This is a genomic window from Rothia sp. HMSC072E10, assembly GCF_001813965.1.
In the GTDB taxonomy this organism is placed as follows: Bacteria; Actinomycetota; Actinomycetes; order Actinomycetales; family Micrococcaceae; genus Rothia; species Rothia mucilaginosa_A.
This window is the reverse complement of sequence record NZ_KV814491.1, coordinates 780314-837984: the sequence shown is the minus strand read 5'-3', so window position 1 is coordinate 837984 and position 57671 is coordinate 780314. Positions and strand designations below refer to the sequence as shown.

Sequence of the window (57671 nt, the reverse complement as noted above, 5' to 3'; positions counted from 1 at the left end):
GTGCTCACCTTCGGGGGAGGGAACGTGCGGAGCGCCGGAGCGCGGCGGGGGAGCGGGGGAAGAAGAGGCGTGAAGCCCATGACGGGTTCCTTTCTGAAATGATGTAGAGGAAAATAACCGGTTAGCGACGGAAAGTTTGTAGCGGCTGCTCGGGAATCTGGAGTACCTGCCCCTCGTACAGCAGATCGGCGTTCCGCCCCAGCGCCTCGCGGTTGGCGCTGTAGATATCGAGGGTGTAATCGTAAATAACGGAGGCATCGGTGCCTTCGCCCAGCTGTTCGGCGGCGATGGACCAGAGAGTATCTCCGGCACGTACCGTGTAGGCATAGGTACCGCGGGCTTCGTGCGAGGGCGCGAAGAATGGGCTGCGATCCTGGAGTGACCCGGTGGATTCGGTAGTGTTTGGGGCGAGGGGAATCTCTGCATTGGTGGTGTTTCCCGCATCGGTCGGTTCCGTCTGGTACGCGACCGATGAACCGTCGGTACTGTACCCGGCTGAGCACGCATCCGGGGCCATCAACGAGGTGGTCGGCGCGGTCGGCGCGGGGGTGTGACTCGCCTCGGCGGCGTGTGCCGGGGCGAAGACCGCCCCAAGCCCGATGGCCGTGCCGCCCAGCGTCAGAACGATGCGACGCATGAAGAGCGGGCGGAAAATGTGCGGCGTTCTCGGCAAACGAGGTTCCAGGGGGTTAGTGACCCTGTGGGCGGTTCGGGCCTCGTGAAGGGCGCAGACGAAGCTGACAATCCACCAGAGGGTGATGAGTACAGCTGATATCCCCGCGCAGAGGAGCACCGCATCGGTGAGCGGGTGGGCTGAAGGGATGCGCGGCAGGTGGACGCAGAGGGCAGCCAGCACAAGCGCCGAGAGTACCGGGGGAGCCGTGAACAGAAAGATGTCTTGGCGGCTGGCCCGCGCCTCGGGACGGAGCGCTTCGGAACGGGGCTCGTCGCTGCGTACACCGTGCGCGTATTGTGATGTTTGGTCCACGATGACCTCCAAAGAGTACGTTTGGTAACCCTGTTTGTACTCTATTTATACCCCATGCTCCTATCTAGATGTAGCAAAATGCATTAAAACACATGAAAATTTTAGTTTTTTTGCTTTATTGAGGGATATTGGGGGTAGTTTTTTGTCACATCGTGTCATTAGAGTCTGTTTTGACCCGAGAGTCCCGAGTGTCCGGTAGGGTCAAATCATGAGCATGGAAAAATTCCTTCGAGATATAGAAGCCCGACTGGCCTCCGAGCGAGCCTGGGAGCTCGAACAGGACGCCCGCCAGGTTGCGCGCGTGCAATACTCCACCATCACCCTCGATGATCGACTCCTGGCCCAAAAAGGTGGCCCCGTCCGGGTCTGCGCGACAGATATGCAGGTCTATGAGGGGAACCTCGATATGGTGGGGGAGGAATGGATTAACCTTGAATCCCACGGTGAGAGCATCCTCATTCCCCTGCGGGGCATGCTCTGGTGGGAGGGCGGTCGGGCGCCCGGCCGTGCAGAAATCCGCCCAGGAAGGTATCGCATGAAGCTGCAGCTCGCCCTGCGAGCGTTGGGCGTGGCGCGCGAACCGGTCCGCCTCTCCCTTGAGGGTGGAACCGTCAGCTACGACGGGGTGATCGAGCGAGTAGGGGCAGATTTTTTGGAGCTCCGTCTTCTCAATGGGGGACAGTATCCTCGCATCTACGAGCGGGGATCCTATTCGCGCGGGCCCCGTGAGGTGCGGGCGCCCGGCGCGGGTGTCAGAATTATTCCGCTGGCGCGTATAAGCGCCGTTATTGCACGTATTTCACGGTAGCTTTGCGGCGACCCTGAATGATTCTGAAAGATAAAAATAGTCGTCCGGAGAATAGAACAAGGGCCCGTTCCCTCATGAAAGGGGACGGGCCCTTGCAGACACCTGGCAGAGCGTCTTGGGTAAAACTATGTTGTATTACTCGGCCTTCGCCTTGGCAGTCAGCTTACCGGAAGCAATAGCCTCCAGGGTCTGCTCGTGACGCTCGGTAATGTACTCCTCGAAACGAGAACGTTCGATGCGCCACTGATTGCGGCCGCCAATCTGGATTGCGGGCAACTCGCCGCTACGCACCAGAGCACGCACCTGCGAAAGCGAAACCTGCAGTTCCTCAGCGACATCGCTCAGGGTGAGGAAACGAGGTGCAGACATGAATCTATCCTTTCCATATGTGGAATCTTGGGCCCCAGTGTCACGGAATCGCGACACTACATTGAGAGTTCTCATCGAACATCTACTGAGTACCTTCAGTATATGACACTGGGGTAAAAATTGCTCGCAAAAGCCTTATACTGCCCGAAATATTATCGAATCGTGTCTGAAAATGAGGGTAGGTTTGCGAGCATTTCATAAAATGCGTTCTTGTTGAGTGAATACACTAAATGAAATATCCTGTTAGGGTTAGTCTCTATAGCGCTTATAGGAATATCTAACAACTCACTCGCTCATCGGTTAGTTGAATACAACGGTTCGGCAGCCCGCCGAACTTCCGTACCGAAAGGCACAACCCACATGCGTACACGACAGAACGCGACGAAGCGTTCTACCCTCACCGAACCGCACGCCAAACGCCTCAAAAGGCCCACCATTAAAGACTGGAGATTCATTCTGGGGATTCTCCTGGTCCTCGTCTCTATGACGGGCGTCCAGCTCTACGTGCAGGCGAACAACCACAAAACCGAGTACTACACCGCCAAGACAGAAATCCGCATGGGTGAGAAAATTACCGACGATAAGCTCGCCCGGGTGGAAGCCAATATTGACGCTGCCAGCGATAAGTACTTCACCCGAGCCGATACAGCCCTAATGCAGGGAAAAATTGCAACGCAGCGCATACCCGCCGGAAACCTCATCAGTAGGGAAGCTATCGGCACCGAAACCCCCTCCGGGCGTCGGCTCGCCACCATCACCATCGATCGAACCGCAGCGGCCACGCTAAAGACGGGGGAACGCGTAGATGTGTGGACCTCCGGGCCCCGTAACCAGGACACCAAACGACAGGAACCCGCCGAGAGCAACCCGTCTGGCGCCCACGCCATCGTGACCAACGCCGAGATTGCCTCCATCACGGTAGACGAGGGCGTGCTGGGCGCGAACGGTAAAGCCACCGTGCAATTGTGGGTGAAGGAAGAAGCCGTCGCGGCGCTCGTACAGGAGAGCAATAGCGACTCGAAACTCAGCCTCATTCCCGGAACCTACGGGGAGGGCGAATGAATATCCCGGTCATCCTCTACGGCGATGACGGCACGCTCCTGAACGGTATCGAAACTCAGCACGGGCGCATCTCGGTCGCCCGTACTGTTCAGGACTTCAGCGAGGCTCTCGGCATGGCCCACACCGGCATCGCCAGGGCACTACTCTGCGCTCGCGTTCCCTCAGAGTTGAGTGCCTCCACCGTTGACTCTCTCGCCCAATCCGAGGTTCTGCTCGCCGTCATCGCGCCCGAGAACCTGCCGCTACCGGCCGAGGCCCACCGCATCCGCACCGAGGCTGTGCTGGAAGAAATCCTTGGCTCCATCGAACGGGCCGTGGATGCGGCCTTGGCTCGGCCTCGCGGTGCGTACGGTGTGCAGCACACGGCATCCGGCACGCTGCCCGGAAACACCCTGACGATGGACCCCTCCGGGTACGGTTACGACGCGGCGGGCCAGAACGCGGTGGGCTACGGCTACGATATCGGGACCAGACACGCCAACTACTCCTTGCCGGGCCTCTCAGCCGGGGCGTACGGTTACGACCCCGCATACGGGGCTCAGTCTCCCGAATTTCCCGCGGATTCCTACGGCCGCAATACCCCCGAGGGGGCCGTGCCTTACTCATTCGACCCCGTGGCGCAGAACCCCGAGGCGCCGGCAATCCCGGGCGACGAAGAATCCGTGCTGACCCGGGCTGCCGCCATCGTTGATGGGTTCGCACCCGGTAGCGAATACGCCCGCCGATTCGAGGAAGAAAACGGCGACAGCCAGCCCCTGCATCCGGACATCACCCCGACCCCCGAAGCCCCGGCCCGTTACCAGCCCGGGCACCGCATCGGCAAGATTCTGACCGTTTGGGGCACCCACGGCGCACCCGGCCGAAGCACCATCGCGTTCAACCTTGCGGCGCTGGCCGCGCAGAAGGGGCAGAGTGTATGCCTGATCGATGCGGATACCTACGCACCCAGCCTCGACGCGCTCATGGCATTGGAAGACGCAGGATCGGGCTTGGCCATTATCTGCTCGGACGCTGACCGCGCGCAGCTCGACGAGAAGAAGGCCGGAGCAATCATGGAACGGGTTCCGCTCAAGCAGGGATTCTTCGATTTTCTGAGCGGGATTACTTCATCCTCTCGCTGGCCGGAGGTGCGTGCCCGTGCCTTTAGCGAGGTGCTGGGCTGGCTCAAGCTCCACTACGATATCGTCATCTGCGATGTGGCCGCGCCCATCGAGGTGGACGAGGAACTCCCCTTTGACGGACCCGCGCCCCGCCGTAACGCCGCGACCCTCACCGCCCTGGCGGAGTCCGATCGAGTGATTGTCGTGGGGGAGGCTGACGTGGTGGGTCTGCCTCGCCTCATCAACCTGGCCCGCGAGGTGCAGGAGCGGTCGGACCTCATGGCTCCCGGCACGAGCGTGCAGTACTGGCTCAACCGTTCCCGGCGTGAGGCGGCGGGCTTCAACCCAGAGGCAAAGATGCGCGATAACTGGTCCCGCTACCTCTCCGTTCCCCTGGACGGGGTGATTCCATACGAGCGGAAGATCATGGATCGCCTGCGCCGTAACGGGGAGGCCCTCCTGGAGGTTGCGCCTCGACATGCGATGGTGCAGGCATTCGATGCGATGCTGGAGGGAATGTACGCGGTACGGCCCGTAGGCTGAGGCCCCTTCTAATACGGTCTTATTGCTTCTAGCATTGGTAGGTTTTGGCCCCAATAAATATACCCGGTGCCTCGCGACCGGTCGGCCCCGTTCGGGCGCACTGGACGCGATGCATCGGGTATATTTTGGTGGGGTACGTAGCGTGAGAACGATTCGCCCTGAGCAATGTAATATTCGGGGAAATTCTGAGACTTAGGAGCGTCTAACATCTCGCTCTTCTATCCGTTTCTTTAAGCGTGGAGCGCCGCAGCGCTGATTTCAGGCAATCTCTCAGACAAGCTCGTTACACTGACCGAAATATTACCGCCCGAAATAGACTCGGGCGGGCAACCGCATAAAATGGTTGAAGATACCTGAACTTACGGGAAGCACACAAACATGTCTTTTGCAGAAGGAATTCTGAGCGCCTGCGACTTCGGCCCTGGCGATATTGAACGCATTCACCTCATCATGGGGGAATGGCAGATTATCTCTGATATTGCCCAGAGCGACCTTGTCCTCTGGTTCCCCACCGACTACGTGGTTGCCGACGGCACCTCCCCGGATGCCGTTTCCGGTCCCCGCGAAACCAGTACCTTCGCAGCATTTGCACATGTGCGCCCCTCCAACGTCCGCACCCTCTTCCACCACGACATCATTGACCACGACATGGAAGACGGCATCCGCGACGAGGCCTACCGTGCCTGGACGACCCAGGAGATCAGCACCTACACCGACCCGGCCAGGGGAGAAGGCCTGGGATACCGCCCGGAGGTAAACATCACCTTCGTGCCGATTGTGCGCAATAACCGCACTATTGCCCTGCTCACCAGCCATCGCGTTGCCACTCTTCACACCTATCCCAGCCTGAGCGAAGAGGTCTACGAGTTCGTCACCGACACCATGCTGACCATGTTGCACAGCGGCCTGTGGCCCGACCCGCTGGCCCAGGGCAGCCGCACGCAGGGTAATCCTCGCGCGATTGACGGCATTATCGTGCTCGACCCGACCGGTCGCGTGGTCGTTGCTTCCCCCAATGCCAACTCGATGTACACCCGCATGGGCATGACCGGTTACCTTGAGAAGCGTAACCTGGCCGACGTGACCCGTGCGATGCTCTCCTCCGGCGAAGAAGCGGACGAGACCCTGCAGCTGGTCCTGGCCGGCCGTAGCGACCTGCGTACCGAGCTGACCATCGCCCGAGCCCGTGTGACGATGCGCGCCATCCCCCTGCTCAAGCAGAAGGGTGCGCACATCGAGCGCCTGGGCGCCCTGATTCTCTGCCGCGACGTCACCGAGTTGCGCCGTCGCGAGATGGAGCTCATGACCAAGGATGCAACCATCCGCGAGATTCACCACCGCGTGAAGAACAACCTGCAGACGGTGTCCGCTCTGCTGCGCTTGCAGTCCCGTCGCATGACCTCCGATGAGGCGCGTCAGGGCTTGGAACAGGCGATGCGTCGTGTCGCCACGATTGCCACCGTGCACGAGGCTCTCTCGCAGGGTCTGGCTCAGAACGTCGACTTTGACGAGCTTATCGAGCGTCAGTTCCACCTGGCCGCCGAGCTGGCCTCCCCCGGCCAGCACGTGACGACCAAGCTGCTGGGATCCTTTGGTGCCCTGCCGAGCCAGTTCGCGACCCCCTTGGCGCTGGTGATTAACGAGGTCGTCGCCAATGCCGTGGAGCACGGACTCGACGGAGAAACCGGAACCGTGACGCTCGAGGGTATTCGCGGCACCAATGACGAGGGTGAGGACACCCTGACCGTCATTATTACCGATGACGGCAAGGGCATGGGCGATAAGAAGATCGAGGAGTCCGGTCCGAACGCCTACCGCCCGGTCAGCGGTAAGGAAGGCCTGGGCATGCAGATTGTGCGCACCCTGGTGGCGAGCGAGCTCAACGGCTCAATCCGTTGGGAGGCTAACGAACCGACCGGTACTCGCGTGGTTATTACGGCGCTCCTCATCTAAAGCGAAGAGAAAACCCGGCCGCGGGACCTTGATTTTGGGGTTCCGCGGCCGGGTTTATCGTTGCCTCGGGTATAGCAAAAGCGTGGTGCAGTGACCGATAAGTCACTGCACCACGCTTTTTAATGCCCTATTGAATACTCCGGAAGTTAGGATGCACGGCGGGCACGAGCTGCGCGACGCTTCATGGCGCGACGCTCGTCTTCACTGGTGCCACCCCACACGCCGGAGTCCTGGCCGGTCTCGATGGCCCACTTCAGGCAGACGTCAATAACCTCGCAAGAGCGGCAGACGGTCTTAGCCTCTTCAATCTGCAACAGGGCGGGTCCGGTGTTTCCAACGGGGAAGAACAGCTCCGGGTCCTTGTCCAAACAAGCTGCACGACTACGCCAATCCACGGTGGACCTCCTTCTCTATGTGCAGTCCCGCCGAAGCGAGATGCTGTTTATTATTCCTGTGCGCGTGCCAAATAGGCCCACCGTTGGGGTGTGCGCCCCAAGTTAGGGTGAAATTTGACTTATCAACTTTCGCACGTCGGGGCTAATGTGACAAGTGCTTTAAGCTAAAAACTTGAAGTATTACACTGAGGCATCTATCACTAAGGGGAGCCTTTGTCTAATTGTCCGGTTGGAGAATCGCATGGTGACACAATCCCTCGCTGAGTCATCTCACAACCGGGGAGCCGCCCCGCAGGGGAGTGGCGCCTCGGGCATAATATAAAGCGGTACTTCACCCGACGAACCGCACCGATGACGAGGCGGCGAGCCCCTGCACAAATGCAGGCACCCCGCGCGCAAACAAGTGTGCGGGGGAAGTGCCCAGCCGCTAAACTACAAGCGCATCAGGCTGAATACCCCTCGGCCTGCCAACGACACCACCTGTGAGGAGCCCACCGTGACGTCACGCCCGTTCAACGTCCTCTACGCATTCGTTCTGACCGAAACCTTCGCGGCATACATTTTGATTCGCGGTATCCTCTACCCCTTCCTCCTTTCTAATGGCGAGCCCGCCCAGGGCGTGGTCGGCGGCGTACTTCAAGTGCTCATCGCCGCGGGCATGACCTTTTACGCCCTGCGTTTCTACCGCGGACGTTACGGCTCGCGCCTGCCCATGATCCTGATTACCCTCTGCGCCCTGTGGGTCACTGCAAGCACGCTAGTGCAGAGCGTGAGCGCCTACGGCGTAAGCATTAATGGATTCAACCCTCAGACCGTGGCTGGCGTTATCGGCGCGGCGGTAGCCTTCATCTTCGTCCTGATGCCCAGTAGCCGCCGCTACATCGAAGCCGTCACCGAGGAACGCGGTGAGGAAGCCAAGCGTATCGGCCGCCGTCGCTAGGCTATCTCCGGATTGTCTCTACGCAATGGGATGAGCGTCGAGGACCCTCGGTAGCGGAACCTGTATCGCTTCAACGGAGCTGCCGTCCACCGCTACCGCGCGCCCGGCCGGTTGCTCGCCTCGCGTGAAACGATCTGCCGGAAGCGCCGTAACGGTGCAGATATCGGCCTCCGCCAGGGTCGCGGGCGCGAGCAGAATCGCACGCGAGCATCCCATAAGCGCCGAAAGCAGCGGGGAGGAAGCCCGCCTCGGCCAGGGTGTGTAGGTCACGAAGACCGCGCGGAAGGCCCCGCGGCGCTCCAGCAGAACGTTCTGCACTCCGGCCGAAAGGTACTGCAAATCATCGACGAGTAGCAGAGTCTGGGCGGGATGCTTCACATCGCTCAGCAGGGAACGTACCATTTCCTCCGTGAACGGCCTGGAACTATTGCCTCCCTCGATGCAGAGCGCCTCCAGATGCGGGTTGAGCTGGCGGACGCTCTCGAGCAGCGTGCTCTTACCCGTCGACCGGGCACCCGGAACGGGAATGATGCTTCCCCGCCCGGCGCTCAGCCACCCGGGAAGACGGCGGCGGTTGAAACCCACGAGAAGCTGCTCACCCCGGGGGTTGCAGGTCTTTTGAGCTACGCGAATATACTCCTCCGCGGGCATGCGGAAATACTCCGGGAACTGGCGTAGCAGGGTGCCTGTCTGAGCGGATGCGCTCGCAGTTGAGCAGGCATACGCTTCAAAGTCTCGGAGGGGTAGCGTGCACGGTGCCAGCACCGAGGCGGTAAGCGGCTGATCCCCGATAAACCCCTCGTTGATGCTCCCCTCGACACAGTAGTGACCCTGGGACGGGACCGGGTAGTCGCGGCTGGCTGAACGCATCAGGTCGGTATCGAGGAAGCGACGGCTCAGCAGAGTGGAGTGCGCGACCGTGCCGAAGCGTCCCCTCGGGCTCAGTGCAGAGGTGAACAGCACCGAGTAGCCGCGCCGGTAGCCTTGCGAGAGTACATCGTAGAGTAGATTCTCGGTATCGGGATGGCGGATGAGCGCATCCAGCCATCCGTCCAAGCCGTCCACGATGATGAGCGGGCGGTGTCCCTCACTTTCGGCGTGCAGGCGCTGTTCTCTCAGCTCCTCAAGGCAGAAACGCAGATGCTGGAGTTCTTGCGGCCCCACGAGCACCTCAAGGAACGGAGAATAGGGCTCCAAGTCCCGCTGGAGGGAGCCATCGGAGGTCAGTAGAACCACCGGGATTTTGGCGGATATCGCCTGGGCGAGCAGGCCCAGAAGAAACGGTATACGTTCCGCGCTCTGCGCCAGAAGCCCCAGCGTTTGTCCGCCGTTCCACCTGTACCGGCCACGAACACCGTAGCGGGCAATCTCCAGTTCTCCCAGCAGATACCCGTTCCCTCGCTCCGTCTCCTCGGCCGGAAATGACAGGGGCAGAGATTCGGGAAGCTCCTCGGGGATGGGGCAGTACTCTTCCTGCTCACCCTTGCGGGGCTCGGTGCCGGGAGCACCGTGCAGATATGAGGCGCCGTGAGACCCCGCTATGGCGCGGAAGGTTTCTCTAATAGACCGGGTGAGGCACTCATCCTCTCCGTAGCCTTCCCTCGGCGATTCCTCCGTAACGTTGATGCACCTCCAACCTTCGGGCTCGAGCGAGAAGACTTTCAGGGGAATCGCCTGCACCTCGGAGGGAACTCGGTCCGTGAGAGGAGCGCGGAACGAGAGGGAACGTCCATCCGGCAGACGAACGTACCCGGCCCCGGGCTGAGCAGCCGAGATATAGGCGGCCGCTTCGTGCTCCAACAGGTTGTAGGAATCTTGTGCGCTGGCCACGCGCAGGCAGATACTCGTGGCGATATTGGCGCGGATATCCTGTGAAATCGTGCCCTGGGGACGCTGCGTAGCAAGAATCAGGTGCAGCCCCAGGGAGCGGCCAATCGTTGCGATGCGCATGAGCTCCGTCATCGCATCGGGCATGGAATCAATCAGCATGCGGAACTCATCAACGACGATGAGCAGCTCGGGGTAACGGGGGAGTACACCTTGCGCCCGGCAACCCGCCAAATAGTCGCGGTAAGAATTAACCCCGGCAGCCTGTAGATTGGTTTCCCTTCGACGGACGTCTGCCCTCAAGAACTCTAGGGCGCGCTCAACCGCGGAAACATCGAAATTGCTCAAGATGCTCAGAGTATGGGGCAGCTCGGCGAGGGGGCCCAGGCCCGCGGAACCCTTAAAATCCACCAGAATCAACCCGAGACGCTCGGGCGGGTAGGCTAGGGCGGCGCTCAGCACCAGGGAACGTAGCAGCTGGGATTTGCCGGCACCGGTGGTGCCGCCAAGCAGCCAATGGGGCCCGTGTTCCGACAGGCCGAGCGAAAACGAGCCCGCCTGCGAAACTCCCAGGTAGCAGCGGATGTCTTCGGCGTAAAGCCCCTTCGACCACCGTTCCTTAAGCCTCTCGGCAGATAGGTCAACCCCGCCTTCGCCCCTGCCATTTTTCGCCTCCGATAGGGAGGAGAACCGATGCGCAGATTGGTGCACCTGCGCGTCGCTGATCTTGCCCGTCCTCGGCCCCTCCTCAACTAGATAGAGGTGGTCTAGAGCTCGGATAAATGCCTCGACGCCCAGCCCATCGGCGTGCAGGCATAGGTCATCGAGGAGGAGGGGGTGCACCTGTAGTACTCCTTCGCTGGGCTGCTCCGGAGGCTTCGAGTAGTGCCGTGCCGCATAGCGGATGGAATGACGGTGGCTACCCTCGCTGACGCACTCGAGCCACCCCGCGGCGAAGAGAGACTCGCAGACGGTACGACCGGATGACGATCGCGTACCATCCTTCGGATCGGCGATGATGCACAGAGCCACCGATGCGCCCCTCGGCTCTTTGGGAGCCCGCGAGCCATTCCGTGTTGCGGCTTCGACGGCCGCCGCCTCAGCCTGGAGCGTGCGCACGAGCGGAGCGTAAATATCGCACGCGTCCTCCGACATAATCAACAGGGGAGGGGTCTGCGCGGAAAGTTCGTCGTGCAGGGCATCGTGAAGAGCCTGCCTTTCCTCGGGGGCGGTCTCGGAGCGCTGAGAGTACACGCTAACCCGGGGCACCACGGCGAGAGTTTGCAGGAGCGCGTTGATTCGCTCCTGTTCGGCGCTCGCAGGAGGGCCGAGCAGGATTGAGATACTTCCCGGATAACCGGCGACCAGCTGAACGAGATAGGCGCGCAGGTGCCCCTCGTCGAGCGAAAGAAGGTGCCCGAGCGCACCGGCGGGTAAGGGAACGTAGTGGGGTGCCCTCTGGAGCCTGGGTAGTGAGGCGAGCGTAAGGTTACGTCCACGCAGGTAGGGCAGCCGAGGGCCGCATCCGAGCACGATGCCGGGGTGAGCGGGGAACGCGAGAAGGGCGGGGGAGGTTGCGGCGAACGCCAGATCCGCGACGGTGGGTAGATTCAAGGCCCGTTGCTCCTCTCGTTCGGCCGCCGTGCGGGTCATTGCGCGGCCCGCACGGTTTTCGGCTCGGCTTCCAAAGAAGTGCAGGAGCATGAGCAGGGAAGAGGCCGCCGACATGAGAAGCAGAAACCACAGCCCGGTCAGCAGCGCAATGGCCAGGCCCACGAGAATCGGCAGGCAAACGCTGAGTAGAATCTGCTTGAGCTTTCGAGGCTGGGCCGGGTTGACCGTGACGGGTTCAAACGGATTGCCGTCGGGGGAGTCTGCTAGGGAACCCTGAAACTTGTCGGCACCGCCCTTGGAAACGGAAGACGCCACACGGTTGGAAGGAATCGGGCCTGAAACGCCGGGGTCTCGAAGAACGCAAAGGGACGATCCCAGAAGGAAGGGCTCGTCCCAGACAACCGGCCGTGCCCCATCGTCCCGAGTTCTCCGGATTTTACGCGCTGGAGTATTCACCGGGCGCCACAGCACACCCGAGCTATCGGCGCGGAAGGTTCCGTGAACCCCTCGTAGGAAGGGGTCTCGCAGATGCACGTGCCCGGCTTTTCCTCGTCGTCCGCGCGGGGACCTGCCCAGCGTGGTGTCCCCGCGGAGAATCGGGAAGGACTTGCCGGCGTCCGGGCCGCGCAGAACGCAGAGAAGGCTGATGGCCCGCCCACTGTTGCCCGCACCGGTGGTATTTTCCTCTTCTCTGGAGCGTTCGCCCCGTGTAGGCAGGCTCAGATGCTTCTTACCGCTTGCGATTTGTTCTTGTAGAGCGGCGGCCAAATCGTGCTCCAGGCGTTTTTCTGCCCGGGCCAGCGTCATGCTTTCGGCCCTACCCGGTTCACCTTCGACCCGCACGACGCGAGGGTAGGGGCGTTCTGCGGAGGTTTTGGCGCAGTCAAGAAAATAGAGAGTCATGCCTATAGGTAAACCCATAGTGAACTAATGCTCAATATATGCCATTTAAGATGACATAAATATTCGAATAATGCGTTTTTGTTATCTAAATATCTTAAATTCTGTGGATACTGCATATTTGCTCGAAAGGCTACCCGGGGTGATTTTCGCGATCGACCCCGGTGCGCGGCTTGTGCGCATACGGTCGGCTTGTGCGCATACGGTCGGTGGGCGCGCGCCGTTCCATGAATGGTCTCTTCTGGGTAGTGAGCTTGTCTGCCCCTCAAGTGAATATTTACGCGTAAATAATTTCCCGCCCTGTTTCGCGCAGCTTCCGAAGTTCTTATTCTGAAGGGCAAATAAAAATCTTCAGATGCGTGCTAATCCCGTTCATGTCAATCCGGAACCCAACGACCAATAGCGCAAAAACTAGTTCCCAAAAGTACCGAAAATCATGTCATAAGTATGCGGACCAGTTGATAAGCGGGTATCTTAGAGTATGACTATATCCATCGTGGGAGGGGCAAGGTGTGCCCCGCCCACGCGGATCGTGCCCTCCCCGAACCAGCGGGGAAATGCCCGGTCTGGAAGGCGAAAACCAGCCCCGATAGGGGCCGGGGCGCCGTGATAATACAGGAGAAAACATTGACTGCTGACCTCGTAGTTGTCGGATCGGGCCTCTTCGGCCTGACCATCGCAGAACAGGCCGCCACCGAGCTGGGCCTGAAAGTCGCTCTGCTGGACCGTCGCTCCCACATTGGCGGTAACGCATACAGCGAGAAGGAGAAGCAGACTGGCATTGAGGTGCACCGCTACGGCGCTCACCTGTTCCACACCTCCAACGAGCGCGTGTGGGAGTATGTGAACCGCTTCACCGACTTCACGAACTATGTGCACCGCGTGTACACCCGCCACAACGGCATCGTGTACCCCATGCCGATTAACCTCGGTACCATCAACCAGTTCTTCAACGCCGCCTACTCGCCGGCAGAGGCAAAGGCGCTGATTGCTGAGCAGGCTGGCGAGCTGGCTGGTACCGACCCGCAGAACCTCAACGATAAGGGCATCTCCCTGATTGGTCGCCCCCTGTACGAGGCCTTCATCAAGCACTACACCGCAAAGCAGTGGCAGACCCCGCCGGAGGAGCTGCCCGCATCCATCATTTCCCGTCTGCCGGTGCGTTACACCTACGACAACCGCTACTTCAACGATAAGTACGAGGGCCTGCCGGTCGACGGCTACGCCGCTTGGCTGGAGCGCATGGCCGCACACCCGAACATCGAGGTTCACCTGAACACCGATTTCTTCGAGCCCGGCCACGAGTACTCCCGCGAGAACGTACTCGGCCAGATTCCCGTGGTTTACACCGGCCCGGTGGACCGCTACTTCGACTACGCCGAGGGCGATCTGTCTTGGCGCACCATCGACCTGGAAGAAGAAGTTCTGCCGATCGAGGACTTCCAGGGCTGCTCCGTGATGAACTACCCCGATGCTGACGTCCCCTTCACTCGTATCCACGAGTTCCGTCACTTCCACCCGGAGCGTGACTACACCAAGGACGCAACCGTCATTATGCGTGAGTTCTCCCGCTTCGCTAACAAGGGTGACGAGCCCTACTACCCGGTGAACACTGCCGTGGATCGCGAGAAGCTGCTGGCTTACCGCGACCTGGCTAAGGGTGAGGATAACGTGCTGTTCGGTGGCCGCCTGGGTACCTACAAGTACCTGGACATGCACATGGCCATCGCCTCGGCACTGTCGATGTTTGACAACAAGATCCGCCCGCACTTCACCGACGGTGCCAAGATCGAATCCGGTGGTGTGGACGCATAGTTATGGCTACTCAGACTTTGAAGACTCTGCAGCGGGTCATTTTCCCGAGCGCGGTTGAGACCGACGTCGTGCCCCTCTACGTGGATGCGGGCGTTGCAACCGGCGTTCAGCTGCCCACCCGTATCGACGGCGACGCCTCGACCTCCATCGCGGAGGCGATGAACACCTCCGGTCAGTCTGTATCGAACGCTAGCGCGAACCGTGATGCCGCGAACAGCCTGAACAGCCGCCGCTCCATCACCGTGAGCGCGGGCCAGAGCCTGTCGTTCGGTACCTATTTCAACGCCTTCCCCGCTTCGTACTGGCGCCGCTGGACCGACCTGAAGAAGGTCACCCTGAGCGTTCAGACCCGTGGCGAGGGCATGGTCATTGTGTACAAGTCCAATGGCCGTGGCGTGATCCAGCGTGTGGACGCCAAGCTGCTCTCCGGCGAGGAGACCACCACCTTCACGATGCCCCTGGCACCCTTCGGTGACGGTGGCTGGTACTGGTTCGACCTGTCAGGCACCACCGACCTCGAGCTGATCGAGGCAAATTGGCTGGGCGATATCGAGCCCCGCGCCGACGTGAAGGCCGGCCAGGCAACCGTGCAGATTACCACCATGAACAAGGTGGAGTACTGCATCAACAACATTCGTGCGCTGGGCGAGAGCCCCGAGATTTTCGATGCCGTGCACGAGTTCCTGATTGTCGACCAGGGCACCCAGAAGGTTCAGGACCACGAGGACTTCGAAGAGGTCGTCAAGCCTCTGGCGGGCAAGTTCCGCATCATTAATCAGGGCAACCTGGGCGGTTCCGGTGGCTTCTCGCGCGGCATGTTCGAGGCCGTGAACAACGGCTCCGACTACGTGCTGCTGCTGGATGACGACGTTATCGTTGAGCCCGAGTCGATTCTGCGCATGGTGACCTTCGCAAACTACTGCAAGGAGCCCACCATCGTGGGCGCGCACATGTTTGACATGTTCGACCGCTCGGTCCTGCACGCGTTCGGTGAGGTCGTGGATCCGTGGCGTAACTTCTACGCTAAGCCGCACGAAGACATGGCGATGGGCCACAACCTGGGCCACCACAACCTGCGTAACACCCCGTGGCTGCACCGCCGCGTGGATGTGGACTACAACGGCTGGTGGATGTGCCTCATCCCGACCGCGGTCATCAAGGAGATTGGCCTGTCCCTGCCGCTGTTCCTGAAGTGGGACGACGCCGAGTACGGCCTGCGCGCTAAGGCCGCGGGCTTCGCGACCGTGTCCTTCCCCGGCGCCGGCGTGTGGCACGTGTCCTGGACCGATAAGGACGATTCCGTCGGCTGGCAGGCTTACTACCACGAGCGTAACCGTCTCATCACGGCCCTGTTGCACTCTCCCTTCGACAAGGGTGGCCGCGTGCTGCTGGATTCGCTGTTCCTTGACGTCAAGCACACCCTGTCGATGCAGTACTACACCGAGGCCGGCCGTCTGCTGGCTCTCGAGGACCTGCTGTCGGGCCCCGATCACCTGCACCCCTCGCTCTCGAAGCGTCTGCCGGTGATTCGCGCGATGGCTAAGGAGTACCCGGAGTCTCAGGTGAAGCCGAACGTGGATGACTTCCCGGCTATCCAGTCGAAGAAGCCGCCGTTCCGCGGTCGCCGCTCCTTCGCATCCCCCGGCTACAAGAAGCTTGCTTCGTGGACCGCGAAGACCGTGGGTCGCCAGCTCTTCAAGCCCGTGAGCGAAGAAGCGAAGGCGCATCCGCAGATTCAGCTGAACTACGGTGAAACCAACTGGTGGACCCTGTCGAAGTTCGACTCGGCTCTGGCCACGAACGCTGAGGGTACCGGTCTCTTCTGGTACCGTCGTGACCCCGAGCAGCTGAAGTCGAAGCTGATTCACGCCGCGAAGTTGCACGCTCAGCTGGTGACCGGCTGGGAGAAGCTGCGCGACCTGTACCGTTCGAAGGCCGCAGAGGTTGCCTCCTACGATGCGTGGGCTAAGACCTTTGCTGAGCATACGGATTCTGAGCTGACCCGATGAGCGATTTGAAGTCTGTTCCCCTGAAGGCGCCCGGTCGCGGCCGCGGCATTCTGGATGCGATGAAGAATCGCTACCTGCTTCGACTGCTGGTCGATAAGGAAATCCAGGTCCGCTACCGCGGCTCGGTGCTGGGTATTTTGTGGTCGTACATTAAGCCGGGCGTGCAGTTCCTGGTGTTCTACATTGCCATGGGTCTTTTCCTTGGCCTGGAACGCGGTATGCACAACTATGCGGTGTACCTATTCTCGGGCATGATTGCTATTAACTTCTTCTCGGAGGGGTTCGGCAATGGTGCTCGCGCCATGGTGGTTAACAGCGCTCTGATTCGCAAGATTTACCTGCCGCGTGAGCTATTCTCGCTGTCGACGGTGTGGGTGGCTCTGGTGCATTTTGTGCCGCAGATTGTGGTCATGCTCCTGGCGTGTTTTGCGGTGGGTTGGCATCCGTCCGCGTTGGCTTTCGGGTCGATTCTGGCGGGCATGCTCATCGTGATGCTGCTGTCCTATGGTCTGGGTCTGATTTTCGGTGTGGCTAACGTGTTCTTCCGAGATTCGGAGAACATTGTGGACATGCTGCTGATGGTGGCTACCTGGTTCTCGCCGGTGCTGTACTCCTGGACCATGGTGCGTGACACTCTCTACCCGTGGGTGTTCAACGTGTTCATGATTAACCCGCTGACCGTTGCGGTGGAGCTGTTCCACTATGGCTTCTGGCATCCGACGCTCCGTCCTGAGGATTTGGCGCTTCCTGCTTCGCAGGTGGTTCCGCATCTCTTCAGCTTCTGGACTCCGATTGCCATTGGTATTTCTCTGCTGACCGTTTTGATTGGTGATTTGCTCTTCCGTAAGTTTGAGGGCAACTTCGCCCAGGAGCTCTGATTCTGTGGATATTAAGAAGCTTGAGTTCCCGCCGGTGAGCCCGGACGCTCCCGTGGTGATTCACGTGGAGAATTTGGTGAAGCGCTTCGTTCTGCGCCACACCCGTTCGATGAAGGAAGCTTTTGTGTGGCTGATTAAGGGCCGCAAGGGTGATCTTTCGGAGAAATTCAATGCGCTCAACGGCGTGAGCCTGGATATTCGTCAGGGTGAGCGTGTGGCTCTTCTGGGTCTGAACGGCTCGGGTAAGTCCACGTTGCTGAAGATGATTTCTGGCGTGATGCGCGCCGACGAGGGTGAGGTTCTGACTCGCGGCAATATTGCGGGTCTGATTGAGGTGGGCGCTGGTTTCCACCCGGATCTGACCGGCCGCGATAACGTGTACCTCAACGGCGCGATTTTGGGTATGACCAAGGATGAGATTGAGGCTTCCTTCGATTCGATTGTGGATTTCGCTGAGATTCACGACTTTATCGATACCGAGGTGAAGTTCTACTCTTCGGGTATGTACCTGCGTCTGGCCTTCTCGGTTGCGGTTCATACGAACCCGGATATCTTCCTGGTGGATGAGATTCTTGCGGTGGGCGATGAGCCGTTCCAGAAGAAGTGTATTGCGAAGATTCAGGAGCTGTGCTCTGCCGGTAAGACTCTTGCCGTGGTGAGCCATGACCTGGATTTGGTTTCTAAGATTTGTGACCGCGGCGTGGTGCTGGAGCACGGTAACCTGCGTTTTGACGGTCCGATTAAGGAAGCTGTGAAGGTGATTCGTGGCGGCGACTAACCGCTAGATGTATCGCTTGTGATGGGGCGTGTATTCCCGTGAGGGGAGTGCACGCCCCTTTGCCGTGCCCTGTCACTGCGCTCTTTCGTTGCGGGGTTATCGGCCCGTGAGGGACAGCGCGGATGGTCCTGGCCAAATCCGCGGTGTGGATAAAGCACCAAATGTTACGCAGGTATTCGCGGTAGGAAGATGGGCTGGGTGCTAGATGCTGCAAGCTACCTCCCAAAGGCGGAGAAGAATACTTGCGGCGATTGACTAGGGCGTTTGTACTGATCCGGGTATTCCCCGCGTAGAAATGGCGCATATCACGATAGAAAATATCGAAAAACTACACCTGTAAATATTAAGTAGCGAAATATATAGTTTTGATAAATTTGATGCCTTGTGGCTAGGATGATGGAAGTAATAGGTTACAGTCGCAAAGTTGCATGTAACGCCACCACACACCGCAGCATCGGATTATTTCAATGGAGAACACCGTTCCGAATACCAAAATGGAACACCTGGCTCTACTTGAGGAGAACATTCGCAAGGCCATGCGCCGTCGCAACCTGGACCCTCGAGAGGACCGGGATGCCGTACGCGCGCTCATCGGTGAATGTTTGGACGAATATGAGCAGAAGCGCACCCGCGTCTCCCTGCCCGATGTGGGGGAGCGGAGCGTCGTCATCCAGCGGCTCCACGATGAAATCTGCGGTTTCGGGGTCATCCAGCCCTTCCTCGATGATGAGAGCGTTGAGGAGATCTGGATTAACTCGCCCGATGAAATCTTCATCGCGCGCAACGGCGAAAGCGAGCTTACCGGCCTGCATCTGAGCCCCCGGGCCATCAACAGCCTGCTGGAGCGCATGCTCAAGCCCTCGGGCCGTCGCCTGGACCTTTCCTCTCCCTTCGTGGATGCCTCCCTGCCGGATGGCTCCCGACTGCACGCGGTAATCCCGGATATCACCCGCAGGCACACGAGCATCAACATCCGTAAGTTTGTGGTGCGGGCCCGCCGCCTGCCCGATCTGGTCCGCATGAACTCCCTGAGCGCCGGTGCCGCCTCACTACTGCACGCTGCGGTGGAGAGCGGCATGAATATCCTCGTCTCGGGTGCAACCCAGTCGGGCAAGACCACAATGCTCAATTGCCTCTCTGCCTCGATTCCGCCGCGGGAACGCGTGGTCACCTGCGAAGAGATTTTTGAGCTATCCGTGCCGCTGCGAGATGTGGTGGGCATGCAATGCCGTCAGCCGAACCTTGAGGGTACCGGTGCCATTGAGCTGCGCCGCCTGGTCAAGGAGGCCCTGCGTATGCGCCCGGACCGCATCCTCATTGGCGAGGTACGCGAGGCAGAATCTCTGGACATGCTGATTGCGCTCAACGCGGGTCTGCCCGGCATGTGCACGATTCACGCGAACTCGGCACGCGACGCCGTGACAAAGATTTGCACCCTGCCGCTACTGGCGGGCGAGAATATCTCCTCCTCATTCGTGGTGCCCACCGTGGCCTCGTGCTTTGACATCGTGGTTCACTGCGGCCGCGATACCCGCGGGCAGCGCCGGGTCGAGGAGATTAGCATGCTCGGCGGTCGTGTCGAGGACGGGGTGATTGAGATGTCGCCGCTATTTGTGCGACGTGATGGGCGCATGGTCTGCGTGGCCCTGGAACTGCCGAACGCCGAACGCTGGGTACGTGCGGGACATCGTCCCGAACAGGTGCTGGCCCTCGCGAAAGCGGGGCAGTGATGCCGCTTTTCCTCAGCCTAATTCTGGGCATCGGCGTGTGCCTGGTGTACCTCTCCTGTTTTCCGGAGGGGCAGAAACCGGTCCGCGAGGCCGCCGACCCCGCGCTGGTCGTGGCGTTGCGCAAGGCCGGGATGCACACGCTGACCCCTCGAACCTTCACCTGGGTGAGCCTTGCGAGCGCCGTCGCCCTGTCCCTGCTGCTTCTGCTGGTTAGCCAGTTGGTGGCCCTGGGCGTGCTCGGGTTTATCGCCGGGCTGGTGGCCCCTCGCGTGGTGGTGAATCATCGCGCCCGTGCCGCGGATGCACGCATCTGGCAGCTGTGGCCGGATGCCGTCGACCACCTGCGTTCGGCGATTCGTGCGGGCCTCTCCCTGCCGGAGGCACTGATTCAGCTCTCCTACCGCGGCCCGGAGGAACTTCGCGGGGCCTTCGCCCATTTCTCGCGTGACTATCGCGCCTCGGGCGAGTTCGTGCCCTCGCTGAACCGTCTGAAGGAATACCTCTCGGACCCGGTTGCGGACACCATCATCGAGGCTCTCAAAATTGCTCGCGAGGTGGGAGGCTCTGACCTGGGCAAGCTGCTGGGCACGCTCAGCGATTTTCTGCGCGATAATGCCCGCACCCGCTCAGAGCTTCTGGCCCGCCAATCCTGGACAGTGAATGCGGCCCGGCTCTCGTGCGTGGCCCCCTGGTTCGTGCTCTGCCTGATGGCTACGCAGCCGGCGGCGCGCATGGTGTACAACTCCTTTGCCGGGGCCGTGCTCATGATGGCCGGGGCGACGGTTTCGCTGGCAGCCTATCGTCTGATGCTTCGCATCGGTGAGCTTCCGCGCGAACGGAGGGTCTTCGGATGAACCTTCCCATTGTGTTTGCCCTGTTGCTGGCGGCCGGCCTGGGCCTGATTCTTTCGTCGGTTCTGAATACTCGAAGCGTTTCCTTCGCCGATCGCGTGGCATCGCAGCTTCGCGGTGAGACCCTGCGTGAGTCTCTGCTGAGGGAGCAGGAGCGTCGCGAACCCAGCCTGATGGAGGCCCTCTCGGCCTTCTGCGCGCCGCTACTACGCTCGCTTTCCGCGACACTGAACGGCTCCTCGTTGAGCGACAGCTCTGTACTGGAGCGTCTGCGCCGGGCGGGGTCTTCCCAGAGCCTGAGCGCATTCCGCGCCGAGCAGCTGCTCTGGAGCCTGGCCGGCGTTACCGTTATGAGCGCGCTGACGGTGGTAGGCGTGCTGCAGGAGCGTTTCTCACTCCCGGTGGCGGTTGCGCTGGTGCTGGTGAGCGGTTTGAGCGGCTTTCTGGCACGTGACTGGTGGCTGGGTGAGGCGGTGACTAAGCGTGAGAAGCAGTTGGTTGCTGAGTTCCCGGCGCTGGCGGAGATGATGGCGCTGTCGGTGACGGCGGGCGAGTCGGCGCTGGCGGCTTTGGAGCGTATCTGTTTGACCTCTCGCGGTGAGTTGGCTCGTGAGTTTTCTGAGATTTTGGCGCAGACCCGCACCGGCGTTTCGCTGCTGAGCGCGCTGCAGGAGTTTGCGGAGCGTACTCGCGTTCCGGCGTTGAGCCGCTTCGTTGAGGGTATTGCTGTTGCGATTGAGCGCGGTACCCCTCTGGCTGATGTGTTGCGTGCGCAGGCTCAGGATGTGCGCGATAACGCTAAACGTGAGCTGATGGAAACAGCCGGTAAGAAGGAGATTGCGATGCTCGCCCCTGTGGTGTTTTTTATCCTGCCGCTGACCGTAATTTTTGCGGTCTTCCCGGGCTTGTCGCTCATGCGTTTGAACTTTTAGATTTTGCGGCGGGTACACACCGTACCGGCCGCGCCGCGGTGGGCTGGGCTGATTGCCCGGCGCGCCGCACCAACCACACACTACACCCTTTGATAGAAGGAGAAAATCATGTTCCGTCGTTTCCGCACCACCCTCACCGTGCTGATCGCCCTGGCTATCGCATCTGTGCTGGCTCTGCGCCTGAAGAACAAGCAGGATGATCCCGAGCGCGGCGACGTGCCCGGCTGGGTCATGATTACCATGATGAGCGCCGTGCTGGTTGCCGCTATCTTGGCGATTGCTCAGCCCGCTCTGACCAAGATGTTCAACGATGCGATTGCTCTGGTTCACCAGTAATGCGTAAGCCTCGCATCGCTTCTGAACTGACTGCCGCTGAGCTATCCTCCGCGGAATATTCTGTGGAGGAGAGCGAGCGCGGTGACGCCAGCACGGAATTCGTCATGGTCGGTGCGCTGTTGGTGTTGCTGACCATGGCGATTCTGCAGGTTTCTTTCGCCCTGTATGCACGAACCATGTTGGTGGATGCTGCGGCGGCTGGGGCACGTTACGGTACGATGCGTGACCGCACTCCGCAGGAGGGCATGGAGCGTACTCGTCAGATGATTGAGGGGGTTCTTCCGTCTTCGTATGCTGAGAATATTTCGTACCGTCAGAGTAGTGATTCTACGGGGGTGCGCACTTTGGAGGTGACGGTGAAGTCGCCGTTGCCGGTGCTGGGTCCGTGGGGTTTTCCGGATTCTATTGAGGTGAAGGGGCATGCGATTTATGCGGAGCATCGTTCCGGTGATTAGTGACTTTTCGCTTCGGCAGCGGGTGAAGGAACGCCTGAAGAGCCGTTCTAATCGGTCTCTTTCTGAGCAACACGACTCTGAAGAGGGTAGCGCCATCGTGGAGTTCCTGGGTTTGGGTATTACCCTGTTGATCCCGGTGCTCTACGGCATTCTGACGATTTTTAGCTTGCAGTCTTCGGTAATGGCGGCTCATGCGGCGAGCGCCCAGGTGGTGCTGTATGTGCAGGAGCAGCCGCAGGACTCGTCGGTTGGCCCGGATTTGGCTCAGCGTCTGGCGGTGCATGCTGCCGCCGATTACGGGGTTGAGCCCTCCGATGTGAGCGTGTCGTTGAGCTGTGCGTCGGGGGAGTGCGTCTCGGGTACGAAAGCGTACGCCACAGTGACGGTTCAGGCGCGTCTGCCGCTGCTGCCTTCGTTTATGGGTGGCGGCGTGATTCCGGTGAGTTCTCATGCGACGAGTTGGGGGTCTGGTCATGCTGATTCCTAATGGCTCGCCGGCTCGCCTGTTCGCGACTGTGCGGGAGCGCTACGCTAACGCATACCGTCGTGCCCGTCTACAGGTTCGTGCCCGTGCGAAGAGCCGGGCGCTCGCCGCTGACCCGATCGCCTCAGACCCGGAAGAGGGCAGCATTGCCCCGCTGATTGTGGGCATGCTGGCGTTGCTTCTGCTCATCGGTTCGGTGACGGTGGCGATTACGGGCGCGTATCTGCAGACTCAGCATCTGCAGGATATGGCGGACGCTCAGGCGAACTCGATTACCCGCACGATGCGCACTCCGGATGAGGCGAGTGGTTCGGCGGCGTGGGAGTATGCGAGTGCGTACCTGGCTGAGGTTCAGCCGGGGCAGGATTTTCAGGCGTTGCGTCTGGAGAACGTGTCCGTGGATTCTGATCACAGTGTGCACGTGTACTTGTCGGCTCGTATTCGTCCGCCGCTGCTGTCGATTCTGGTGCCTGATGGTATTGAGGTAACCGCTCACGGTTCGTCGCGTTTGAAGACGAGCCAGGGCCCGTCCACCGATTAGTGCGTCCATCAACGGCGCACGGGCTTATCGGCGCACGGGCTTATCGGCTCACTCGCTTATTGGTGTGTTGTGAGCCTCCTAGACTGCGAGGGTGCATCCGCAAGGTAGTGTAACGGCTAGCGGATGCGCCCTCGTTTTATGCCCTTTTTATGTCTTCGTTGCGCGGGTTCTGCCCTCTGACTGCCTTATCCTTCTGCGCTGTGGGCTGTTGGGGGCTGTAACGGCGGGACTTTCTGGCCGTTTCGCGATAGTGTTAAAAGCTATGGCATCCTTCGACTTTTCTGCTGAGATTAAAGAGCTTCGCGCGATCTTCGACTCTATTGCTGCTGTGAGCGATATTGAGGGGATTGAGCGCGCCATTGAGGACCTGTCTGCGCAGGCTGCCGCACCCGATTTGTGGGATGACGTGGAGAACGCGCAGAAGGTGACGAGCGCACTGTCGTATAAGCAGTCGGAGCTGAACCGTCTGCGTTCGCTGTCTTCTCGCATTGATGATGTTGAGGTGATGGTGGAGCTTGCCGAAGCGGAGGATGAGGAGACTGCCGCCGAGCTGCTCGCTGATGCTGAACGCGAGTGCGGTGAGATCCGCGCCAAGCTGGAGGAGCTTGAGGTGTTGGTGTTGCTATCGGGTGAGTACGATCAGCGTGAGGCTGTGGTGACGATCCGTTCGGGTGCCGGTGGCGTGGATGCTGCTGATTTCGCGGAGATGCTGCTGCGCATGTACCTGCGTTGGGCGGAGAAGAACGGCTACCCGACGAAGGTGCTGGACACCTCCTACGCTGAGGAGGCGGGCCTGAAGTCGGTGACCTTCGAGGTGAACGCGCCGTACGCTTTTGGCCGTCTGTCGGTGGAGGCGGGTACTCACCGCCTGGTGCGTATTTCGCCGTTCGATAATCAGGGCCGCCGCCAGACCTCCTTTGCGGCGGTTGAGGTGATTCCTCTGATTGAGCAGACGGATGCTATTGAGATTCCCGAGTCTGAGATTAAGGTGGATGTGTTCCGCTCGTCGGGCCCGGGTGGTCAGTCGGTGAATACGACGGATTCGGCGGTGCGTATGACTCACTTGCCGACCGGTATTGTGGTGTCGATGCAGAATGAGAAGTCGCAGTTGCAGAACCGTGCGGCGGCTTTGCGTGTGCTGCAGTCTCGCCTGTTGCTGTTGCGTAAGGAGCAGGAGGATGCGAAGAAGAAGGAGCTTGCCGGTGATATTAAGGCAAGCTGGGGTGACCAGATGCGCTCCTATGTTCTGCATCCGTACCAGATGGTGAAGGATCTGCGTACCGGCTATGAGGAGGGTAATACCTCTAATGTTTTGGATGGCGGTTTGAACGCCTTTATTGATGCTGGTATTCGCTGGCGTGCTTCGGGGCGCGCGGCTGAAGAGAGCTAAGACGTGAAGGATTGAGTGATGGCTCAGAAAAAGAAGAAAGACGCGAAGAAGGACCCGAATAACGCGATTATTGCCCAGAATAAGAAGGCTCGCCACAACTACAACATTGTGGATACCTATGAGGCGGGTATTGTTCTGCTGGGTACTGAGGTGAAGTCTCTGCGTGATGGTGGGGCGTCCATTGTGGATGGTTTCTGCCAGGTGACCGATAACGAGTTGTGGCTCGAGGGTATTCATATTGCGGAGTACGGTTACGGTACGTGGACGAACCATGCGGCTCGTCGTCGCCGTAAGTTGCTGCTGCATCGTTCTGAGATTAATAAGTTGGCGCAGAAGCTGAAGGAGACCGGTTACACGGTGGTTCCGTTGAAGCTGTACTTCTCGAATGGTCGTGCGAAGGTTGAGATTGCTTTGGCGACCGGTAAGCGTGAGTACGATAAGCGTCAGGCTTTGCGTGAGCGTCAGGATGACCTGGAGGCGCGCCGCGCGATGCGTTACCGCAACCTCGGCTAGGGACTGGCGCATCGCTCTTCTCCCTCGGGAAGGGTGGGTGCCCCTACCTATAATGGTAGGTGGATAGTGCGCCGACCGGATGCTGTCTACAATTCCAAGCTCCGTCGTGCGCCGCCACAAACTATATCTATGTAAGGAGATCGATATGTCTGAGTCCTCGAACGTTCAGCCGTTGCCCGAAGACACCGCTTCCGCACCGGTGCAGGAAGCGGCGGAGCGCACCCCGCATCCTGTTGCGGAACAGAAGCTGAGCTCGGGGCTGGCTATCGCCTCCTTGGTATGCGGCATTTTGGGTATTCTGACCGGTATTTTTATCTACGGTGTTGCTCTCGGCTTGGCCGGTATTGTGCTGGGCATTGTTGCGCTGGTTCAGGTGCGTCGAGGCGCTGCTTCCGGTAAGGGCCTGGCGATTGGCGGTATCGTGACCGGTGTCGTGAGCTTCGTGGTGACCGCGGTGACCATCGCGGTCATCGTGCTGAACGCCATGATGGGTCAGGAGTGCATCAACAACGGTCACGAGACGTCCGATGGTGGTTACGTGTGCACCCTGGGCGGTCACGAGCAGACCCTGAGCCCCTCGGAGTACAAGAACCTGAGCCGTTTCTAGGGCAGACGGTGCTGCCTCCTCACGGGGATAGCGCGCGCACTGGCTCCGAAGCATATTTGCTGGATGGAGGGCGTGGCGGCTCTCCTGATGAAAAAATTGCGTGATATGTGGTCAAAGAGCGGCTTGTTTATATAATTGTGGGTAAGGCTTGGCGCTACGTAGCGCGTTGAGCGAGATGAAACTGTTCACTGCAACTGTGAAAGAAAGAATGACAGATGTCTGAGAATAACTACGGAAACCCCCAGGGGAACGCGCAGAACCCCTATGCTGCTCAGCAGCCTGCTTCTTCCCAGCAGAACGACGCGTACGGCCAGTCCTCCTACAATCAGTCCTCGTACGGTCAGTCCTCATACGGTCAGGATTCGTCCGCTCAGGGTTCCTACGGCCAGAACTCGTATGGCCAGAACCCCTACAACCAGTCCTCGTACGGTCAGGAGAGCCAGAACCAGTTCGGCCAGTACGGCCAGGACTCCTCGGCTCAGCAGTCTTCCCAGTACGGCCAGGGTTACCCCCAGCAGGGCCAGCCGGGTGAGTACAACAACTACCAGTACCAGCAGAACTCCTACCAGCAGCCCGGCCAGGATCTCTACAACTACGGCCAGCAGGGCAACTACCCCTACCAGGCATCGAAGAAGACCCCGGCTCTGGCTATCACCTCGATGATTCTCGGTATTGTTGGTCTTCTGACCGGCTTCTTCGCAATCGGCCTGCTCTTTGGCATCGCTGCCGTTGTTCTGGGTATCATCTCGCTGAAGCAGACCAAGGCTGCCGGCGCGGGTCAGGGCTTCGCAATTACCGGTATCATTACCGGTGCTCTGGCCTTTATCTTCGGCCTCATTATGGTCTTTGTCTATATCTTTGCCTTCCAGACCATGCAGAAGTGCGCCGAGGTTGGTACTAGCGACGGTCACGGCCACGTGGTCTGCCAGATCGGTGACGATCCGGACGACCTGATGACCGTCCCGGCACGTTAATAAACTTTAGAACGCCACCTGACGAGCGCGTTAGGGGAGGGGCGGAGTCTCAGATTTTCTGAGGCTCCGCCCCTCCTTTCGCTTTCTGGGAATCTCTATGTTGGGGACAGGCACTCGGCGCGTGCACGTCATCGGGGAGGTCTCGAGGACTTGCGCCCGTTCGAGTGTCTCAGATATACTGAATCTCTACCGTGTTTGAATGGCACCGCGGCGTCTAGGTACGCTGAGGAAAACTTTCAGAGGACGGTGGGCTTTTTGATAAAAGCATAGGGGGATGATCGGTTTCGACGATGTGAGTTGAGATGGGTGAAGCGTGCCGAGGATGCAGGGTTATCTCGTTAACGCCCTCTGCAAAAAATTAAGTGCAGAATCTAAGCGCACTGACTTCGCACTCGCTGCCTAAGCGCGAGTTGCCGTCTGTCGGCCTGAGCATGCCTTTGGCTCAGTTACCGGCATCGACTTAAAAGGCCACTGCTGCTAGCCCTTGTTGCGGGGGCTGGCGGGACTTTTACGTGACTAGGTTCGTCGGTATATGTGTTTATGCAAGTACCGGAGCCGAAAAGTAGCGTTCGCATAAACTGCGCACGGAGAAGCCCCGTTGACGCCACATCGGACCGGGGTTCGATTCCCCGCATCTCCACGATCTCCCAACCGCCCGCTATCCCGTATGGGGTGCGGCGGTGATTATCGGTTCCAATCCAGAGGAAGAACCGCGGTAGGTTTCTACCACCCGGCAGGACGCCCCACGGCGTCACCTGCCGGGTATTTTTATGCCCAATTGTCGGTGGTCTGTTCTGGGGTGTGCCGGCGTGCTCGTGGGTTGGGCGTCAAAAGGTTTGGGCTAACGTCAAAAAGTAGGGGCTTGCGTCGAAAGGTTTAGATGGACAACATCTTCATCCGCACCGACCCTGCCGGGAACATCAAACCCGACAAAGAAAAATCCACCGAGAAGATCGACGGCGTGGTGGCCACTATCATGGGCCTCGACCTCGCGATTAGACGCGGCAGTGGACCCGCCACTGAGAGTGTGTATGACAGAAGAAGCATATTTTTCATGTAATGCAATTTATGTGGTGCATCTGGCGAGACTCTCTGATAGACTGCTGAGTAGTTATGTAAGATACGTCACTATGTGACGTGGGAATACAAACACAACCGCAATTTCTGCTTGGAATTGGGGGTTAGCTGCTTCCACGATTGCAAGAGCTTTAGGGCCAGCATTCGTTGGTGGTTTTGGAAAAGCCATTGGAGGTCCGGCACTAATTGCCTTTGCGCTAGCTGTTGCAGCAGTGTCCTGCACTCTTTAATCTGGGAGAGGTCAAATGCGTGCGAAGAATATATTTACACTAGGATTTTTTCTCACTATTGTTCCGGTGTTCTGGGTGATTATCTCATTTGCCAGAGACGGGGAGTTCTTTAATCCAGTATCAATTCTAAGTGCAATTTTAGGAGGTCTTTTGGTCACTTTTGCAGCCAGAAGGACGCTTGAGAGTGATTCAAAGTTCCCTAAGGGACCCCCTAAAGGACCTAGTGTGTAAAACATCGCTTAGAAGTTTCTAAGAGGAAGAACCGCCGTAGGTTTCTACCACCCGGCAGGACGCCGTGGAGGGGGTCGACTACGCCCACAAGGAGGTATTCAACTGGATTGCCGTTATCCGTCTACCCGACTTCGTGACACGGGAGGTCTTCGGCTGGGCGGTCGAGGAGGCGACGGCGAAAAAGAAGATTGACTGCTCGATTGCGGAGTATCTTCGGGTACGCGAGGGGCTCTGCGTCCAGTGTCTGCACGTCGGTAGCTACGACGACGAGCCTGCCACGGTCGAAGCCATGGATGCCTTCGCGCGCGAGCAAGGCTACGAGATCGACCTGTCGGAGGAGCGGCGCCACCACGAGGTTTATCTGTCGGACGCTCGCAAGGTAACACCTGACAAGTTGAAGACCATCGTGCGTCATCCGAATAAACTCGCGGGTGAAGACTGACAGTCCGAATAGCGGCAGCCTGGCGAGTGTGAAGTGTTAGGAGCTTCGTGTTCGTGCAGCCGGTGGCCTACTAGCCGTAGCGCGAGAAGACAGGTAGTGTTGTTACGTTAGCTCTCTATGATTGGAGTGAATAATGCTTGTTGTGACGACCCCAACTGTTGAGGGTGCACCCGTCAAGGAGTACATCGGTATGGTCTCCGGCGAAGCGATCTCCGGTGTCAACATGTTCAAAGACATCGGTGCGAGCCTGGCCAACTTGTTCGGTGGCCGCGCCTCCCAGTACGAGGAAGAGATTGGCGGCGCCTCCGAGACCGCCGTCAATGAAATGTGCGCCCGTGCCGAGGCGATGGGCGCCAATGCGGTCGTCGGCGTGAAGGTCGACTACTTCACCGCCGGCACCGACAACGGCATGCTCGCCGCCATCGCGACGGGCACTGCGGTCATTCTCTGACCCGCGCCTGCACGGCGCTCGGCTCGCGCAGAACAACCCGCCAGAAGGGGCTCGCATGGGCCTGCGCTGGCGGGTTGTTGTTGCGTTCATCGGTGCTCACCCCCCCGTTGGAGGCGAAGCGCTCGGATGACGCGCGCATAAGCATCGAGTGCCTCGGCGCTAACTTTGACTCGATCGCCCGCGTAGACGGCCTGAAGGTGACCGCCGCGGATAGCACGGCGTAGGGTGGCAATGGATTCATAGCCCGCCTCGGAAACCTCGCGGAGCGAGTAGGGGTGCGGCGGTGATTATCGGTTCCAATCCAGAGGAAGAACCGCGGTAGGTTTCTACCACCCGGCAGGACGCCCCACGGCGTCACCTGCCGGGTATTTTTATACCCGCTGCGGGGCGAACGTGCGACCGTATCGTAACGAGAACGTCACGTAAGAAGACGTAGAGAGAACTCATGACGTAGTATCAAAGTGTAGATATTGTTCCGACGCCGCGACGCTTGAGCTTTCGTAGCCGTATGATGAACGATAGAGAGCCAATGGATACCCACGTTGCCGGGGGCTCTCGGAGCGTACCGTCACGCACCGGAGCTCGGCGACACCCGAATAAGGACACACCATGGATAACCAGAACCCCACCCCCGCTTCCGGCGGCGCCCAGGGCGGATTCGCCACGGCATCGAACAATAGCGCTCCCTACGGCGCTTCGCAGGCTCAGCCTGGAGGACCCGGCGCAGCTCCCTCCTTCCAGCCCGCCTACGGTGCTCCGAACGGTCAGCCCGGTGCACCCGCGGGAGTGGCTATCGCACCCGCCGCGTACCCCGAGCGTGACGATACCTACCATCGTATCCCGGCCGAGTACACCGTCCCCGAAGAACACCGCCGCCCCTACGGCGACGCCACCAGCGATTTCCGCGGCCCCGGCTACTACTACTCCATCGGCGCCTTCTGCTCCGGCCTGGGAGCCCTGGCGCTCACCATCTACGCCTGGATGGTTGTGGGCCTGCGTGCCCTCGAGATGAGTGAGATGAGTAGCCGCGGCTACCGTTCCAGCTCGCTAGCCTACGACTCGACCTCGGTCGTCGGTCTATTCCTGACGGGCCTGATTCCCGCCGGTATTGCTATCTGGCTGGCCATCTATTCCGCGCAGGTCAATAGCGGCCACGTCACCAAGTACACCTCGAAGATGAACACCTTCAATATCTTCGCCTATGTCCTTGCAGGCCTGAGCATTCTGGCCTTGCTGGGCGTTCTATTCGTCGCTCTCTAAGAAAGCGATATAACGCAGGAAGGCGGCGGCACCCCGTATTGGGGTGCCGCCGCCTTTATCGTATGCGCGGCTCCGCCGAGATAAGTCCGGCGGGAGAAGGAGGCCTAACCCTCCGTGTTAAGGATTTGGAGGACCTGTTCCTGAACCGCTGCGGTATTACTGGCCACCAACGATACCGTCTCGGACGTACCGGCGTGCTCGGGCAGGTTGCCCTCGAGGGTAGAGGCAACGCCGCCGGCCTCACGGATGATCGGGAGGAGAGCCGCCACCTCGAAGAAGGAAAGGGCCGGATCCACCACGGTATCCACGGCCCCCTCGGCGAGCAGGCACGCCGACCAGAAGGACCCGTAGGCGCGGGAACGGCTTGCGGAACGTAGCAGGTGTAGCAGGCGCGGGGTGAGGTTCGGGAGGGAGGAGTCAGCCTGCTCCCACGAGGCGATATCCGTGTACGCTACGGAGAGAAGATCGAGCTGCGTCACCTCAGAAACCTGAAGGCGGGTCGCCTGCGCGAGCGACTTGCCCGTGTACGCGCCAGAACCGCGAGCGGCCCACCAGCGACGGCCCAGCGACGGGGCGGAGACCACGCCCACCACAGGCTCACCCTGGTCCAGCAGAGCGATGAGGGTGGCCCACACGGGAACGCCGCGGCGGAAGTTATCCAGCTCCGCGAGGGGCGCAATAACCCACTGGCGCGCCGCCTGGCCGTTGTGGCCCGCGTGTTCGCCGGCGATGCCGTCGCGGGTGCGGACCCTCGACAGCTGAGCCCGCAACAGCTCCTCAATTTCTAGAGCAACCTCCAGCGCATAATCGGCGGGCGCCTCCGGCACGACCGGTTCGGGCTCGGTACTCTGCTGCGCGGCACGCTGCCAGGGCGCCAGGGGCGCGGACTCAGCGGGCTTCTGCTCCTCTTCGGGGATAGCGGGGCCGTCCTCCGCGGGGGAGTATGCGGGACGGTCACGGAAACGGGCGGAGCTGACCCGGTCCACGCTATCGGCCAAAATGTGCGCGAGACGCAGGTCGTCGGTGTACAGCGGGGTACGGCTCATGGTTGGTTGGCTCTTCTCACGGTAGTAATCGGTGTGTGGCTAGGCGAGGGCGCCCAGTTCCTTCTCGGAGTCCCCCTCCTCGGGGGTCAGCAGCAGGAGCTTGCGTAGCGACTCCAGACGCTCGGGGCCGCTGGGGCCCGCCTTCCCGGCGGCCACGTAGGCTTCGATTCCGCAATCGGGGGCCTGCGCTGCGTGGGTGCATCCCTTCGGGCAGTCGGCGGCACCGGGGGCCAAGTCGACGAAAGCATCGACCACGGTCTCACGCGGCACATGCGCCAGGCCGAAGGAGCGGATACCCGGGGTATCGATAATCCAGGTACCCGCAGGGACCGGGCGGCCATCGCGCTCCACGGGGCGCAGGGCCAGGGCCGAGGAGGAAGTGTGTCGGCCTCGACCGGTCACCGCGTTCACGTGGCCGGTTGCGCGATCCGAACCGGTCAGCGCGTTCACCAATGTGGACTTACCCACGCCCGAGTGGCCCAGCAGGACCGATACCTCGCCCAGCAGCTCCTGCAACAGCTCCTGCACGGGAGCCGACTCGAGGCCCTGGGCACCGTCCTGGCTGGGGGCCAGGCCGTCCGAGGAGGCCGAGAGAACAATCTTGAGGCCGCTGGCGGCGTAATAGTCCAGCAGATGCTGGGGGTAACGCACATCGGTCTTCGTGATGCACAGAATCGGTTCGATTCCGGCATCAACCGCCGCCACCACGGCGCGGTCGATGAAACCGGTACGCGGTTCGGGATTGGCCGCAGCGACCACAATGACAAGCTGCTGGGCGTTGGCCACGACCACGCGTTCCGAGGGGTCGGTGTCGTCGGCGCTTCGGCGTAGCACGGAGGTGCGTTCACCCAGACGCACGATGCGCGCCAGGGTGTCCTTCGCCCCCGAGGTATCTCCCACCACGTCCACGAAGTCGCCGGTCACAATCGGGGTGCGGCGTAGTTCCTTGGCGCGGGCGGCAATCAGGGTACGTTCGTTCTCGGTGCCCTCGTCCACGACCACGGACCAGCGGCCTCGGTCCACGGTAATCACGCGGCCGCGAATGGCCTCCTTGAAGGTGGGGCGGTCCTTGGTGCGGGGGCGGGAGCCCTTCTTGTTGGGGCGAACGTGCACATCCGATTCATCCCACTCGGAGAAGTCACGAACATTCATTCGGGAGGAACCCATTAGCGCACCTCCTCGGTGGTTTGTGCGTTCTGCGGGGCTTCTGGGGCCTCACCGGCCCACTGCGCGAGCATGCCCTCCCACATGGAGGTGAACTCGGGCATCGTCTTCGCGACGGTCCCCACGTTCTGCACGACGGTGTTGCCGCGGCGAAGGCCGACAATGGCCGCGAAGGTAGCCATTCGGTGGTCGTCGTAGGTGCGGGCCACCACGGTCTCGGCGTGGACCTCAGCGGGGATGGGGGCCTCAATCACGAGGCCGTCCTCGGTATCGCGGGCACGGCCGCCCAGACGGTTAATTTCGGCGGCCAGGGCGGCCAGGCGGTCCGTCTCGTGGCCGCGCAGATGCGCAATGCCGTGCAGCTCGACGGGGCCGTGCGCCAGCGCGCACAGGGCGGCCATGGTCGGAGCGAGCTCGCCTCCGGCCGACAGGTCGTAGCTGAGCTGCCCCTCCGGCAGGGAACGCGGGCCGGTCACGGTCAGAGCACCATCGCGATACTCGACGCGCGCGCCCAGGGTCGGCAGAAGCTCGCGCCACATATCGCCGACCTGCGTGGTACCGGCCGAGGAATCAGCCGCGGGGGCGGGCCAGTGGGGAACGCTCACAGAGGCGCCCGTGGCCACGGCAGCAGCCAGGAACGGGCCGGCATTCGACAAATCGGGTTCCACGGTGACCTCGAAGCCGGGGAAAGAATCGGGGAAAACGACCCAGCGGTACTCGCCACCCTCGGCGGGGTAGTGCTCCTGCACCCGCACGCCACGTTCGCGGAGCGCCTCAACCGTCATCTGAATGTGCGGAATCGAGGGAACCGAGGAGCCCTCGTGCACGAGTACGAGCCCCTTCGGCAGGCGCGGAGCCATGAGCAGAAGCGCAGAGACGAACTGGGAAGAGGAAGAAGCGTCGATGCGCACGACGGGAGCCTCGTCCACCGGCACGGAGGCCAGGCCCGGGGTACGCAGAATGAAGGGTAGAGCATCGGGCGCTTCGGCGCAGTCCACGCGCACGCCCAGCTGGCGCAGACCCTCCAGCACGGGGCCCATGGGACGCTGGCGTGCGTGAGGGTCGCCGTCAAAGGCGAACTCACCGGGTAGCAGGGCCGCCAGGGCGGGTACGAAACGCATCACGGTGCCGGCCAGACCGCAGTCAATACTGACGCGGTGAGCCTCGCGAACCCCGGAAGGCTCGGCTGACGCGGAGAAATCCAACGGGGTAACCCGCAGGTCGGGGCCGAAGGGCGAATCGGTGGGAATGAGCTCAACCCCGGCACCCAGGCGGCGTAGCGCCTCAATCATGAGGGCAGAATCGCGGGAGTGCAGAGGCGCGCGTAGGTACGAGGGAGAATCGGCCAGAGCAGCCAGGAGCAGGTATCGGTTTGTGAGCGACTTCGAACCGGGGATATGCACCGTCGCGTGACGACCGAGGGCCGAAGCGGGGGCCGGGGGAGCGGGCCAATCACCCGCGGACAGCTGCACTGATGCGTCGCTCATAAATCCTCTTCCAAATCGGCATGCTACGGAGGGTAGCCCGCACTCGGCGGAATCCGTAGACGGTCTAGGTCTATTCTACCGGGTGAAGGTTTAGCGCACCCCGCCGGAACCCCCGGATGAGACGGGCCCGCCCGGTGCTCGAGGGGAGCGCCGGGCAGGCCCTATAAGAAAAGCTGAAAAGCAGAGTGGGGAGACTCAGTGCCTAGCGGTGCACCTGCTCGCAGAAGTCTCGCACATCCTGCAGCAGACGGCTCTTGAGCTCCGCGGGAGCTTTCTGCGCGCAGGAGGAACGCATCTTCTCGCGGAGCGCCAGCTCAAAGTTCTTGACATCGGTGCACTCGGGGCAGGCGGTGAGGTGGCGCTGAATCGTGCGCACCTGTTCGCTGCTCAGCTCGCCGTCCAGGAACTCGTAGAGCTTCTTGAGGGTCGTGGAACAGGGTTCGCCGCCGCAGTCTTCAGAAGGGGCAGCAGAGGTATTCGGGGTATCAGACATCGGAGGTTCCTTTCACACGGAAGGTGCAGGGGGAAGCAAGTGGGGCAAACGTTTTTTGAGGGGGCTAAACCGATTTGGGGGAGGTTTTCGCCGCGGCCTTGGCTGCCGAGGCGGCGGCCTTCGCCTCAACCTTGGCAACCGTGGAGGGGCGCAGACCGTTCTCCCTCGCGTAGTCGAGTAGCTTTTCTCGCAGGATGCGTCGTCCACGATGCAGACGGGACATGACCGTACCTATCGGGATGTCCATAATCTCGGCGATGTCCTTGTAGGCGAAGCCTTCGACATCGGAGTAGTACACCACCATGCGGAAATCCTCGGGGAGGGAGCTCAGTGCCTCACGCACCTCGGTGCCCGGCAGGGAGCTCAGCGCCTCGGCCTCCGCCGAACGCAGACCCACGGCGTCGTGATCGCCAGCAGCTGCCAGCTGCCAGTCCTCGACGGTTTCACCCTGACTCTGCTGCGGTTCGCGCTGACGCTTGCGGTACAGGTTGATGTACGTATTCGTGAGGATGCGGTACAACCACGCCTTCAGGTTCGTACCCTCGGTGAACTGGTGATAGGACGCGAAGGCCTTCATATAGGTCTCCTGCACCAGATCTTCAGCGTCGGCGGGGTTGCGGCTCATGCGTAGGGCCGCGCTGTAGAGCTGGTCCACGTACTGCATGGCCTGTGCGGTAAAACGTTCACGTAGCTCGCGGGTGTCCTTGGCACTGACACTCTGAGTGTCTGCGGTCTCGGCCATGATTCCTCCTCTCTACGGGAACGCTCCATACGGTCACCGTAGAACATAACGTCTGATTTGGGGCTTTATTCCCCGCACCCGGGTGATGAGGGGGGTAAAGCAAAACCCCGGGTTCGAATAGAAGATTCGATACGCCGGGGTTTTAAAGTGTATGCAAGATACCTTATGCGTTGGGGCGCTTACCGTGGTTTGCGCCGCCCTTACGACGGTCCTTGCGCTTACGACCGCGCTTGCTCATGAGAGCCTCCTTATAGTGTTCATGGAAACACGCCCCACCTTCGCGGTGCGCGTTCCTCGTTAACTGCCCTGTGAGAGGCGGTCACCGAAAATCGGTGGTCCACGCTATAGGGGCAACGCCGTCTATTTTTTCATAGAAACGGCCTGATTGCATCTTGGAACCGAGATATGAGCGAAAAAACACGAAGTTTCTTCGCCTTCCTCTTCCAAAGGATTAGCCGTGCTCCGGGATGTTCAGCCAGTTGTACCAGCCGCGGTGCAACACAAGCCAGGCCATGAGGCCGTAACCGGACTGGCCGGGGCGACCGTCATTTGCTGCCAGGTCGTTGCGCCACTGCTCGTGGTGCAGCAGCGGGTTGAAGGTGTCCACGTACACGTGGTTACGGCGGGTCACGACATCGGCGTATGCGGCCGACAGATCGGCGATGCGGCGGTTACGCTCGGCATCCAGGGTCGGAGGGGGACCGACGACCAGAACCTTGATGTTGTTCTGCGAGGCCATGTCCACAATGTTAGCCAGGTTCAAGCGGGAGCGTGCGCTGGTCAGACCCAAATCGATGTCGAAGGTCGACGGAGCGATGACGAGGCGGTTGTCGGCGCCCGGAATAAAGCGGCGGCGGGCCTCCTCAAACCAGCGAGCGTTGAGCTGTTCGCTGCCTTCATTGGGTGCGGCCAGGTTGTACGCCGCGATGGATGCGGTGGTCTGCGGGGTGCGTGCCATGACGCGGCCGAACCAGCCGAGGGTACGGGGATCGCCAACACCGGCGAGCAGGTCATCGCCGACTGCCACAATTCGAATATTGCGTTGCTCCACGGAATTCTTTCTTCTGCAGGATGGACCCGCCGTGAGAGGCGGCGGGGCACGTGAGTAATAGTCTTTATATCTAGGATAAGCGCTTACGGGCCGGTTTTCGAACTTAATCCCCTATCCACAAGCATCCGAGACCAAAAACCCGTCGCCCCACCAGGCGTACCTGACGGGGCGACGGGTTGTGAACGGTTAGAACTTCAACCGTTTAGCCTTCGAAGACCTGCTTGAGCAGAGCCTCGTTCTCGGCGGCGTGCAGCTTACCGGTACCGGCTGCCGGGGAAGCAGCGGCCGGGCGGGAAGCCAGACGCACGCGGCGGTCGAGCAGCGGCAGCAGGTTGACCGCCATGAACGGCCACTGGCCCTGGTTGGCCGGCTCGTCCTGAGCCCACACAAGGTCGGTTGCGTTGGAGTACAGGGCAAGCTGTTCCTTGATCTCCCTCTCGGGCAGCGGGTACAGCTGCTCCACCGAGACGATTGCGGTCTTGGTGTCGCCGCGGCGCTCACGCTCGGCCTCCAGATCGTAGTAGAGACGACCGGACACGAAGACCAGGCGCTCCACCTGAGCCGGGTTAATGCCCGAACGGTCGCCAATCACCGGCTGGAACGAGCCCTCGGTGAAGTCCTCAATCGAGGATGCGGCGGCCTTCAGACGCAGCAACTGCTTGGGGCTGATAACCACCAGCGGCTTGTACGGACGGTGCTGAGCGTGGCGGCGCAGCAGGTGGAAGTGCGAAGCCGGGGTCGAGGGGACCGCAACGGTCATGTTGTTCTCGGCGCACAGCTGCAGGTAACGCTCGATGCGTGCCGAAGAGTGGTCAGGACCCTGGCCCTCGTAGCCGTGAGGCAGCAGCATAACCAGCGAGGAGCGCTGGCCCCACTTCTGCTCGGAGGAGGAGACGAACTCGTCGATGATGGTCTGGGCGCCGTTGGCGAAGTCACCGAACTGAGCCTCCCACACGACCATCGAGTCGGGGCGCTCCACCGAGTAGCCGTACTCAAAGCCGAGCACGCCGTACTCCGAGAGGAAGGAGTTGTAGATACGGAACTTACCCTGGTTCTCGGAGAGATGCTGCAGCGGCGACCATTCTTCGTCGGTCAGGTGGTCGTGCAGGACCGCGTGACGCTGAACGAAGGTACCGCGCTGAACATCCTGACCGCTCATGCGAACGTCGGTGCCCTCCAGCAGCAGCGAACCGAAGGCGAGCAGTTCGCCCATACCCCAGTTCACGTTACCGCTACGGCCCATCTCAACGCGCTGGTCCATGAGCTTCTTCAGCTTCTTGTGGACGGTGAAGCCCTCGGGAGCCTTACCGAAGGCATCGGCAATGCGCTGGAGAGTCTCCAGGGAGATTGCGGTCTTGCCGGCGTGAACCACCTCGGTGTTCTGCTGAGCAGCCGGCAGTTCCAGACCGGAAACGTGTGGAGCGGTCGGAGCCGGTGCCGAGGACTGGGTCTCGACGAAGATAGCGTCCAGCTTCGAGTGGTAGGAATCCAGAACCTCGTCTGCCTCCTCCTGGGAGACATCGCCACGGCCCACCAGATCCTGTGCGTACAGGGTGCGGGTCGAAGGCAGAGCGTCGATGTCCTGGTACATCTTCGGCTGGGTCATCGACGGATCGTCAGCCTCGTTGTGACCGCGGCGGCGGTAGCAAATCAGATCGACGACCACGTCGCGACCGAAGCGCTCGCGGTACTCGAAGGCCAGGCGTGCGGCGCGGACCACGGCATCCGGGTCATCAGCGTTGACGTGGAAGACCGGAGCCTTAGTCATACGCGCAATGTCGGTGGGGTGGGTTGCGCTACGGCCGTCGTTGGGCAGGGTGGTGAAACCGATCTGGTTGTTCACCACGATGTGCAGGGTGCCGCCGGTGGTGTAAGCCTTCAGGTCTGCCATCTGCAGGGTCTCCATGACGATGCCCTGGCCGGCAAACGCTGCGTCACCGTGAATCAGGATGGGCAGAACCGGGTGGCCCTCAACGCCCTGCTCGCGGTAGACGTCCTGCTTAGCGCGGACAATACCCTCGAGCACGGTGTTAGCGGCTTCGAGGTGCGAGGGGTTAGCGGCCACATACACCTGGGTCTGTTTGCCGGAATCGGAAGTGAAGACGCCCTCGGTGCCGAGGTGGTACTTCACGTCACCCGAACCGCCCTCGTAGGGAGCGGCGGTTCCGGAGAACTCACGGAAGATCTGAGCGTAGGACTTGCCCGCGATGTTGGTCAGCACGTTCAGGCGACCGCGGTGTGCCATACCGATGGCAACGCCCTTCAGATCCTTGTTGGCTGCCTTGTCAAGAACGGCATCCAGCAGCGGAATCAGGGATTCGCCACCCTCGAGGGAGAATCGCTTCTGACCCAGGTACTTGGTCTGCAGGAAGTGCTCGAATGCCTCGGCCTCAACCAGCTTCGAGAGCACGCGCAGCTGCTCTTCGCGGTTGGGCTTGGTCGCACCGTGCTCCAGACGCTCCTGGAACCATGCGCGCACCTCGGGGTCTTCGGAGTACATGTACTCGACCGCGAGGGAACCCGAGTATGCCTCGTGCAGACGCTCCAGGATGGTGCGCAGCGGCAGACGCTCGGCGCCGCCGAAGCCACCGGTCGGGTAGACGCGGTCCAGATCCCACAGGGTCAGGCCGTAGCGCTCCAGCTTCAGGTCCGGATGCGAACGCATCTTGTAGCCGACGGGGTTGGTTGCCGCGGTCAGGTGGCCGTGCACGCGGTACGCGTGAATCAGCTGCTGAATACGGGCGACCTTCGAAATCTCGTGCTCGTCGTCGATGTGGTTGTCGCGGGCCCAGCGCACCGGCTCGAACGGGATGCGCAGGTCGCGGAAGATAGCGTCGTAGAAGTCATCGCCGCCGAGCAGGTAGTGCTCGACCAGCTTCAGGAACTCACCGGAACCGGCGCCCTGAATCACGCGGTGATCGTAGGTGCTGGTCAGGGTGATAATCTTCGACAGGCCCTGCTGAGTAATCAGCTTCTCGGACAGACCGCGGAACTCAGCCGGGTACTCGAGAGCACCCACACCAATAATGGCGGCCTGGCCCTTCGACAGGCGGGGCACCGAGTGAACGGTACCGATACCGCCGGGGTTGGTCAGCGACACAGTGGTGCCGCGGAAATCTTCGATGGTCAGCGCGCCGTTACGGCCGCGCTTGACGATGTCGTTGTAAGCGTCCCAGAACTCGCGGAAGCTCAGCTGCTCGGCACCCTTAACGTTCGGAACCACCAGGTTACGCGAACCATCGGGGCGGGGGATATCAATTGCCAGACCGAAGTTCACGTGAGCGTTGTGGACGGCAACGGGCTTGCCCTTCTCATCCACGTTGTAGGTCACGTTCATAGAGGGCATAGCCGCAACGGCGCGGATGACCGCGTAACCAATAATGTGGGTGAAGGAAACCTTGCCGCCGCGGGTGCTGGCCAGGTACTTGTTGATGGCGCTACGGTTCTCAATCAGAAGCTTAGCGGGGACCGCGCGAACAGTCGTAGCGGTGGGGACGGTCAGCGACTCTTCCATGGTCGTGACGACTGCCTTAGCAGGGCCACGCAGGGGGACAATCTTGTCTTCAGCAGGTTCCACGGTATTAGCTTTCGGAGTAGCAGGTGCGGGGGAGGGGGTAGCAGGCGCTTTCGTAGGCTTCGATGCCACGGGAGCGGTGGGGGCTGCAGGAGCCGCCGGAACGGCGGCGGGAGTTGCGGGAGCAGCCGGTGCGGCTGCGGCGGGGCTCGGAGCACTCGCGGTACCGGCGCCTCCCAGCGCCTTATCGATGGTCTCAAAAATGGGCCACCATGAAGGGTCCACGAGGTTCTTGTCCTTCTGGTAACGCTCGTACTGTTCTTCAACGAACCATTCGTTACCGGCAAATTCCTCAGGCACCAGATGTTCTGGCAGATTTGGCACGTTAAACGCCTCTTCCAATTAGTGTGAATTTATCCGTCGCGTCCGGGACTCACCCCGGCATAGACGACCCGCGTCTTCGAGGGGCGAATCATCACGCTGAGCATGTGCGCATCGCCTGCGGTAGAGGCCGTATGTGCGGGGTGTGCACCGTACAAACCTGCCTAGCGTGCCGTGAACTCCGGAGTTCATCCGCTTGCTTGGCGGCACACTCATGCTCCTATGTATAAGTGTAGAGAGAATCACCGTGAAGTTTCCACCTGAGAACAGTATGTAGACAATGCAATTTTTCACTCAACACGGTTCAAATAAGCTAAGGGCCGCCATAAAGCCCCTCACGAGGCCTTCCGCCCAGAACGGAACCGACCCGGAGCAACGAGGCGGCCCGGAACCTTCGCTAGAATATGGGGTATGGATGACCCTTCGAGTACGAACGTACACACAGACCAGCGCGGAGTACCCGCACTATTCCGCGACCCGACCGCTACTCTACCCGTGCTCGGCGCATCGCTCCGAACCGAGGTGGTGACCGAGTGGATCTGATTCTTCTGCTGATCGGGCTATTGCTCATTCTTGGAACCGGATTCTTTGTGGCCGTCGAGTTCTCTCTCGTGGCCCTCGAAGCCGCCACCGTGCAGCAGGCCAAAGACTCCGGCGACAAGGCCGCAGACGCCGTCCTGCGCTGCCTCAAGACCCTATCCACGCAGCTCTCCAGCTGCCAGATCGGCATCACTATCACCACCCTGCTTACCGGTTACACCCTCGACGCCGCCATCAAGGCGCTCACCACGGGCACCATCGGTAGCCTGGGCCTGCCAAGCGGATTAACCGACGTTCTTACCCTCGTCCTCGCGATGCTCATCGCGACCCTGCTGTCCATGGTGATGGGCGAACTGCTGCCCAAGGGGCTCGCCATCGCGGACCCCTACAACGTGGCCCGCCGCCTTGCCCCCTTCCAGCTGAACTTCACCCGCATTATTTCGCCGCTCGTGCGCATCATGAACGGCTCCGCAAACTGGATTCTGGGCCGCTTCGGCATGGAAGCCAAAGAAGAACTCTCCGCCGCCCGCACCCCCGACGAGCTCTCCTCGATGGTGCGTCGCTCCGCTAAGGAAGGTACCCTCGACTCAGCCGTAGCCCGCTTCTTGGACCGCACCCTGCGCTTCTCCGAGCTGACCGCCTCCGAGGTCATGACCCCGCGAGGTCAGGTCTCCATGCTCGAGGACACCGCACCCGTCAGCGATATCATCGAGCTGGCACGCTCCACCGGCCACTCCCGATTCCCGATCTACAAGGGCGACCACGACAACATTGTGGGTGTTGTGCACGTCAAGAAGGCCGTGGGCGTTCCCCCCGAAGTGCGCGGCACCCTCGAGGCCGGCGCGCTCGCCGAAGACGTTCTGCAGGTCCCCGAGACCCTGCACCTGGACGCGCTGCTCACCCAGCTGCGCCAGGGAGCCCTGCAGCTTGCCGTGGTCCTCGACGAGTACGGCGGAACCGCGGGTATCGCAACGCTCGAAGACCTCGTTGAAGAAATCGTCGGCGAAGTCTCCGACGAACACGACCGCGGACGCACCGAGCGCCCCCTGCGCTACGGCAACGGCGACTGGGTCTTCTCCGGCCTGCGCCGCCCCGACGAAATCAACGCCCTTATTCCCGGACTCGAGGTTGAGGAAAGCCCCGAGTACGAGACGGTCGGCGGCTTTATGATGGATCGACTCGGCCGCATCCCCGAAATCGGCGACACCGTCCCGGTCACCGGGGGCACCCTGCGCGTTGACGCCCTCGAAGGCCGGCGCGTTGACCGCATCCGATTCACCCCCGACTCTGAAGAAAACTCGGCTCACGAGGACACCGCACCGAAGAAGGGAGTACGCGCATGAACGACTGGGTAGCCATCGCACTGCTGGTCCTGCTGCTTGCCGGAAACGCCTTCTTCGTCTCCGGTGAGTTCTCCATCATGTCCACCCGACGTGCACAGGTCGAGCCCCTCGCGGAGGAAGGTAACAAACGGGCGCAGACCGTCATCTACGCCCTTGAACACGTCTCGCTCATGCTCGCCACCTGCCAGCTGGGCATCACCATCTGCTCGCTGCTCATCCTGAATGTCTCGGAGCCTGCGCTACACCACCTGCTGGAGATGCCCATGCACCTGGTTGGCCTGCCCACCGCGGTCGTCGACGTGCTGGCCTTCGGCATCACCCTCATCCTGGTGACCTACCTGCACGTCATCTTCGGCGAAATGGTGCCCAAGAACGCAACCGTCACCCTCGCCGCCCGAGGCCTGGCCCTCTGGGTTGTGCCGCCGCTGGTGCGTGTCTCCAAGGTCTTCGCACCCATCGTGGCTCTGCTCAATAACCTCTCCAACAGCCTGCTGCACCTCATGAAGGTCGAAGCTAAGGACGAGGTTGCCTCGACCTTCACCCTGGGCGAGCTGCAGACCATCGTGGCCACCTCGACCGCCGAAGGTACCGTGGAGGATGACGCCGGCGTGATCGAGGGCGCCCTCGAGTTCACCGAGAAGGAAATCTCCGACATCATGGTGACCGGTGACAAGCTCGTCACCCTGCCCTTCGGCAGCACCCCCGCAGAGCTGGAGCACGCCGTGGCCCGCAGCGGTTACTCTCGCTTCGTCATCACCGACAGCGACGGAACCTATATGGGATACCTGCACGTGAAGGACGCGCTCGCCGTCTCCCCGGAGCGATTCAACGAGCCCTTCCCCTGGTATAAGCTGCGCTCTCTGGATACGCTCTCGCCGACCACGGATATCGACGATGCGCTGACTTCGATGCAGCGCACCCGAACCCACATCGCGCAGGTCATGGACAGTCACGGCCGCACCCTGGGTGTGGTCTTCCTGGAGGACGTGCTCGAGGAGCTCGTCGGCGAAATCAACGACACTACACAGGACGAGGTGCGCGAACGTATTCGCCGTCAGCGTGCCCGTGCTGCGGGTCGGGACGCCGACTAAGGCGACGTCCGGCCCCTCGGCTCGGCTACTCGAGGACCCTACCCTCCGGTGACCGTCTGCGGCAGAAACGATGCCCCGCGCTTCAGCGCCCACTGCCCTGAAGCACGGGGCATTTGCGTACCTGAACCGTCGATAAGGCATGCCTCCAAAGGGCATCGAACGCGGGTATTCGCCCGGTCGGGACAACAAATAAAGAGTTGTTTATACGGGTATGCGCGTGGTGTAGTTAAGAAACGGAAGAAACACATCAGCAGACGAACAGAAAGAGAACGATATGTCGCATCGCCCCATCACCCGCAAGCACTTCCTCACCGCGCTGGGATCTCTCGCGGCGACCTCCCTCTTTCTGACCGGCTGCGCCACCGAGAACAGCTCCTCCGGTTCGAGCGCCTCCGCTAACTCGAACGGCAAGGTTAAGGTGCTCGCCTCCACCGACGTGTACGCCGATATCGTTAAGCAGGTCGGTGGCGACAACGTTGAGGTCAGCGCGCTGATTTCCTCCACCGGCACCGACCCCCACTCCTACGAAGCCACCAGCTCCGACCGACTCAAGGCCAAGGACGCATCCCTGATCGTCATCAACGGCGCGGGCTACGATCTGTTCCTTGAAGACCTGGCCGGCAAGGATAACGCCTCCCAGAAGGTCGTGAACGCGGTCAAGGTCAGCGGCAAGCTCACCGATGCAGAGTACGACCACCTGGTCGAGGACCACCGCGGCGGCGAACACCATGAGGACGGCGGCGATCACGCCCACGCTCACGAGTTCAACGAGCACCTCTGGTACGACTTCGAAACCATGAAGAAGGTTGCCCAGCAGATTGCCGAGGACCTCGCCACCCTGGACTCCGTGCACGCTGAGGCCTACCGCTCGAACGCCGCCAACTTCGTCAAGGAGCTGGACGGCCTCGAAGCCTCCGCAAAGGCCATCTCCGGTGCGGGCAAGAAGTACCTCTCCACCGAGCCCGTACCCGATTACCTGATCTCCTCCACCGGCGCCGAGAACGCAACCCCCAGCGAGTTCGCCGAGGCTGTCGAAGCGGGTAACGACGTTCCCGCCCTCGTGCTGAAGGAAACCAAGGACCTTATCAGCGAGAAGAAGGTGCAGCTGCTGGCCTACAACGAGCAGACCGCCACCTCCCAGACGAACGAGGTGCTGCAGACCGCGAAGGACGCTTCCGTAAACTACGTATCCTTCACCGAAACCCTGCCCGAGAACACCGACTACCTGGCCTGGATGAAGACCAACGTCAGCAACCTCGAAAAGGCGCTCTCCTAAGTGACTGATAACAATAACGGTGCCACCCCCGCGATTTCGATTCGCGGGGGTAGCCTCGCTTTCGGGGCCCGCACCCTCTGGAAAAATCTCACCCTCGATATTGGGGCCGGGGAGTACTTCGCGGTGCTCGGCCCGAACGGCTCCGGCAAATCAACCTTCCTCAAGGTCATCCTCGGACTGACCGGTCTTAACTCCGGCGAAATTTCGGTGCTCGGCAAGCCCGCCCGCCTGGGCAACCCCGGTGTCGGGTACGTGCCCCAGCAGAAGGCAATCGATCCCTCCACCCCGATGCGCGCTCGCGACCTCGTGGGCCTGGGCGTGGACGGGCACCGCTGGGGTATCCGCCTGCACGGCCGCAAGTACCGTGCCAAGGTCGACGAGCTGCTGGAGGCGGTGGGCGCCACCGAGTACGCCAACGTTCCGGTGGGTCTGCTCTCCGGCGGTGAGCAGCAGCGCCTGCGCATTGCCCAGGCCCTCGCGAACGACCCAAAGATTCTGCTGGCCGATGAGGCGCTCCTCTCCCTAGACCTAAACCATCAGTACGCCGTGGCGGAGCTGATTCACCGGTTCAACCGCGAGCACGGAGTCTCGGTAATTTTCGTGACGCACGAGATCAACCCGATTATCGAGCACGTGGATCGCGTGCTCTACCTGGCCAACGGCCGCTTTACGGTTGGTTCGGTCGAAGAGGTTATGACGAGCGAGACCCTCACCTCCCTGTACGGAACTCCGGTGAGTGTGCTCAAGTCCAACGGCCGCTACGTGGTGGTGGGGGAGACCCACGCCAGCGATCACTGCCACATTGAAGGTGGCGACCAGAATATCCACGGTGCCCACCTGCGAGTCGAGGCACAGCCCGGCGACGCGTCCGGCACCCTGCACCTATCGGGAGGAACCGCTCGATGACCATTCTCTCTTCCCTCCCCGCGTTGGCCGCCGCTGCATCCAGCACGCAGGGTGATTTGCTCTCGCGCATCTTCGTGTTTGACCGTTACGGCGAGCTGTTGCATATGCTGCAGAACTCCATTTTTGCGGGTGCTGTGCTGGGCCTCATTGGTGGCTTCGTCGGCATCTTCGTGATGATGCGCGATCACGCCTTCGCGGTGCACGGCATTTCTGAGATGTCCTTCGCGGGAGCGGCCCTGGCCCTGCTTCTGGGCTACGACGTGGTCACCGGCTCCATGGTTGGCTCGATTGCCTCGGCCCTGCTGATTGCGATGATTGGGTCCAAGGCGAGCGAGTCGAACTCGGTGATTGGCGCACTCATGCCCTTCGGCCTGGGGCTGGGTATTCTGTTCCTTTCGCTGTATCAGGGTCGTAGTGCGAATAAGTTTGGCCTGCTCACCGGTCAGATTGTGTCCGTGGATGCCGACCAGCTGAACACCATGATTATTGGTGCGGTGGTCATTATTGCCCTGCTGATTATTGTGTGGAGGCCCCTGAGCTTCGCCTCCCTCGACCCGGACGTGGCTCGGGCGAAGGGCGTTCCGATGCGCTTCCTCTCGCTGGTTTTCATGGTTGTGCTGGGTATCGCGGTGGCGCTGTCGGTGCAGGTGGTCGGTTCGCTGCTGGTGCTGGCCCTGCTGATAACCCCGGCGGCGGCGGCGATGCAGGTGACGGCTTCTCCGCTGCGCACGCTGCTGCTTTCAGTGCTTTTCGCTGAGGCCTCCATCGTGGGCGGCATTATGCTGGCGCTGGCCGGCTCACTGCCGATTAGCCCGTACGTGACGAGCATTTCCTTCCTGATTTACCTGGTGTGCCGTATGATTGGTTCCGTGAAGCGCCGCCACAGCGCCTCGGGCCGTCATCTGGCGGCAAAGAACTAGCTTACGTCCGCAGACGTGAAAGAGCCCCCGCTCGAGTTGAGCGGGGGCTCTTTCACGTCGTGCTACGGGGTTGGGTTCTCAACGCCCTGTGTGTTGTCGTGCTGTGTCGTGCTGATATGTTGTCGTGCTATTGGTGGGATTCGTCGGTATTTGGCCGGAATCCCAACCGCTTCTAGGACAGTGTGCCGACCCTAGCGGGCCGATTCGTTCTGCGTTTCTTCTTCTCGCAGGGCCAGGGTGCAATCGGGGCAGTAGCCGGTCACCTCGACCACGTGCTCGAGCTCCGAGAAGCCGTACTTCTTGCCCATGGTCAGTGCCCAATCCTCGAAATCGGGAGCTTCCAGCTCGATGGCGGTGCCGCATCGGCGGCAGAGCAGGTGGTGGTGGTGCTCCTTGGCACGGCAGTGGCGGTACAGGGTTTCGCCCTCAACGCCCTTGACCGAGTCCAGTTCGCCGGTGTTGGCCAGCGACTGCAGCACGCGGTAAGTGGTTGCAAGGGAGACCTGTTCCTTGCGGTTTGCGAGAGTGAGGTGCAGATCCTGTGCCGAAATAAAATCGCCGAGCTCTTCCATCGTGGCCTTGATGATGCGGCGCTGACGTGTGTTGCGAGCTTCGGCGGGCTTCGTAATTCTCCGAACGGGAATATGAGTGTCCATTGATGAACCTTTCGGAGCGGGTAGCCGCCCCCAATAGTCACGGTCGATCTTGTGTAAAGAACTGTACACTAAAGCCACATAGAAAGCCTCTGATTTGCACTTTGTCTCAAAAAGTGAAGTTTTTTGGGCTAAGGAGAGAGACACAAGAGTAAACTGAAACACATGAAGCTAACGAAGTACACCCACTCCAGCGTCCGCATCGAGAACGACGGACACGTCCTGGTGATTGACCCCGGTAACTTTTCCCCCGATGGCGAGCACGCCGAGGCCCTGCAGAGCGCGGAGTACCTGTTCATTACCCACGCCCACCCCGACCACTTTCACGCTCCCTCGGTACTGCCGATTATTGCCCAGCGCATCGCAGAGGGTAACCCTCTGAAGATTTGGACCGTTCCCGAGGTCGCCAAGGTCATTCTGGAGGCCTCTCCCGAGGCTGAGGTGACCGTCGTGGAGGCGGACACCGAGTTCGCCATCCCCGGCTTCGACGTGAAGACCTTCGGCGGCCAGCACGCCCTGATTCATCCGCTGATTCCCGTAATCCGCAACGTCGGCTACCTGTTCAACAACAGCCTGTACCACCCGGGTGACTCGCTGGTGGTTCCGCACCGCGTGCGTGCGAATACCGTTCTGGTACCGATTCACGCCCCCTGGTCGAAGGTTCAGGAAGTCATTGATTTTGTGATCGCGACCGGCGCGCAGCGCGTGGTCCCGATTCACAACGGCATGATTAACGCTAACGGTACCGGCATTATCGAGGGTCTGGTGACGAACTTCGGTGGCAAGTACGGTACCGAGCTGAAACATCTGAACCCCGGTGAGAGCATTGAGGTTGAGGCGTAAGCCTGACCGTTGAGATTCAAACGCGCCGACGACGGCGCATGAAGGAGATTATTGTGAGCACGATTTTTACCAAGATTATTGACGGCGAGCTTCCCGGCCGCTTCGTCTGGAAGGACGAGCAGTGCGTGGCGTTCATGGACATCATGCCCCAGTCGGAAGGTCACCTGCTGGTGGTTCCCCGCGCGGAGATTGACCGCTGGCCCGACCTGCCGGCTGAGCTGGCTGCGCACCTGTTCGCTGTGGTGCACAAGATTTCGGGTGCCCTGGATCAGGCGTTTCATAAGGAGCGTGTGGCTTTGGTGATTGCTGGCTTCGACGTGCCGCACACCCACATCCACCTGTTCCCGGTTGATAGCATGGCTGAGTACGACCCCGCCAACGCCAAGAAGGACGCCACCGCCGAAGAGCTGGATGCGGCCGCTGAGAAGGTGCGCGCAGCCCTGCGCAAGCGCGGCCACGGCGAGTTCGTGCCGGAGGCGTAAGCGCCCTTTACAGCGCGTATAAACACGACAGCGCGTATAAACACGAAGGAGCCGCCCTCTACAGAACAGTAGAGGGCGGCTCCTTCGTTAATATAGCCCGTTGCTATATCCCGGCGGGAAAGAAGCTTAGTGCTTTTCAGCCTTGGAGATCTGTTCAGCCAGGTCCTCGGGGGAGAGGTTAGCGGAGGAGAATTCGGGGGTTAGCGGCAGGTGTAGCTGCAGGCCGGTACCGGGGCAAATTTCGACCTTTGCGGAGCGCAGCTTGAAGTCGACCACGTGGCCGCCCTGAACGCGCTCATCGTCGATAAAGTGGGCGTGGCAGCCGGGCACCGAGATACCCTGCTCGTAGATGGGGGTGCGGAAGCCAACAATCGTGCCGGTCACGTTATCGAACTGGACAATGTCCTCATTCTCGGTGGCCGCAACCATCTTCGGGTAAGGCTTCTCCTGCTTGATGACGGTGCGGGTGCGGACCCATTCGAACTCGCCGTAAATCTTGATGGCGTACATGTAGTTCTTGGAGACGGTGAAGTCATCCAGGATCTGGGAAGCAGACTTACGGAGCAGGTTCTGCGGCAGTTCGCGCTTAATCATGGGCACGAAGTTGGTGACCACGGCGTAGGGGGTCTGCTGGCGCAGGTCGGGCAGGGATACGGAGCCGTCGTGACGCACCTGGTAGCAGACGCCGTCGAGGACGACCATTTCGCCGTCGAGGCCGTTGAAGGTACCCACACCGAAGTTGCCGTGGCTCAGGAGCTCACCGATGGTCATTTCGCCATCGTAGATGCCGTCCAGCAGCTGGGACATGAGGCCGGTCTGAAAAACTTCGTTACGGAAAACAGTTTCACCGTTTAGGATGGTCGGCTGATATGCCATGGTATTTCTCCTCGTTACAGTGGATGCGGCGTCAGACGGGTCGGTCGGTCATCGGCGATGCTCGCCCTAGCTGATGCTAAAAAGGGGAAGGGCGGCGGGGAGAACACGGCGTATGGTGTCGTTTCTCGAGGAATTCGTAGGTGACGCAGGCCGGGCGCGCGCACCTTCTATTTTACTCCTCTTCGCTTTTTCGTTCAGGAAGGGGGCTCTAACATACATCGTTCGTGCCTGAGTGGACAGAAGGGAGCATAGAAAATGCCGGCGCCCCTCCCGGTTGCACGACGTAAGTAAGAGGAGCGCCAGCACCTTTAGGTTAATCCTTAGAGTCGCTCTAAGCGCAAGTCACAGGCTTGAACCAGGGATAACGATTCAGCACGTGGGGCCTCGCGAATTCCCAAAACCTTAGACCTGAACGGGTGACAGATGCCGCGGCGCACGCGAATCGCCTCTGCATCGGTACTGGGCGTGTTAAACGACTGTTCCCCGCGCACCTCACGGGTGAGCGGGGAACAGCTACAGGCTAGCTACTGAAATAGGGTGGTAGCTCTTAGACGCCGTAGTACAGCTGGTACTCGAGCGGGTGCGGAATCAGCGAGAGGGGCTCCAGCTCGTTCTTACGCTTGTAATCAATCCAAGCCTGAATCAGATCCTCGGTGAACACGCCACCCTCGAGCAGGAAGTCGTGGTCAGCCTCGAGAGCTTCCAGAGCGGCCTCCAGGTTAGCGGGAGCCTTCTTGATGTCCTTGGCTTCCTCGGCGGGCAGCTCGTACAGGTCCTTGTCAATCGGGGCGGGCGGCTCGATGCGGTTGCGGATACCGTCCAGACCAGCCATCAGCTGAGCTGCAAACGCGAAGTAGGGGTTAGCCGAGGGGTCGGGTGCACGGAACTCGAGGCGCTTAGCCTTCGGGTTGGTGCCGGTAATCGGAATACGGATACCTGCCGAACGGTTACCCTGCGAGTACACCATGTTCACGGGAGCCTCGTAGCCGGGAACCAGACGCTTGTAGGAGTTCACGGTCGGGTTGGTGAAGGCCAGAACAGCGGAGGAGTGCTCAATCAGACCGCCGATGTACCAGCGAGCGATGTCGGAGAGGTTGGCGTAGCCGCGCTCGTCGTAGAAGAGGGGCTCACCGTTCTGCCACAGCGACTGGTGGCAGTGCATACCCGAACCGTTATCGCCGAAGACGGGCTTCGGCATGAAGGTCACGGACTTGCCCCAGGCATCTGCGGTGCCCTTGATAACGTACTTGAACTTCAGCAGATCGTCAGCGGCCTTGGTCAGGGTGTCGAACTTGTAGTTGATCTCTGCCTGGCCGGCTGCGCCCACCTCGTGGTGGCTACGCTCGACCTCGAGGCCAACCTCGTCCAACGCTACGCACATTGCGTCACGCAGGTCAGCCTGCTTGTCGACGGGGGAGACGGGGAAGTAACCGCCCTTGACGGGGGTCTTGTTGCCCAGGTTGCCGCCCTCTTCCTTACGGCCGGTGTTCCAGGGAGCCTCGTCAGAGTCAATCTTGTAGAACACGGAGTTCGGCTCGACCTGGTAGCGCACATCCTCGAAGACGAAGAACTCAGCCTCGGAGGCGAAGAACGCGGTGTCCGCAATGCCGGTGGACTGCAGGTATGCCTCGGCGCGCTCGGCAACGCCGCGGGGATCGCGGTGGTAGGGCTCGCCGGTACGGGGGTTCACGATGGAGCAGATGATGACCAGGGTCTTCTCAATGCGGAAGGGGTCAACGTATGCGGACTGAACGTCGGGAATCAGCTGCATGTCGGACTCTGCAATGCCCTGGAAGCCGCGAATGGAGGAGCCATCAAAAAGCTGGCCGTTGACGAAGAAATCGTCATCAATCGCCTTGGCGGGCAGGTTGAAGTGCTGCTGCACGCCGGGCATGTCGGTAAATCGAATGTCGACGAAGACTACTTCTTCGTTCTTAATGAAATCGAGGACTTCCTGGGGGCTGGTAAACATGAGGACTGCTCCTTGTTTGATTGAGTGCGGAGCAGGAATAGTAACCCGCCGCGACACCTCAACCTGTTTGTCTAGTGTCGGTTTCGGGCGAATCACGAATCACCCGGACATATCCAGCATAGTAGGTATTTTTTTCGGGTGCATGACTAACGTGTTTCGTCAATGTTACAAATTTGGGAAACAGGTAACATCTCTGTTTTTTCTGTGTCTCATCTTTCGCGCCCGGTGGCAGCGGAACGCTACCGGCAATAACGACCCCGGGTACGACGAAGGCCCCGACCCTCCGCGGGGGAGAGGTCGGGGCCTAGTATTGCCTAACGGCCGCGCATCGCGCGACGATCGGGGCGCGCACGCATCGGGTCGACGCCCTTGGGCAGACCGTTCATCGGGTTGCGCATGTGGTTCAGAGTCTTCAGACGACCACCCACCGCCTGCACTTCCTGCTGGGTCAGAGCCTTGGGCAGCTTGTTCATGGTCTTCACGACATCCTTGAGCTCCACCTGGCCCTCATCGTGGCCGGTCTCAATCACGTGCACGGGCACGCCGGGAGCCACACGGTTCAGGTGCTTCTTCTCGGTGTTCACCAGGACATTCACGCGGCTGTGGGGACCTTCGGTCACCAGCACGATGCCGGGGCGGCCCAGCGCACGGAACACCATATCCTGGTTGCGGTTAGCGGCCACCGGCTGCTCCTCAACCTGCCAGCCGCGACGCACCGAGTTCATGGCTGCACCGCTTCGGCCGGGCTGACCTTCAATCTGCGAGAAGGCGGCGGCCTCCGCGCGACGGCTCAGAATCAGCATGGCCACAACAGCGGCGGCGCCCAGACCCAGAATAAGGAAGGTAATCCAGTTACCCAGGGCAACGCCGATGAGGATAAAGACCAGGAGAGTGCCCAGGGCGGCCAGGCTCAGAATCCAACCGATATTCGGGTCGGACTTCTTGGTCATCTGGTAGACCTGCTTCATCTGGGCAAAGGTGCCCGGAGTGCGTTCCTTCTTCTTTTTCTTCTCTTCGCGCTTATCTGCCACGATTCTTCCTCGGTGGTTCTTCCGCGGTCCCGAGGCGCCTCAAACGCTCACGGAACCATAGTGACGTAACGATGCAGTGTGCCTGCAATTTATCTAGTTTACCCTACCCGCACAATGGCCGGGGCATAAGGGAAAGCTCCCCGAACACCAGCTGAATACCGGTTTGGGGAGCCTCCACGCTTCAGACGGAATCCGAAACGGCTTAGTAGCCCGCAGCCACCAGAGAGGAGGCTTCCTGCAGAGCAGCGCCCTCACTCTCGATGTGAGCCAGGTTCTCGGGGATGGGGTAGCCGTTCTTGCGCATCGCGCGAGCCCACAGGCGACCCGCGCGGTAGGAAGAACGAACCATCGGGCCGGCCATAACGCCAGCGAAGCCAATCTCCTCAGCCATGTTTGCGAAGTCCACGAACTGCTGCGGCTTCACCCAACGCTCGATGGGGTGGAAGAGCGGGCCGGGGCGCAGGTACTGGGTGAGGGTAATGATGTCACAGCCGGCATCGTGCAGGTCGCACAGCGCCTCGTAAATCTCGTCGTCGGTCTCGCCCATGCCCAGAATCAGGTTGGACTTGGTGACCATGCCGCCTTCCTTAGCCTGGGTGATGACATCCAGGGAACGCTCGTAACGGAACGCCGGGCGAATCTGGCGGAAGATACGGGGAACGGTCTCCAGGTTGTGGGCGAACACCTCGGGCTTCGCGTCAATCACCTTCTGGACGTGCTCGGGAACACCCTTGAAGTCGGGGACGAGCATCTCGACGCCGGTGTTCGGGCACATCTTGTGAATCTGGCGGGTGGTCTCTGCGTACAGCCACGCACCGCCGTCTTCCAGATCGTCACGGGCCACGCCGGTCACGGTAGCGTAGCGCAGACCCATAACCTTCACGTTCTTTGCCACCTTGAAAGGCTCAGCGTAGTCCACAGCGACGGGCTTACCGGTCGCAATGTTGCAGAAGTCGCAACGACGGGTGCACTCGGAGCCACCAATCAGGTAGGTTGCCTCACGGTCCTCCCAGCACTCGTAGATGTTGGGGCAGCCGGCCTCTTCACACACGGTGTGCAGACCCTGGCCACGAGCCAGCTCGCGCATCTCGTTGTACTCGGGGCCGACAATGGCCTTGGTCTTAATCCAGTGAGGCTTCTTCTCGATGGGAGTCTCGGCGTTGCGAGCCTCCACGCGCAGCAGCTTGCGTCCGTCAGGCTTGGTGCTCAAAGGTCTTCTCCTTGGGTTCGACGTGCCCTCTGCTCAATCGGGCCACGTCCTATTCTACGCCCGGTGCGGCGTAAGTGTAAGTGAGTTTAATATATGACGTATAGGTGACGAACCGGCCGCTTAGGCGCTGACCGGCTCGAAGGATTCGGCCAGGCGGTCCTGGTACTTCACCAGCTCGGCCTCCAGCGGCTCCAGGATTTCGGCGGGGGTAACGGTGCGACCCAGCTGCTCAGAAATCGAGGTGACGCCCGCATCGCTAATGCCGCAGGGGATGAACTGAGCGAAGGGCTCAAGATCGTTGCAGCAGTTGATGGCGAAGCCGTGCATGGTGGTGTTACGCGAAACGCGCATGCCCAGGGCGGCGATCTTCTTATCCTGGGTCTTGCCATCGCCCAGAATCCACACACCGCTGCGGCCCTCGACGCGCTCACCCTTGATACCCAGGCCCGCCAGGACGTTGATGATAATCTCCTCGACAATGCGCACGTAGGCCACCACGTCGATGGGTTCGGGTAGGCGAAGGATGGGGTAGGCGGTCAGCTGACCCGGACCGTGCCAGGTAAGCTTGCCGCCGCGGTCAATCTTGACGACCGGGGTGGATTTGTCTGCGGGGTACTCGTGGTCTTCGGTGCGCTTTCCGGCCGTGATGACGGGCTCGTGCTCCAGTAGAAGAATGGTGTTCTGGCGGGTGCGGTTGGCCACCTCATCATGGATGCGGTACTGGTCCTCGAGGCACTCGACATAGTTCACATAGTTCGGGGCGAAGCCCACTCGTTCAATAGTCACAGACATACCTCTACCTTAGACCCGCGGATGAGCTGATGAAAATTAGGTCGCCCTGAATCATATGATGAGCGAACACGGGGCGACACAATACCTTGTGTACTGGTAGGTGAGCGGTGCTGAAGACTAGGGCTTAGAGGTTTAATTTTATCTTGGGTATTTAATGAAATTATTTAGTGTAATTTGATAGTATTAAGTCATGAATAACGATGAAGTATTCCTGCTCGAAACCATCGGAAACCCCGCCGTGGGCACCCTGAACATTGTCGATTGCCCCTTAGAGATGCGCGTCGAACCGGCTCTGCGCCCGGGGCGCTACACCCGGCGCATCTTCAAGATCCCGGGGAAATCGATAACCCCGAGGCCCGCAAACGGTCCAGGACTCGCGCGGCTCTGCGGGATGAGCGGCCCCTCGGGCGAGAACAACACGGTGAGCCTCTACTACGAACCGCTTGATGCGGGAACCCTGGACCGGCTGCTGGCCCTGCGCCCGCTAGAAATCGAAGAGCTCGTGACCCTGGCCCGCTCCCTGCACGAGGCCATCGAGACCCTGCGCGAAGCGGGGGAGCGGTACGGAGTAATCTCCGCCGAGTACGTGGGACTCACGGCCGGAGGCAAGCCCCGACTGCTGCTCCCGGAGAGCTCCTATATTGCTGCGGAACCCGCTCCCCAAAAGAACGCAGAACCCACAAGCTACGCGTGGGCGGGCGAGTACGTGCGCTCCGCCACAGCCCTGCTATGGCGCGCCGCCTGCGGGCACGACCCCGAACCGGCCGAGGCCCGCGTGCCCCTCAGCCTGCGCCTCGGCCCCGGAACAAAAACCGAAGCCGACCGGGGCGCCGATTGGAGCACCGACCGGGCCCGAAACCTCGGCCGTGCCCTCGAGTACCTGCTGGATGCCCCCGCCGCCCGGCTGGCCCGTATCGGTCTGAACCCCGTGCTTGATCTTGACCTCGACTCCAGGCCCATTAACGTGTACCTCAGCTGCTCCGAACGGGCCCGGATGCTGATTCCCGCCGCTCCGGAACGAGAGGATAGCGCGCGGGATACCCCGCTCGAGAAGACCCGAGAAAAGGTCCGCAAGTTCTTAGAAACCCGCGGGATGGTGACACAACGCGGAAAGTCGGGGAGGCACACCCCCGGGAGAGCCCGCCCACCCGCTACCCACCCCGCCCGACGGCTCGTAAACGCCGACACGGGAGCTGACAAGAAAATCGCCAAAGGCTTGCGGCTTAACACCCCGATGCGGCTCGGGGCCACCGCGCTGACCCTGGCCGCGCTCGCGACCTCTGCCGGCATGCTGACTCTCAACGGGGGAGAGGTAGAAGCCTCGGCTCAGGTGCACGCCGCCTCCGGTGAATCCCCCACGGCACGCGATGCTCCCGACGTATCGGCGGCGGGGGAACGCGAAAACCCAGAGGCGGTGCTGAGGGCTCTTCTCGACCAGCGCAACCGCGAACGCCGCGCCCGAGGCGGCGCCGAGCTCACTCTCGAAAGCATCGAAGATTCCGCCGGAGGCGGGGAAGACCTGCGCATCGTCGCGGTGGTTTCGGCATCGGGCTACCGGCCCAGCGCTGAGGAGAAGCAGGCCCGCAAACTCAGCGAAGAAAATGGGATCACCCGCCAAAAAGTTATTTTCGAGCTGCACCGTGGAGAGCAAGGCTGGGAAATCGTCCGCGCCGAACCCGTATAACCGCGGCTTTGCGGGAACACAAAAGCGGCGGTCCCACCCACCGAAGTGTATGGGACCGCCGCTTTTACGTGCCGCCGGAAAAACCGGCGGAGCTACGCTCGGTTACCCGTCAGGGTATCGCCACAAGGAAACTTCCTTGAGCCTGTGCAGGTCTTAGAGACCCAGCTCGGACTCGAAGTTTGCCTCCTCCAGGCGGGTCTTGACGGTGCGCAGGAAGCGACCTGCGTCTGCACCGTCGACCACGCGGTGGTCGTAGGTGAGGGACAGGTAGCACATGGAGCGGATAGCGATAACGTCGTTACCGTCTGCATCCTGGATAACCATGGGGCGCTTCACGATCGAACCGGTACCGAGGATTGCAACGTTCGGCTGGTTGATGATCGGGGTGTCGAACAGTGCACCGAAGGAACCAATGTTGGTGATGGTGAAGGTCGAACCCGACAGCTCCTCGGGGGAGATGTCGCCGGTACGTGCGCGGCCACCCAGGTCGGCGATAGCCTTTGCCAGGCCAGCAATGCCCAGGTCGGAAGCGTTCTTGATGACGGGAACCAGCAGACCCTTGGGGGTGTCCACAGCAATAGCGATGTTCTCGGAGCCGTGGTAGGTAATCTGCTTGTAGTCCTCGGTCATGGAAGCGTTCAGAGCGGGGTGCTGCTGCAGAGCCTCAGCGGTTGCCTGGACGAAGAAGGGCAGGAAGGTCAGCTTTGCGCCCTCGCGAGCAACGAAGCCGTCCTTAGCCTTTGCACGCAGCTGGACAACGCGGGTCACGTCAACCTCAGTGACCTGGGTCAGCTGGGTGGAAATGTCCAGAGACTCGCGCATACGCTTTGCGATGACCTGGCGGATGCGTGCGGTCTTCTCGACGGTGCCACGCTTGGGGGAAACCTCGAAGGTGTGCGGTGCCTTTGCGGAACCAGCAGCCGGAGCAGCAGCTGCAGCGGGAGCAGCAGCGGCGGGAGCAGCGGAACCCTTAGCGGCGATAGCAGCCTGAACATCCTGCTTGCGGATGCGGCCACCAACACCGGTGCCCTTCACGGTGGACAGGTCGATGCCGTTGTCCTTAGCGAGCTTACGGACCAGCGGGGTCACGTATGCCTCACCCTCAGCAGCTGCCGGAGCGGCAGGTGCGGCGGGAGCAGCAGCCGGTGCAGCAGGTGCGGCGGGAGCTGCGGGAGCGGCCGGAGCAGCTGCGGGAGCCGGAGCGGCGGGAGCAGCAGCAGCGGAAGCGTCACCGATGATAGCCAGAACCTGGCCAACCTCTGCGTCCTCATCCTCGGGGATGCGGATCTCGAGCAGGGTACCTGCAACGGGGGAGGGAACCTCGGTGTCAACCTTGTCGGTGGAAACCTCAACCAGGGGCTCGTCAACCTCAACCTGCTCGCCAACTTCCTTCAGCCAGCGGGTCACGGTGCCCTCGGTCACGGACTCGCCCAGTGCGGGCAACAGGACCTCGGTGCCGGAAGCGGAGCCAGCGGCGGGAGCAGCCGGAGCGGGAGCTGCGGGAGCCTCAGCAGCCGGAGCGGGAGCTGCGGGTGCAGCGGCAGCGGCGGGAGCAGCCGGAGCAGCAGCGCCGGAACCGTCGCCAATGATAGCCAGAGCAGCGCCGACCTCGACGTCCTCGTCCTCCGGGACGAGAATCTGCTCGACAACGCCTGCTACGGGGGAGGGAACCTCGGTGTCAACCTTGTCGG

Annotated in this window: 51 protein-coding genes and 1 other RNA gene; 33 read left to right on the top strand and 19 right to left on the bottom strand. The window is 60.9% G+C overall.

The window, feature by feature from the left end; all coding sequences use genetic code 11:
- Positions 1–121: 121 nt before the first annotated feature.
- Positions 122–988: a LysM peptidoglycan-binding domain-containing protein gene (locus HMPREF2944_RS08635; RefSeq protein ID WP_070682427.1), complete on the bottom strand. Its 867-nt coding sequence runs from the start codon at positions 986–988 to the stop codon at positions 122–124.
- 208 nt (positions 989–1196) lie between these two features.
- Here HMPREF2944_RS08635 and HMPREF2944_RS08630 point away from each other — a divergent pair, with 208 nt between their 5' ends.
- Positions 1197–1796, top strand: coding sequence for a histidine kinase (locus HMPREF2944_RS08630; protein WP_070682424.1), 600 nt, complete (start codon positions 1197–1199; stop codon positions 1794–1796).
- Between the two features lie 135 nt (positions 1797–1931).
- On the opposite strand, the gene HMPREF2944_RS08625 is transcribed toward HMPREF2944_RS08630, so the two are convergent.
- On the bottom strand, positions 1932–2165 hold the full coding sequence (locus HMPREF2944_RS08625) for a helix-turn-helix domain-containing protein (RefSeq protein ID WP_049333339.1): 234 nt from the start codon (positions 2163–2165) through the stop codon (positions 1932–1934).
- Positions 2166–2525: 360 nt separating this feature from the next.
- Between HMPREF2944_RS08625 and HMPREF2944_RS08620 the strand changes: the two genes are divergently transcribed.
- The 3 genes from HMPREF2944_RS08620 to HMPREF2944_RS08610 all read left to right on the top strand — a co-directional run bounded on the left by HMPREF2944_RS08620 (position 2526) and on the right by HMPREF2944_RS08610 (position 6823).
- The gene (locus HMPREF2944_RS08620; protein WP_070682421.1) at positions 2526–3227 is read left to right on the top strand and encodes an SAF domain-containing protein; all 702 of its coding nucleotides are present in this window, start codon (positions 2526–2528) and stop codon (positions 3225–3227) included.
- On the top strand, positions 3224–4870 hold the full coding sequence (locus HMPREF2944_RS08615) for a CpaE/TadZ family protein (RefSeq protein WP_070682418.1): 1647 nt from the start codon (positions 3224–3226) through the stop codon (positions 4868–4870). The genes HMPREF2944_RS08620 and HMPREF2944_RS08615 overlap by 4 nt, the downstream gene beginning before the upstream one ends.
- Positions 4871–5248: 378 nt before the next feature.
- Entirely contained in the window at positions 5249–6823 is a 1575-nt protein-coding gene (locus HMPREF2944_RS08610) for a sensor histidine kinase (RefSeq protein ID WP_070483824.1), read from the top strand.
- Between the two features lie 146 nt (positions 6824–6969).
- Here the strand turns inward: HMPREF2944_RS08610 and HMPREF2944_RS08605 are convergent, their stop codons facing one another.
- Positions 6970–7218 (bottom strand): WhiB family transcriptional regulator, encoded by a 249-nt coding sequence (locus tag HMPREF2944_RS08605; RefSeq protein WP_004005030.1) that lies wholly within the window; start codon positions 7216–7218, stop codon positions 6970–6972.
- Positions 7219–7714: 496 nt separating this feature from the next.
- On the opposite strand from HMPREF2944_RS08605, the gene HMPREF2944_RS08600 reads away from it, so the two are divergent.
- Positions 7715–8158, top strand: a complete 444-nt coding sequence (locus HMPREF2944_RS08600; RefSeq protein ID WP_049333329.1) for a hypothetical protein — start codon at positions 7715–7717, stop codon at positions 8156–8158.
- Between the two features lie 18 nt (positions 8159–8176).
- On the opposite strand, the gene HMPREF2944_RS08595 is transcribed toward HMPREF2944_RS08600, so the two are convergent.
- On the bottom strand, positions 8177–11914 hold the full coding sequence (locus HMPREF2944_RS08595; protein ID WP_246826300.1) for an FtsK/SpoIIIE domain-containing protein: 3738 nt from the start codon (positions 11912–11914) through the stop codon (positions 8177–8179).
- 1212 nt (positions 11915–13126) lie between these two features.
- Between HMPREF2944_RS08595 and glf the strand changes: the two genes are divergently transcribed.
- The 20 genes from glf to HMPREF2944_RS08495 all read left to right on the top strand — a co-directional run bounded on the left by glf (position 13127) and on the right by HMPREF2944_RS08495 (position 30483).
- Positions 13127–14314 carry a UDP-galactopyranose mutase gene (gene glf / locus HMPREF2944_RS08590; RefSeq protein ID WP_049333325.1) on the top strand — a complete coding sequence of 396 codons (1188 nt, stop codon included), beginning with the start codon at positions 13127–13129 and terminating at the stop codon, positions 14312–14314.
- Positions 14315–14316: 2 nt separating this feature from the next.
- Positions 14317–16323, top strand: coding sequence for a glycosyltransferase (locus HMPREF2944_RS08585; RefSeq protein ID WP_070682412.1), 2007 nt, complete (start codon positions 14317–14319; stop codon positions 16321–16323).
- Positions 16320–17201 carry an ABC transporter permease gene (locus HMPREF2944_RS08580; protein ID WP_049333323.1) on the top strand — a complete coding sequence of 294 codons (882 nt, stop codon included), beginning with the start codon at positions 16320–16322 and terminating at the stop codon, positions 17199–17201. Before HMPREF2944_RS08585 ends, HMPREF2944_RS08580 begins: the two co-directional genes overlap by 4 nt.
- A gap of 4 nt (positions 17202–17205) precedes the next feature.
- Positions 17206–17979, top strand: a complete 774-nt coding sequence (locus HMPREF2944_RS08575) for an ABC transporter ATP-binding protein (RefSeq protein ID WP_005505398.1) — start codon at positions 17206–17208, stop codon at positions 17977–17979.
- Between the two features lie 467 nt (positions 17980–18446).
- The gene (locus HMPREF2944_RS08570) at positions 18447–19709 is read left to right on the top strand and encodes a TadA family conjugal transfer-associated ATPase (RefSeq protein WP_049333322.1); all 1263 of its coding nucleotides are present in this window, start codon (positions 18447–18449) and stop codon (positions 19707–19709) included.
- Entirely contained in the window at positions 19709–20563 is an 855-nt protein-coding gene (locus tag HMPREF2944_RS08565; protein WP_049344005.1) for a type II secretion system F family protein, read from the top strand. Before HMPREF2944_RS08570 ends, HMPREF2944_RS08565 begins: the two co-directional genes overlap by 1 nt.
- Positions 20560–21492 carry a type II secretion system F family protein gene (locus HMPREF2944_RS08560; protein WP_070682410.1) on the top strand — a complete coding sequence of 311 codons (933 nt, stop codon included), beginning with the start codon at positions 20560–20562 and terminating at the stop codon, positions 21490–21492. The genes HMPREF2944_RS08565 and HMPREF2944_RS08560 overlap by 4 nt, the downstream gene beginning before the upstream one ends.
- A 108-nt stretch (positions 21493–21600) precedes the next feature.
- A complete protein-coding gene (locus HMPREF2944_RS08555; RefSeq protein ID WP_005505403.1) occupies positions 21601–21828 on the top strand; it encodes a hypothetical protein in 228 nt (75 codons plus the stop codon).
- On the top strand, positions 21828–22283 hold the full coding sequence (locus HMPREF2944_RS08550; protein WP_049344011.1) for a TadE family protein: 456 nt from the start codon (positions 21828–21830) through the stop codon (positions 22281–22283). Before HMPREF2944_RS08555 ends, HMPREF2944_RS08550 begins: the two co-directional genes overlap by 1 nt.
- The gene (locus tag HMPREF2944_RS08545) at positions 22249–22770 is read left to right on the top strand and encodes a pilus assembly protein TadE (RefSeq protein WP_070682407.1); all 522 of its coding nucleotides are present in this window, start codon (positions 22249–22251) and stop codon (positions 22768–22770) included. Before HMPREF2944_RS08550 ends, HMPREF2944_RS08545 begins: the two co-directional genes overlap by 35 nt.
- Positions 22733–23308 carry a pilus assembly protein TadG-related protein gene (locus tag HMPREF2944_RS08540; protein ID WP_083313111.1) on the top strand — a complete coding sequence of 192 codons (576 nt, stop codon included), beginning with the start codon at positions 22733–22735 and terminating at the stop codon, positions 23306–23308. Before HMPREF2944_RS08545 ends, HMPREF2944_RS08540 begins: the two co-directional genes overlap by 38 nt.
- A gap of 262 nt (positions 23309–23570) precedes the next feature.
- Positions 23571–24698: a peptide chain release factor 2 gene (gene prfB, locus HMPREF2944_RS08535; RefSeq protein WP_049362115.1), complete on the top strand. Its 1128-nt coding sequence runs from the start codon at positions 23571–23573 to the stop codon at positions 24696–24698.
- 18 nt (positions 24699–24716) lie between these two features.
- A complete protein-coding gene (gene smpB, locus HMPREF2944_RS08530; RefSeq protein WP_005508591.1) occupies positions 24717–25211 on the top strand; it encodes an SsrA-binding protein SmpB in 495 nt (164 codons plus the stop codon).
- Positions 25212–25356: 145 nt separating this feature from the next.
- A complete protein-coding gene (locus HMPREF2944_RS08525) occupies positions 25357–25818 on the top strand; it encodes a DUF4190 domain-containing protein (RefSeq protein WP_070682404.1) in 462 nt (153 codons plus the stop codon).
- A gap of 215 nt (positions 25819–26033) precedes the next feature.
- A complete protein-coding gene (locus HMPREF2944_RS08520; protein ID WP_070682402.1) occupies positions 26034–26792 on the top strand; it encodes a DUF4190 domain-containing protein in 759 nt (252 codons plus the stop codon).
- Between the two features lie 270 nt (positions 26793–27062).
- Positions 27063–27435: a transfer-messenger RNA gene (ssrA, locus tag HMPREF2944_RS08515) on the top strand.
- 237 nt (positions 27436–27672) lie between these two features.
- The gene (locus HMPREF2944_RS08510) at positions 27673–27852 is read left to right on the top strand and encodes a hypothetical protein (RefSeq protein WP_070682399.1); all 180 of its coding nucleotides are present in this window, start codon (positions 27673–27675) and stop codon (positions 27850–27852) included.
- 542 nt (positions 27853–28394) lie between these two features.
- Entirely contained in the window at positions 28395–28772 is a 378-nt protein-coding gene (locus HMPREF2944_RS08505; protein ID WP_210398466.1) for a GyrI-like domain-containing protein, read from the top strand.
- Between the two features lie 133 nt (positions 28773–28905).
- Positions 28906–29223, top strand: coding sequence for a heavy metal-binding domain-containing protein (locus HMPREF2944_RS08500; protein ID WP_049333301.1), 318 nt, complete (start codon positions 28906–28908; stop codon positions 29221–29223).
- A gap of 609 nt (positions 29224–29832) precedes the next feature.
- The gene (locus HMPREF2944_RS08495) at positions 29833–30483 is read left to right on the top strand and encodes a hypothetical protein (protein WP_070649186.1); all 651 of its coding nucleotides are present in this window, start codon (positions 29833–29835) and stop codon (positions 30481–30483) included.
- 104 nt (positions 30484–30587) lie between these two features.
- On the opposite strand, the gene HMPREF2944_RS08490 is transcribed toward HMPREF2944_RS08495, so the two are convergent.
- The 8 genes from HMPREF2944_RS08490 to HMPREF2944_RS08460 all read right to left on the bottom strand — a co-directional run bounded on the left by HMPREF2944_RS08490 (position 30588) and on the right by HMPREF2944_RS08460 (position 40364).
- Entirely contained in the window at positions 30588–31529 is a 942-nt protein-coding gene (locus HMPREF2944_RS08490; protein WP_070682396.1) for an inositol monophosphatase family protein, read from the bottom strand.
- A gap of 39 nt (positions 31530–31568) precedes the next feature.
- A complete protein-coding gene (gene rsgA, locus HMPREF2944_RS08485) occupies positions 31569–32696 on the bottom strand; it encodes a ribosome small subunit-dependent GTPase A (protein ID WP_049344028.1) in 1128 nt (375 codons plus the stop codon).
- On the bottom strand, positions 32696–34180 hold the full coding sequence (gene aroA, locus HMPREF2944_RS08480) for a 3-phosphoshikimate 1-carboxyvinyltransferase (protein WP_070682393.1): 1485 nt from the start codon (positions 34178–34180) through the stop codon (positions 32696–32698). The genes rsgA and aroA overlap by 1 nt, the downstream gene beginning before the upstream one ends.
- A 202-nt stretch (positions 34181–34382) precedes the next feature.
- Positions 34383–34673 carry a mycothiol system anti-sigma-R factor gene (gene rsrA / locus HMPREF2944_RS08475; protein WP_049344032.1) on the bottom strand — a complete coding sequence of 97 codons (291 nt, stop codon included), beginning with the start codon at positions 34671–34673 and terminating at the stop codon, positions 34383–34385.
- Between the two features lie 64 nt (positions 34674–34737).
- Positions 34738–35415 (bottom strand): sigma-70 family RNA polymerase sigma factor, encoded by a 678-nt coding sequence (locus tag HMPREF2944_RS08470; RefSeq protein ID WP_049333287.1) that lies wholly within the window; start codon positions 35413–35415, stop codon positions 34738–34740.
- Between the two features lie 163 nt (positions 35416–35578).
- The gene (locus tag HMPREF2944_RS09515) at positions 35579–35653 is read right to left on the bottom strand and encodes a 50S ribosomal protein bL37 (protein WP_095343185.1); all 75 of its coding nucleotides are present in this window, start codon (positions 35651–35653) and stop codon (positions 35579–35581) included.
- Positions 35654–35866: 213 nt separating this feature from the next.
- Positions 35867–36466: a GDSL-type esterase/lipase family protein gene (locus HMPREF2944_RS08465; protein WP_049333285.1), complete on the bottom strand. Its 600-nt coding sequence runs from the start codon at positions 36464–36466 to the stop codon at positions 35867–35869.
- Positions 36467–36668: 202 nt separating this feature from the next.
- The gene (locus HMPREF2944_RS08460) at positions 36669–40364 is read right to left on the bottom strand and encodes a multifunctional oxoglutarate decarboxylase/oxoglutarate dehydrogenase thiamine pyrophosphate-binding subunit/dihydrolipoyllysine-residue succinyltransferase subunit (RefSeq protein WP_070682391.1); all 3696 of its coding nucleotides are present in this window, start codon (positions 40362–40364) and stop codon (positions 36669–36671) included.
- A gap of 530 nt (positions 40365–40894) precedes the next feature.
- Here HMPREF2944_RS08460 and HMPREF2944_RS08455 point away from each other — a divergent pair.
- From HMPREF2944_RS08455 to HMPREF2944_RS08435, 5 genes are all read left to right on the top strand, one after another.
- On the top strand, positions 40895–42244 hold the full coding sequence (locus HMPREF2944_RS08455) for a hemolysin family protein (protein ID WP_070682389.1): 1350 nt from the start codon (positions 40895–40897) through the stop codon (positions 42242–42244).
- Positions 42241–43335 carry a hemolysin family protein gene (locus tag HMPREF2944_RS08450; protein ID WP_049333281.1) on the top strand — a complete coding sequence of 365 codons (1095 nt, stop codon included), beginning with the start codon at positions 42241–42243 and terminating at the stop codon, positions 43333–43335. The genes HMPREF2944_RS08455 and HMPREF2944_RS08450 overlap by 4 nt, the downstream gene beginning before the upstream one ends.
- 274 nt (positions 43336–43609) lie before the next feature.
- Positions 43610–44611 (top strand): metal ABC transporter solute-binding protein, Zn/Mn family, encoded by a 1002-nt coding sequence (locus tag HMPREF2944_RS08445; protein WP_070682382.1) that lies wholly within the window; start codon positions 43610–43612, stop codon positions 44609–44611.
- Positions 44612–45517: a metal ABC transporter ATP-binding protein gene (locus tag HMPREF2944_RS08440; protein WP_070682377.1), complete on the top strand. Its 906-nt coding sequence runs from the start codon at positions 44612–44614 to the stop codon at positions 45515–45517.
- Positions 45514–46437, top strand: a complete 924-nt coding sequence (locus HMPREF2944_RS08435) for a metal ABC transporter permease (RefSeq protein ID WP_070682374.1) — start codon at positions 45514–45516, stop codon at positions 46435–46437. Before HMPREF2944_RS08440 ends, HMPREF2944_RS08435 begins: the two co-directional genes overlap by 4 nt.
- Positions 46438–46628: 191 nt before the next feature.
- Here HMPREF2944_RS08435 and HMPREF2944_RS08430 read toward each other — a convergent pair whose 3' ends face one another.
- The gene (locus HMPREF2944_RS08430) at positions 46629–47093 is read right to left on the bottom strand and encodes a Fur family transcriptional regulator (RefSeq protein ID WP_049342794.1); all 465 of its coding nucleotides are present in this window, start codon (positions 47091–47093) and stop codon (positions 46629–46631) included.
- A gap of 162 nt (positions 47094–47255) precedes the next feature.
- Here HMPREF2944_RS08430 and HMPREF2944_RS08425 point away from each other — a divergent pair, with 162 nt between their 5' ends.
- Both HMPREF2944_RS08425 and HMPREF2944_RS08420 read left to right on the top strand, forming a co-directional pair.
- Positions 47256–47933, top strand: coding sequence for an MBL fold metallo-hydrolase (locus HMPREF2944_RS08425; protein ID WP_070682370.1), 678 nt, complete (start codon positions 47256–47258; stop codon positions 47931–47933).
- Between the two features lie 53 nt (positions 47934–47986).
- Positions 47987–48415 (top strand): HIT family protein, encoded by a 429-nt coding sequence (locus HMPREF2944_RS08420; RefSeq protein ID WP_070682552.1) that lies wholly within the window; start codon positions 47987–47989, stop codon positions 48413–48415.
- Between the two features lie 126 nt (positions 48416–48541).
- On the opposite strand, the gene budA is transcribed toward HMPREF2944_RS08420, so the two are convergent.
- The 5 genes from budA to lipB all read right to left on the bottom strand — a co-directional run bounded on the left by budA (position 48542) and on the right by lipB (position 54296).
- On the bottom strand, positions 48542–49291 hold the full coding sequence (budA, locus tag HMPREF2944_RS08415; protein WP_049337825.1) for an acetolactate decarboxylase: 750 nt from the start codon (positions 49289–49291) through the stop codon (positions 48542–48544).
- 547 nt (positions 49292–49838) lie between these two features.
- The gene (glnA, locus tag HMPREF2944_RS08410; RefSeq protein ID WP_049342797.1) at positions 49839–51263 is read right to left on the bottom strand and encodes a type I glutamate--ammonia ligase; all 1425 of its coding nucleotides are present in this window, start codon (positions 51261–51263) and stop codon (positions 49839–49841) included.
- A 314-nt stretch (positions 51264–51577) separates the two neighbouring features.
- Positions 51578–52294, bottom strand: coding sequence for a DUF4191 domain-containing protein (locus tag HMPREF2944_RS08405; RefSeq protein ID WP_049333265.1), 717 nt, complete (start codon positions 52292–52294; stop codon positions 51578–51580).
- Between the two features lie 202 nt (positions 52295–52496).
- The gene (gene lipA / locus HMPREF2944_RS08400) at positions 52497–53504 is read right to left on the bottom strand and encodes a lipoyl synthase (RefSeq protein WP_049333262.1); all 1008 of its coding nucleotides are present in this window, start codon (positions 53502–53504) and stop codon (positions 52497–52499) included.
- A gap of 120 nt (positions 53505–53624) precedes the next feature.
- Positions 53625–54296, bottom strand: a complete 672-nt coding sequence (lipB, locus tag HMPREF2944_RS08395; RefSeq protein ID WP_049342798.1) for a lipoyl(octanoyl) transferase LipB — start codon at positions 54294–54296, stop codon at positions 53625–53627.
- Positions 54297–54687: 391 nt separating this feature from the next.
- Here lipB and HMPREF2944_RS08390 point away from each other — a divergent pair, with 391 nt between their 5' ends.
- Positions 54688–55980 carry a peptidase gene (locus tag HMPREF2944_RS08390; protein ID WP_141755756.1) on the top strand — a complete coding sequence of 431 codons (1293 nt, stop codon included), beginning with the start codon at positions 54688–54690 and terminating at the stop codon, positions 55978–55980.
- A 153-nt stretch (positions 55981–56133) separates the two neighbouring features.
- On the opposite strand, the gene sucB is transcribed toward HMPREF2944_RS08390, so the two are convergent.
- Positions 56134–57671, bottom strand: a 1538-nt coding sequence (sucB, locus tag HMPREF2944_RS08385) for a 2-oxoglutarate dehydrogenase, E2 component, dihydrolipoamide succinyltransferase (protein ID WP_070682364.1), incomplete at its 5' end; no start/stop codon positions are given.

Coding starts and splice junctions, on each gene's coding strand:
- HMPREF2944_RS08630 (WP_070682424.1), top strand. CDS start 1,197: ATGAGCATGGAAAAATTCCTTCGAGATATAGAAGCCCGACTGGCCTCC.
- HMPREF2944_RS08625 (WP_049333339.1), bottom strand. CDS start 2,165: ATGTCTGCACCTCGTTTCCTCACCCTGAGCGATGTCGCTGAGGAACTG.
- HMPREF2944_RS08620 (WP_070682421.1), top strand. CDS start 2,526: ATGCGTACACGACAGAACGCGACGAAGCGTTCTACCCTCACCGAACCG.
- HMPREF2944_RS08615 (WP_070682418.1), top strand. CDS start 3,224: ATGAATATCCCGGTCATCCTCTACGGCGATGACGGCACGCTCCTGAAC.
- HMPREF2944_RS08610 (WP_070483824.1), top strand. CDS start 5,249: ATGTCTTTTGCAGAAGGAATTCTGAGCGCCTGCGACTTCGGCCCTGGC.
- HMPREF2944_RS08585 (WP_070682412.1), top strand. CDS start 14,317: ATGGCTACTCAGACTTTGAAGACTCTGCAGCGGGTCATTTTCCCGAGC.
- HMPREF2944_RS08580 (WP_049333323.1), top strand. CDS start 16,320: ATGAGCGATTTGAAGTCTGTTCCCCTGAAGGCGCCCGGTCGCGGCCGC.
- HMPREF2944_RS08570 (WP_049333322.1), top strand. CDS start 18,447: ATGGAGAACACCGTTCCGAATACCAAAATGGAACACCTGGCTCTACTT.
- HMPREF2944_RS08565 (WP_049344005.1), top strand. CDS start 19,709: ATGCCGCTTTTCCTCAGCCTAATTCTGGGCATCGGCGTGTGCCTGGTG.
- HMPREF2944_RS08560 (WP_070682410.1), top strand. CDS start 20,560: ATGAACCTTCCCATTGTGTTTGCCCTGTTGCTGGCGGCCGGCCTGGGC.
- HMPREF2944_RS08555 (WP_005505403.1), top strand. CDS start 21,601: ATGTTCCGTCGTTTCCGCACCACCCTCACCGTGCTGATCGCCCTGGCT.
- HMPREF2944_RS08550 (WP_049344011.1), top strand. CDS start 21,828: ATGCGTAAGCCTCGCATCGCTTCTGAACTGACTGCCGCTGAGCTATCC.
- HMPREF2944_RS08545 (WP_070682407.1), top strand. CDS start 22,249: ATGCGATTTATGCGGAGCATCGTTCCGGTGATTAGTGACTTTTCGCTT.
- HMPREF2944_RS08540 (WP_083313111.1), top strand. CDS start 22,733: ATGCGACGAGTTGGGGGTCTGGTCATGCTGATTCCTAATGGCTCGCCG.
- prfB (WP_049362115.1), top strand. CDS start 23,571: ATGGCATCCTTCGACTTTTCTGCTGAGATTAAAGAGCTTCGCGCGATC.
- smpB (WP_005508591.1), top strand. CDS start 24,717: ATGGCTCAGAAAAAGAAGAAAGACGCGAAGAAGGACCCGAATAACGCG.
- HMPREF2944_RS08525 (WP_070682404.1), top strand. CDS start 25,357: ATGTCTGAGTCCTCGAACGTTCAGCCGTTGCCCGAAGACACCGCTTCC.
- HMPREF2944_RS08520 (WP_070682402.1), top strand. CDS start 26,034: ATGTCTGAGAATAACTACGGAAACCCCCAGGGGAACGCGCAGAACCCC.
- HMPREF2944_RS08510 (WP_070682399.1), top strand. CDS start 27,673: ATGGACAACATCTTCATCCGCACCGACCCTGCCGGGAACATCAAACCC.
- HMPREF2944_RS08500 (WP_049333301.1), top strand. CDS start 28,906: ATGCTTGTTGTGACGACCCCAACTGTTGAGGGTGCACCCGTCAAGGAG.
- HMPREF2944_RS08495 (WP_070649186.1), top strand. CDS start 29,833: ATGGATAACCAGAACCCCACCCCCGCTTCCGGCGGCGCCCAGGGCGGA.
- HMPREF2944_RS08490 (WP_070682396.1), bottom strand. CDS start 31,529: ATGAGCCGTACCCCGCTGTACACCGACGACCTGCGTCTCGCGCACATT.
- rsgA (WP_049344028.1), bottom strand. CDS start 32,696: ATGGGTTCCTCCCGAATGAATGTTCGTGACTTCTCCGAGTGGGATGAA.
- aroA (WP_070682393.1), bottom strand. CDS start 34,180: ATGAGCGACGCATCAGTGCAGCTGTCCGCGGGTGATTGGCCCGCTCCC.
- rsrA (WP_049344032.1), bottom strand. CDS start 34,673: ATGTCTGATACCCCGAATACCTCTGCTGCCCCTTCTGAAGACTGCGGC.
- HMPREF2944_RS08470 (WP_049333287.1), bottom strand. CDS start 35,415: ATGGCCGAGACCGCAGACACTCAGAGTGTCAGTGCCAAGGACACCCGC.
- HMPREF2944_RS08450 (WP_049333281.1), top strand. CDS start 42,241: ATGAACGACTGGGTAGCCATCGCACTGCTGGTCCTGCTGCTTGCCGGA.
- HMPREF2944_RS08445 (WP_070682382.1), top strand. CDS start 43,610: ATGTCGCATCGCCCCATCACCCGCAAGCACTTCCTCACCGCGCTGGGA.
- HMPREF2944_RS08435 (WP_070682374.1), top strand. CDS start 45,514: ATGACCATTCTCTCTTCCCTCCCCGCGTTGGCCGCCGCTGCATCCAGC.
- HMPREF2944_RS08430 (WP_049342794.1), bottom strand. CDS start 47,093: ATGGACACTCATATTCCCGTTCGGAGAATTACGAAGCCCGCCGAAGCT.
- HMPREF2944_RS08425 (WP_070682370.1), top strand. CDS start 47,256: ATGAAGCTAACGAAGTACACCCACTCCAGCGTCCGCATCGAGAACGAC.
- budA (WP_049337825.1), bottom strand. CDS start 49,291: ATGGCATATCAGCCGACCATCCTAAACGGTGAAACTGTTTTCCGTAAC.
- glnA (WP_049342797.1), bottom strand. CDS start 51,263: ATGTTTACCAGCCCCCAGGAAGTCCTCGATTTCATTAAGAACGAAGAA.
- lipB (WP_049342798.1), bottom strand. CDS start 54,296: ATGTCTGTGACTATTGAACGAGTGGGCTTCGCCCCGAACTATGTGAAC.
- HMPREF2944_RS08390 (WP_141755756.1), top strand. CDS start 54,688: ATGAGCGGCCCCTCGGGCGAGAACAACACGGTGAGCCTCTACTACGAA.